Origin of the sequence: Desulfosporosinus sp. I2, assembly GCF_000960765.1 — a bacterium.
In the GTDB taxonomy this organism is placed as follows: Bacteria; Bacillota; Desulfitobacteriia; order Desulfitobacteriales; family Desulfitobacteriaceae; genus Desulfosporosinus.
This window is the reverse complement of record NZ_JYNH01000009.1, coordinates 1-56,294: the sequence shown is the minus strand read 5'-3', so window position 1 is coordinate 56,294 and position 56,294 is coordinate 1. Positions and strand designations below refer to the sequence as shown.

At 44.8% G+C, this 56,294-nt stretch carries 63 protein-coding genes and 2 pseudogenes (1 of these 65 running past the window's edge); 60 read left to right on the top strand and 5 right to left on the bottom strand.

Translation table 11 applies throughout. From position 1 onward, the window contains the following. The 11 genes from UF75_RS04335 to hslO all read left to right on the top strand — a co-directional run. Positions 1-179: the final stretch of an FHA domain-containing protein gene (locus UF75_RS04335; protein WP_045573371.1), read on the top strand. Its footprint begins 271 nt before the window's first position; only the last 179 of its 450 coding nucleotides appear in the window; the start codon falls outside the window, past its left edge; the stop codon is at positions 177-179. Beyond that, positions 160-879, top strand: coding sequence for a Stp1/IreP family PP2C-type Ser/Thr phosphatase (locus UF75_RS04330; RefSeq protein WP_045573370.1), 720 nt, complete (start codon positions 160-162; stop codon positions 877-879). Before UF75_RS04335 ends, UF75_RS04330 begins: the two co-directional genes overlap by 20 nt. Positions 880-883: 4 nt before the next feature. Then, positions 884-2,167: an FtsW/RodA/SpoVE family cell cycle protein gene (locus UF75_RS04325; RefSeq protein ID WP_045573369.1), complete on the top strand. Its 1,284-nt coding sequence runs from the start codon at positions 884-886 to the stop codon at positions 2,165-2,167. Beyond that, the gene (locus UF75_RS04320; RefSeq protein WP_045573368.1) at positions 2,167-3,570 is read left to right on the top strand and encodes a penicillin-binding transpeptidase domain-containing protein; all 1,404 of its coding nucleotides are present in this window, start codon (positions 2,167-2,169) and stop codon (positions 3,568-3,570) included. The genes UF75_RS04325 and UF75_RS04320 overlap by 1 nt, the downstream gene beginning before the upstream one ends. A 10-nt stretch (positions 3,571-3,580) precedes the next feature. After that, on the top strand, positions 3,581-5,344 hold the full coding sequence (gene pknB / locus UF75_RS04315) for a Stk1 family PASTA domain-containing Ser/Thr kinase (RefSeq protein WP_045573367.1): 1,764 nt from the start codon (positions 3,581-3,583) through the stop codon (positions 5,342-5,344). Between the two features lie 37 nt (positions 5,345-5,381). After that, positions 5,382-6,272 carry a ribosome small subunit-dependent GTPase A gene (gene rsgA / locus UF75_RS04310; protein WP_045573366.1) on the top strand — a complete coding sequence of 297 codons (891 nt, stop codon included), beginning with the start codon at positions 5,382-5,384 and terminating at the stop codon, positions 6,270-6,272. 1 nt (position 6,273) lies between these two features. Continuing rightward, on the top strand, positions 6,274-6,942 hold the full coding sequence (gene rpe, locus UF75_RS04305) for a ribulose-phosphate 3-epimerase (protein ID WP_045573365.1): 669 nt from the start codon (positions 6,274-6,276) through the stop codon (positions 6,940-6,942). Next, a complete protein-coding gene (locus UF75_RS04300) occupies positions 6,935-7,612 on the top strand; it encodes a thiamine diphosphokinase (RefSeq protein ID WP_045573364.1) in 678 nt (225 codons plus the stop codon). The genes rpe and UF75_RS04300 overlap by 8 nt, the downstream gene beginning before the upstream one ends. A gap of 526 nt (positions 7,613-8,138) precedes the next feature. Then, complete coding sequence (locus UF75_RS04295) at positions 8,139-8,408, top strand: type II toxin-antitoxin system prevent-host-death family antitoxin (protein ID WP_082075006.1); 270 nt, start codon at positions 8,139-8,141, stop codon at positions 8,406-8,408. After that, positions 8,395-8,700 (top strand): type II toxin-antitoxin system RelE/ParE family toxin, encoded by a 306-nt coding sequence (locus UF75_RS04290; protein ID WP_045573362.1) that lies wholly within the window; start codon positions 8,395-8,397, stop codon positions 8,698-8,700. The genes UF75_RS04295 and UF75_RS04290 overlap by 14 nt, the downstream gene beginning before the upstream one ends. Positions 8,701-8,931: 231 nt before the next feature. Next, a complete protein-coding gene (gene hslO, locus UF75_RS04285) occupies positions 8,932-9,807 on the top strand; it encodes an Hsp33 family molecular chaperone HslO (protein ID WP_045573361.1) in 876 nt (291 codons plus the stop codon). Positions 9,808-9,943: 136 nt separating this feature from the next. Here the strand turns inward: hslO and rpmB are convergent, their stop codons facing one another. Beyond that, the gene (rpmB, locus tag UF75_RS04280; RefSeq protein WP_045573360.1) at positions 9,944-10,135 is read right to left on the bottom strand and encodes a 50S ribosomal protein L28; all 192 of its coding nucleotides are present in this window, start codon (positions 10,133-10,135) and stop codon (positions 9,944-9,946) included. A 236-nt stretch (positions 10,136-10,371) separates the two neighbouring features. Between rpmB and UF75_RS04275 the strand changes: the two genes are divergently transcribed. The 8 genes and pseudogenes from UF75_RS04275 (at position 10,372) to UF75_RS04240 (ending at position 19,221) form a co-directional block, all read left to right on the top strand. Continuing rightward, a complete protein-coding gene (locus UF75_RS04275; RefSeq protein ID WP_045573359.1) occupies positions 10,372-10,728 on the top strand; it encodes an Asp23/Gls24 family envelope stress response protein in 357 nt (118 codons plus the stop codon). A gap of 82 nt (positions 10,729-10,810) precedes the next feature. Beyond that, positions 10,811-12,448, top strand: a complete 1,638-nt coding sequence (locus tag UF75_RS04270) for a DAK2 domain-containing protein (RefSeq protein ID WP_045573398.1) — start codon at positions 10,811-10,813, stop codon at positions 12,446-12,448. 90 nt (positions 12,449-12,538) lie between these two features. Next, complete coding sequence (sdaAB, locus tag UF75_RS04265; RefSeq protein ID WP_045573358.1) at positions 12,539-13,207, top strand: L-serine ammonia-lyase, iron-sulfur-dependent subunit beta; 669 nt, start codon at positions 12,539-12,541, stop codon at positions 13,205-13,207. Positions 13,208-13,225: 18 nt separating this feature from the next. Further along, a complete protein-coding gene (gene sdaAA / locus UF75_RS04260) occupies positions 13,226-14,089 on the top strand; it encodes an L-serine ammonia-lyase, iron-sulfur-dependent, subunit alpha (RefSeq protein WP_045573357.1) in 864 nt (287 codons plus the stop codon). Beyond that, complete coding sequence (gene recG / locus UF75_RS04255) at positions 14,086-16,488, top strand: ATP-dependent DNA helicase RecG (protein ID WP_045573356.1); 2,403 nt, start codon at positions 14,086-14,088, stop codon at positions 16,486-16,488. The genes sdaAA and recG overlap by 4 nt, the downstream gene beginning before the upstream one ends. Before the next feature lie 97 nt (positions 16,489-16,585). Then, positions 16,586-16,810: pseudogene (locus tag UF75_RS04250) on the top strand (AAA family ATPase); the annotation flags it as partial. A gap of 17 nt (positions 16,811-16,827) precedes the next feature. Continuing rightward, positions 16,828-18,939 (top strand): ATP-dependent helicase, encoded by a 2,112-nt coding sequence (locus tag UF75_RS04245; protein WP_045573354.1) that lies wholly within the window; start codon positions 16,828-16,830, stop codon positions 18,937-18,939. Between the two features lie 153 nt (positions 18,940-19,092). Next, positions 19,093-19,221 carry a small, acid-soluble spore protein, alpha/beta type gene (locus UF75_RS04240; protein ID WP_156146211.1) on the top strand — a complete coding sequence of 43 codons (129 nt, stop codon included), beginning with the start codon at positions 19,093-19,095 and terminating at the stop codon, positions 19,219-19,221. A 117-nt stretch (positions 19,222-19,338) separates the two neighbouring features. Here UF75_RS04240 and gpr read toward each other — a convergent pair whose 3' ends face one another. After that, complete coding sequence (gene gpr, locus UF75_RS04235; RefSeq protein WP_045573396.1) at positions 19,339-20,325, bottom strand: GPR endopeptidase; 987 nt, start codon at positions 20,323-20,325, stop codon at positions 19,339-19,341. A 92-nt stretch (positions 20,326-20,417) separates the two neighbouring features. On the opposite strand from gpr, the gene UF75_RS30675 reads away from it, so the two are divergent. The 3 genes from UF75_RS30675 (at position 20,418) to UF75_RS04225 (ending at position 21,798) form a co-directional block, all read left to right on the top strand. Then, a complete protein-coding gene (locus UF75_RS30675) occupies positions 20,418-20,546 on the top strand; it encodes a hypothetical protein (protein WP_282433768.1) in 129 nt (42 codons plus the stop codon). Positions 20,547-20,730: 184 nt separating this feature from the next. Then, positions 20,731-21,285, top strand: coding sequence for a 16S rRNA (guanine(966)-N(2))-methyltransferase RsmD (rsmD, locus tag UF75_RS04230; protein WP_045573353.1), 555 nt, complete (start codon positions 20,731-20,733; stop codon positions 21,283-21,285). A gap of 18 nt (positions 21,286-21,303) precedes the next feature. After that, positions 21,304-21,798, top strand: a complete 495-nt coding sequence (locus UF75_RS04225) for an ATPase (protein ID WP_045573352.1) — start codon at positions 21,304-21,306, stop codon at positions 21,796-21,798. Positions 21,799-21,852: 54 nt separating this feature from the next. On the opposite strand, the gene ylbJ is transcribed toward UF75_RS04225, so the two are convergent. Further along, on the bottom strand, positions 21,853-23,004 hold the full coding sequence (gene ylbJ / locus UF75_RS04220; RefSeq protein WP_045573351.1) for a sporulation integral membrane protein YlbJ: 1,152 nt from the start codon (positions 23,002-23,004) through the stop codon (positions 21,853-21,855). A gap of 86 nt (positions 23,005-23,090) precedes the next feature. Here ylbJ and UF75_RS04215 point away from each other — a divergent pair, with 86 nt between their 5' ends. The 21 genes from UF75_RS04215 to ffh all read left to right on the top strand — a co-directional run bounded on the left by UF75_RS04215 (position 23,091) and on the right by ffh (position 44,936). Next, positions 23,091-23,855, top strand: a complete 765-nt coding sequence (locus UF75_RS04215) for a patatin-like phospholipase family protein (RefSeq protein WP_045573350.1) — start codon at positions 23,091-23,093, stop codon at positions 23,853-23,855. A gap of 171 nt (positions 23,856-24,026) precedes the next feature. Next, positions 24,027-25,223, top strand: coding sequence for an acetate kinase (locus UF75_RS04210; RefSeq protein WP_045573349.1), 1,197 nt, complete (start codon positions 24,027-24,029; stop codon positions 25,221-25,223). Positions 25,224-25,294: 71 nt separating this feature from the next. Then, positions 25,295-25,828, top strand: coding sequence for a DUF177 domain-containing protein (locus UF75_RS04205; protein ID WP_242860106.1), 534 nt, complete (start codon positions 25,295-25,297; stop codon positions 25,826-25,828). A gap of 32 nt (positions 25,829-25,860) precedes the next feature. Next, complete coding sequence (gene rpmF, locus UF75_RS26825) at positions 25,861-26,040, top strand: 50S ribosomal protein L32 (protein WP_082075005.1); 180 nt, start codon at positions 25,861-25,863, stop codon at positions 26,038-26,040. A gap of 391 nt (positions 26,041-26,431) precedes the next feature. Further along, on the top strand, positions 26,432-26,989 hold the full coding sequence (gene fapR, locus UF75_RS04200; RefSeq protein WP_045573395.1) for a transcription factor FapR: 558 nt from the start codon (positions 26,432-26,434) through the stop codon (positions 26,987-26,989). A gap of 28 nt (positions 26,990-27,017) precedes the next feature. Beyond that, a complete protein-coding gene (plsX, locus tag UF75_RS04195) occupies positions 27,018-28,001 on the top strand; it encodes a phosphate acyltransferase PlsX (RefSeq protein WP_045573394.1) in 984 nt (327 codons plus the stop codon). A 36-nt stretch (positions 28,002-28,037) separates the two neighbouring features. After that, positions 28,038-29,042 carry a beta-ketoacyl-ACP synthase III gene (locus UF75_RS04190; RefSeq protein ID WP_045573347.1) on the top strand — a complete coding sequence of 335 codons (1,005 nt, stop codon included), beginning with the start codon at positions 28,038-28,040 and terminating at the stop codon, positions 29,040-29,042. Further along, the gene (gene fabK / locus UF75_RS04185; protein WP_045573346.1) at positions 29,035-29,991 is read left to right on the top strand and encodes an enoyl-[acyl-carrier-protein] reductase FabK; all 957 of its coding nucleotides are present in this window, start codon (positions 29,035-29,037) and stop codon (positions 29,989-29,991) included. The genes UF75_RS04190 and fabK overlap by 8 nt, the downstream gene beginning before the upstream one ends. Before the next feature lie 3 nt (positions 29,992-29,994). Beyond that, entirely contained in the window at positions 29,995-30,933 is a 939-nt protein-coding gene (gene fabD / locus UF75_RS04180; protein WP_045573345.1) for an ACP S-malonyltransferase, read from the top strand. A 1-nt stretch (position 30,934) separates the two neighbouring features. Next, positions 30,935-31,678, top strand: coding sequence for a 3-oxoacyl-[acyl-carrier-protein] reductase (gene fabG, locus UF75_RS04175; RefSeq protein WP_045573344.1), 744 nt, complete (start codon positions 30,935-30,937; stop codon positions 31,676-31,678). 38 nt (positions 31,679-31,716) lie between these two features. After that, positions 31,717-31,944: an acyl carrier protein gene (gene acpP, locus UF75_RS04170; RefSeq protein WP_045573343.1), complete on the top strand. Its 228-nt coding sequence runs from the start codon at positions 31,717-31,719 to the stop codon at positions 31,942-31,944. 156 nt (positions 31,945-32,100) lie between these two features. Continuing rightward, positions 32,101-33,060, top strand: coding sequence for a nitronate monooxygenase (locus UF75_RS04165; protein WP_045573342.1), 960 nt, complete (start codon positions 32,101-32,103; stop codon positions 33,058-33,060). Positions 33,061-33,083: 23 nt separating this feature from the next. Beyond that, positions 33,084-34,295 carry a beta-ketoacyl-ACP synthase II gene (fabF, locus tag UF75_RS04160; protein WP_045573393.1) on the top strand — a complete coding sequence of 404 codons (1,212 nt, stop codon included), beginning with the start codon at positions 33,084-33,086 and terminating at the stop codon, positions 34,293-34,295. A 19-nt stretch (positions 34,296-34,314) separates the two neighbouring features. Then, positions 34,315-35,100: a ribonuclease III gene (rnc, locus tag UF75_RS04155; protein WP_045573341.1), complete on the top strand. Its 786-nt coding sequence runs from the start codon at positions 34,315-34,317 to the stop codon at positions 35,098-35,100. Beyond that, complete coding sequence (gene smc / locus UF75_RS04150; protein ID WP_045573340.1) at positions 35,093-38,689, top strand: chromosome segregation protein SMC; 3,597 nt, start codon at positions 35,093-35,095, stop codon at positions 38,687-38,689. The genes rnc and smc overlap by 8 nt, the downstream gene beginning before the upstream one ends. 258 nt (positions 38,690-38,947) lie before the next feature. After that, positions 38,948-39,880 carry a signal recognition particle-docking protein FtsY gene (ftsY, locus tag UF75_RS04145; protein WP_045573339.1) on the top strand — a complete coding sequence of 311 codons (933 nt, stop codon included), beginning with the start codon at positions 38,948-38,950 and terminating at the stop codon, positions 39,878-39,880. 11 nt (positions 39,881-39,891) lie between these two features. Beyond that, a complete protein-coding gene (gene mtnP, locus UF75_RS04140; RefSeq protein ID WP_045573338.1) occupies positions 39,892-40,662 on the top strand; it encodes an S-methyl-5'-thioadenosine phosphorylase in 771 nt (256 codons plus the stop codon). Between the two features lie 14 nt (positions 40,663-40,676). Continuing rightward, positions 40,677-41,714, top strand: a complete 1,038-nt coding sequence (mtnA, locus tag UF75_RS04135; protein ID WP_045573392.1) for an S-methyl-5-thioribose-1-phosphate isomerase — start codon at positions 40,677-40,679, stop codon at positions 41,712-41,714. Between the two features lie 12 nt (positions 41,715-41,726). Next, entirely contained in the window at positions 41,727-43,025 is a 1,299-nt protein-coding gene (locus UF75_RS04130) for an amidohydrolase (RefSeq protein ID WP_045573337.1), read from the top strand. A gap of 132 nt (positions 43,026-43,157) precedes the next feature. After that, positions 43,158-43,517 carry a putative DNA-binding protein gene (locus UF75_RS04125; RefSeq protein WP_045573336.1) on the top strand — a complete coding sequence of 120 codons (360 nt, stop codon included), beginning with the start codon at positions 43,158-43,160 and terminating at the stop codon, positions 43,515-43,517. 60 nt (positions 43,518-43,577) lie between these two features. Continuing rightward, on the top strand, positions 43,578-44,936 hold the full coding sequence (gene ffh / locus UF75_RS04120; RefSeq protein WP_045573335.1) for a signal recognition particle protein: 1,359 nt from the start codon (positions 43,578-43,580) through the stop codon (positions 44,934-44,936). A 118-nt stretch (positions 44,937-45,054) separates the two neighbouring features. Here ffh and UF75_RS27980 read toward each other — a convergent pair whose 3' ends face one another. Then, entirely contained in the window at positions 45,055-45,372 is a 318-nt protein-coding gene (locus UF75_RS27980) for a hypothetical protein (RefSeq protein ID WP_156146209.1), read from the bottom strand. A gap of 414 nt (positions 45,373-45,786) precedes the next feature. On the opposite strand from UF75_RS27980, the gene rpsP reads away from it, so the two are divergent. From rpsP to rplS, 6 genes are all read left to right on the top strand, one after another. Then, entirely contained in the window at positions 45,787-46,059 is a 273-nt protein-coding gene (rpsP, locus tag UF75_RS04115) for a 30S ribosomal protein S16 (RefSeq protein WP_045573334.1), read from the top strand. A gap of 16 nt (positions 46,060-46,075) precedes the next feature. Further along, positions 46,076-46,306 (top strand): KH domain-containing protein, encoded by a 231-nt coding sequence (locus tag UF75_RS04110; RefSeq protein ID WP_045573333.1) that lies wholly within the window; start codon positions 46,076-46,078, stop codon positions 46,304-46,306. Between the two features lie 66 nt (positions 46,307-46,372). Beyond that, on the top strand, positions 46,373-46,873 hold the full coding sequence (gene rimM / locus UF75_RS04105) for a ribosome maturation factor RimM (protein WP_045573332.1): 501 nt from the start codon (positions 46,373-46,375) through the stop codon (positions 46,871-46,873). Between the two features lie 7 nt (positions 46,874-46,880). Continuing rightward, entirely contained in the window at positions 46,881-47,699 is an 819-nt protein-coding gene (trmD, locus tag UF75_RS04100; protein WP_045573331.1) for a tRNA (guanosine(37)-N1)-methyltransferase TrmD, read from the top strand. Between the two features lie 158 nt (positions 47,700-47,857). Then, the gene (locus UF75_RS04095; RefSeq protein ID WP_045573330.1) at positions 47,858-48,415 is read left to right on the top strand and encodes an RNA methyltransferase; all 558 of its coding nucleotides are present in this window, start codon (positions 47,858-47,860) and stop codon (positions 48,413-48,415) included. A gap of 187 nt (positions 48,416-48,602) precedes the next feature. Next, a complete protein-coding gene (rplS, locus tag UF75_RS04090; protein WP_045573329.1) occupies positions 48,603-48,950 on the top strand; it encodes a 50S ribosomal protein L19 in 348 nt (115 codons plus the stop codon). A 35-nt stretch (positions 48,951-48,985) separates the two neighbouring features. On the opposite strand, the gene UF75_RS27975 is transcribed toward rplS, so the two are convergent. After that, on the bottom strand, positions 48,986-49,201 hold the full coding sequence (locus UF75_RS27975; RefSeq protein ID WP_156146207.1) for a hypothetical protein: 216 nt from the start codon (positions 49,199-49,201) through the stop codon (positions 48,986-48,988). Positions 49,202-49,272: 71 nt separating this feature from the next. Here UF75_RS27975 and lepB point away from each other — a divergent pair, with 71 nt between their 5' ends. The 11 genes and pseudogenes from lepB to UF75_RS04035 all read left to right on the top strand — a co-directional run. Next, positions 49,273-49,785 (top strand): signal peptidase I, encoded by a 513-nt coding sequence (gene lepB / locus UF75_RS04085; protein WP_045573328.1) that lies wholly within the window; start codon positions 49,273-49,275, stop codon positions 49,783-49,785. Positions 49,786-49,835: 50 nt separating this feature from the next. Further along, the gene (ylqF, locus tag UF75_RS04080; RefSeq protein ID WP_045573327.1) at positions 49,836-50,666 is read left to right on the top strand and encodes a ribosome biogenesis GTPase YlqF; all 831 of its coding nucleotides are present in this window, start codon (positions 49,836-49,838) and stop codon (positions 50,664-50,666) included. A gap of 95 nt (positions 50,667-50,761) precedes the next feature. Then, positions 50,762-51,544, top strand: a complete 783-nt coding sequence (locus UF75_RS04075) for a ribonuclease HII (protein WP_197079319.1) — start codon at positions 50,762-50,764, stop codon at positions 51,542-51,544. Between the two features lie 201 nt (positions 51,545-51,745). Further along, positions 51,746-52,105 (top strand): NADH-quinone oxidoreductase subunit A, encoded by a 360-nt coding sequence (gene ndhC, locus UF75_RS04070; protein WP_045573326.1) that lies wholly within the window; start codon positions 51,746-51,748, stop codon positions 52,103-52,105. After that, positions 52,096-52,617 (top strand): NADH-quinone oxidoreductase subunit B, encoded by a 522-nt coding sequence (locus UF75_RS04065; protein WP_034140327.1) that lies wholly within the window; start codon positions 52,096-52,098, stop codon positions 52,615-52,617. The genes ndhC and UF75_RS04065 overlap by 10 nt, the downstream gene beginning before the upstream one ends. Further along, complete coding sequence (locus UF75_RS04060; protein WP_045573325.1) at positions 52,607-53,098, top strand: NADH-quinone oxidoreductase subunit C; 492 nt, start codon at positions 52,607-52,609, stop codon at positions 53,096-53,098. The genes UF75_RS04065 and UF75_RS04060 overlap by 11 nt, the downstream gene beginning before the upstream one ends. A gap of 11 nt (positions 53,099-53,109) precedes the next feature. Further along, on the top strand, positions 53,110-54,213 hold the full coding sequence (locus tag UF75_RS04055; protein ID WP_045573324.1) for an NADH-quinone oxidoreductase subunit D: 1,104 nt from the start codon (positions 53,110-53,112) through the stop codon (positions 54,211-54,213). A 24-nt stretch (positions 54,214-54,237) separates the two neighbouring features. Then, entirely contained in the window at positions 54,238-55,284 is a 1,047-nt protein-coding gene (gene nuoH / locus UF75_RS04050; RefSeq protein ID WP_045573323.1) for an NADH-quinone oxidoreductase subunit NuoH, read from the top strand. A 4-nt stretch (positions 55,285-55,288) separates the two neighbouring features. After that, entirely contained in the window at positions 55,289-55,690 is a 402-nt protein-coding gene (locus UF75_RS04045) for an NADH-quinone oxidoreductase subunit I (protein WP_045573322.1), read from the top strand. A gap of 2 nt (positions 55,691-55,692) precedes the next feature. Next, positions 55,693-56,196, top strand: a complete 504-nt coding sequence (locus UF75_RS04040; protein WP_045573321.1) for an NADH-quinone oxidoreductase subunit J — start codon at positions 55,693-55,695, stop codon at positions 56,194-56,196. Next, positions 56,193-56,294 (top strand): annotated as a pseudogene (locus UF75_RS04035) (NADH-quinone oxidoreductase subunit K); the annotation flags it as partial. The gene UF75_RS04040 and the pseudogene UF75_RS04035, both read left to right, overlap by 4 nt.

Sequence of the window (56,294 nt, the reverse complement as noted above, 5' to 3'; positions counted from 1 at the left end):
CTGCTTTTCGCTTGCAAAAAGGACAAACGATTTTAGAAGATATGGGAAGTACTAATGGAACCTGGGTTAATGGAGAGCAAATCCATTCTCCAGTGCAATTGGTTGCAGGAGACTATGTGAAAATTGGAAGTATTACCTTTCAATACTCGAGGTGGCAAAATGAGAGTTCTAAGCTTTAGTGAAAAAGGGTGTATTCGTAAAAATAATGAGGATTCATTTTTGGTTTTATCCACCGATGGGCTCTATGCAGTCGCCGATGGTATGGGAGGGCATAGAGCGGGAGAAGTGGCATCCTCAACAGCCTTAGAAGAATTGGGGAAATTTGTTCCCCAATTTGCCGAGCTTGAAGAACAGGCTTTAGAACAAGGGCTAACTGAGGCATTTGCTCATGCAAATCGTGTTATTTATGAATCCTCAGCCACCGAGCCAGAAAATGCCGGGATGGGCACTACCCTGACGGTATTGCTGATTCGTAACGCTGAGGTGGTGATTGCTCACGTTGGAGATAGTCGAGCTTATCTGTGGCGAGATGAGGGGTTAACTCTGTTAACAACTGACCATTCACTGGTCGGTGAGCTTGTGAGGCTGGGACAGATCTCGCCTGAAGAAGCTAACAAACACCCGCAACGGAATGTTCTGATGCGAGCGATAGGGGCAGACCCAAGCGTAGAAGTGGATTGTCAAAGTTTGAATTTACAAACAGGGGATGTTTTCCTTCTCTGCACGGATGGTTTCTCGAATATGATTAATGATCAAGAACTAACTGAAGAATTCCTTGAACCAGGTTCCTGGGAAGAACGGTTGGAGAGGTTACGACAGCTTACGCTTGAACGAGGTGCCCCCGATAATTTCACAGCTTTATGCTGTATTATGGAGTAAGCCGATGATTCTTCGTTTAACTTCACGAGTTTTAATTTTAGGTATGATGTGGCTAGGACTTAACCTGTTGAAGTGGGACGGTGCTATGGGTCCACTGTTTTGGCAAGCGCTGATCTTTACGGTTATTGTCTTGGTGGGAAGCCTTATGGAACAAATCTTCCATTATCAAGGAGATCCCTTTATCTTACCTGTCGTCCAAGCTATCATGGCCCTTGGACTTGTGTTTGTTGTACGAATCAACCCAGGGGTCGCTTTGCACCAATTTTGGTGGGCTAATCTTGGAATGTTGATGTTCTACGTTGTTCTTTGGGCCATTCGAGATTATCGATCCTTTGGAAGATTTCGATATATCTGGGGGCTATTAGCGGTTACTCTATTGCTGGTGACTCTTCTGGTGGGATCAGAGGTAGGTGGAGCAACGAGCTCCCTGAAGTTTTTAGGATTTGGGTTTCAACCGGAAGAATTTGTCAAACTGACGTTACTATTATTCATGGCTACGTACTTGGAAGAGAATGAAGAATTGTTGCGCATAGGAACCGTGCAGTTAGGAAGATTCTCGTTGCCTGATTGGCGGACTTTAGGTCCGTTCATAATCATGGTGGCTTTCGTCCTGGGAATTTTAGCCGCTCAAAAAAGTCTAGGGACGGCCTTAGTGTTTTACTTGCTTTTTGTACTCATGCTCTATGTTGTGACAGAGCGAACTCTTTATTTAGGAATATCTCTGCCAATTTTTTTCCTGACCGGTACTGTAGGCTATCTGCTTTTTCGACATGTGCGTGTGAGAGTTGCAGTCTGGATGGATCCTTGGCAAGATCCCACGGGAATGGGGTATCAAATTGCTCAATCTCTGTTTGCCATTGGAGGCGGAAATATTCTCGGTACGGGGTTAGGCAATGGTATTGGTGCGTCGACAGTACCCGTGGCAATCAGTGATTTTATTTTTTCAGTGATTGCAGAAGAACTGGGATTTGCGGGGGCGATGGCTGTGCTTATGCTCTTTTTGATTGTTGTAATGAGAGCTTTTGCAGTGAGTTTAAAGGCCAAAGATCGCTTTGGACAAATTCTGGCCGCAGGGATAGGAATTTTACTTGGAACTGAGACCCTAATTATTCTGGCTGGGGTTACAAAACTGCTTCCTTTGACAGGCTTGCCACTTCCGTGGGTGAGTTATGGCGGAAGCTCCCTGATTGTTCATTTTATCTTGCTAGGGGTGCTACTCAACATATCTAATGCTACCGCAGTGAGTTCCCACAGCACGAAGAATAAGGGAAGGGAGTATGCAACATAATGCGAGGGATACGTCAAGTTGCATTGGGCATGGCCTTTAGCTTTTTTGTTCTGAGTCTGGGTTTGGTCTATTGGCAAGTTGTTAAAGCAGATACGTTATTAAATAATCCGGCTAATCGCCGGATGATCCTCATGGAAAATCGCGTGACTAGGGGAGGGATTTTTGATCGCAACGGCGAAGTGATTGCAAAAACTCAGCTATTAAACGGGAAAAAGGTTCGAGTTTATTCAAATGGGGAAATGTACGAACCTGCACTTGGTTATTCAACGGTGAAATTGGGAGCATCCGGTCTTGAGGGAAGTTTAGCCGATTGGATGCTAGGGCTCAAGAAGGCCAATCCTACCCAATCAGTTCAACAGCTTTTTGCACTTCCCCGCACAGGGGATGATGTGGTACTTACCCTAGATTCCCGTTTACAGAGGCTCGCTTATAATGCACTCAAGGGAAAAATGGGAGCTGTAGTGGCCATCGATCCAAGAACAGGGGAGGTCTTGGCCTTAGTTAGCCAACCCAGTTTTGATCCCACTGACCTGGACCAAAACTGGAATGAAATCGTTAACCGTGAAATAGAAAGGCCACTGGAACAACGTTATGCTTCTCTCTATCCGCCGGGATCGACCATGAAGGTGGTTACCTCTGCAGCTGTATTACGTAGTGGAGTCAATACCACGGATCTATATGAGTGCCGAGGCTCCACGATTATTAACGGACAAGTGATTCGAGAACAAAACGATAAGGCCCATGGCTGGGTTAATTATAATATGGCCTTAGCCGAATCCTGCAACACGTACTTTGCGACATTTGGAGTTCAGGCAGGGAGTGAAAAGTTTTTATCCGCTGTCAAGGGGTTTGGATTTGGGCAACCAATTCCTTTTGAACTTAATGTTCCAACTAGTTCGGTTACCAAAGCAGCGAAAATTCCCACGACGTTAAACACAAATCTACTGGCTGCTAGTACCTTCGGACAAGGGGAAATTCTTGTTACTCCCTTTCACATGGCCTTGATCACAGCGGGTATCGCTAACCAGGGAGTCATTATGGCCCCTCATCTTGTCGATCGAGTCCTTGATCCTTCTCAAAACGTGATATTTGAACAGAAACCTAAGCCTTGGTTGACTGCTCTTTCCAAGACGGAAGCGGAACAAATCACAAGCGCGATGGTAACTGCCGTGACGGATGGAACGGCCGCACCTGGGGCTTTATCTAATGTTCAGGTTGCGGGCAAGACGGGTTCAGCTGAACCTGGTGGAGATGTCCCGACGCATGCTTGGTATATCGCTTTTGCACCTGCGGAGAAACCACGGATTGCGATCGCCGTTATGGTGGAAAATGGTGGAACTGGCGGAGGGACAGCTGCTCCGATTGCACGACAAATCATTCAAGAAGCACTAATCAGAAAGTAGGTGACAGATAGTGAGTAAAATTTTCGGGGGACGATATGAAGTCCTTGAACGAATTGGTGCTGGGGGTATGGCGATCGTTTATAAGGCCAAGGATGTTTTACTTAACCGTATCGTAACAATCAAGGTGCTCCGAGAGCAGTTTGTCACAGATGAGGACTTTATCCGCCGTTTTCGGAGGGAAGCCCAATCTGCTGCAAGTTTGTCCCATCCGAACATTGTCTCAATTTATGATGTGGGCAAAGATGGAGATACAGAATATATTGTCATGGAATATGTGGAAGGTCGTAACCTTAAAGAAATCATTCGAGAGTATGCTCCACTGTCCACAGATCAGGCTATTAATCTGGCGCGGCAAATTACTGGGGCTATCCAAAATGCCCATGAACACCATATTATTCATAGGGATATTAAACCGCATAACATATTGGTGACGGCGGACGGACATGCTAAGGTCACGGACTTCGGTATTGCGCGGGCAGTCTCTTCGGCGACAGTCACCCATACGGGAGATATTGTGGGTTCAGTTCATTACTTATCTCCGGAACAGGCAAAAGGAATTCAAAGTAATGAGCAATCGGACATTTACTCATTAGGAATTGTGCTTTACGAATTACTGACAGGTAAAGTGCCCTATGACGGAGAAACCCCCATTGCCATTGCTCTAAAACACTTACAACAACTACCTGTTCCTCCCAGCAAACTTAACCCTCGGATTGATAAGGAATTTGAAGCTGTGATTATGCGGGCAATCTCTAAGTCGCCTGAACAACGCTATTTGGCGGCCAAAGATCTCCTTGAAGACCTGGACCACATCCAGGCCGGTCGACCCATTACTCGAATGGAAGTTTTTCAAACGGATGATGCTGAAGCCACTCAGACTCATAAAGGGATGAGTCAAGTTCTGGCACCCGTAGGGGTAAAAAGTTCAATTCCTGCCAAATCCGAAAAGAAAAAACGTCGGCTCTGGATCCTTGGGGGCTTGGTACTCCTTTTTTCTCTACTCGGAGTAGGGATGTGGTTAAAAAGTTATATTGCGGTAGAATCAACGCTGGTTCCAGATTTAGTCTTGAAAACAGTGCCAGTAGCAGAGGATTTTGTAAAAGGTGCTAAACTAAGTCTAAGTACAGAGTCCACCACCTTCCAGTTTAGTGATAAAGTTGAAAAAGACCGCATTATTGAACAGGATCCGAAGGCTGGGTTATCCGTTAGAGTGGGTCGAACCGTTAAAATAGTGGTCAGCAAGGGTCCAGATCTAGGGAAATTCCCAGATGTTACGACTGGTCAGATGACAAAAGAAAATGCTTTGTATCTTATCCAGAATGCAGGTTTTACGGGAAAACCAACCTTTGAAACCATTCCCGATGCGAATGTTCCAAAGGATGCTGTAGTTCGGCAAGATCCTGCTCCCTATGCTTCTTGGCCTAAAAACGGGGATATTCATTTAACCCTGAGTGCCGGACCACAATTACTTCCAATAAATATGCCCAATGTGATCGGAAAAACATCGGCTGAAGCAAAAGCGATACTCGATCAGCATAAGCTAGTCTTTAAAATTGAAACCGAGGACTCTACGACTTCTCCAATAGATGTCGTCATGAATACCACCCCTAATCCTGGAGAAGCAGTTCAGCAAGGGGCCGAGGTTACGATTGTTGTTTCTCGTGGGCCCGGTCCGCTTGCACAAGGAAAGGCTGACTTTGCAATCAAGGACCCGGTATCGATTGCGCAAGTGACAAGTTTTATCCGCAAGAATGGTAAACCTAAGAAACATTAGGATAATCCCTTAAGCACGATGATTAAGTGAGGTATATATGATCAGAGGAGTCCTACTTAAAGGATATGGTGGATTTTATTATGTTTATGCGGAGGACCGAGTATGGGAATGTTCCCTACGCGGTCGCTTTCGCGTTAAAGATCAAGAGTTTATACCAGGGGATCGGGTTAAAATCCTCCCAGACCAAGAAAACAAAGCCACGATTGAGGAGGTAGAGCCAAGGCGAAATGTTTTAAGTCGTCCGGCCGTGGCTAATGTAGATCAGGCTATTTTAGTTTTTGCTCTGACTTCTCCTAAGCCAGATCAAAATCTTTTGGATCGTTTGTTGGTTCAGGTAACTGAAGGAGGAATTGAACCGATTCTCGTTTTTACTAAATTAGATAAATTCAAAAAGGCTGTATTAACTAACGAAGAAGGCGCAGATTCAATCGGTGATGTATACCGTAATATAGGTTACACGGTATTTGAAGTCTCTAATGAAACAGGTCAAGGAATTGAAGAGCTTGGGGCACGGATCAGTAACAAAATTAGCGTTCTGGCAGGACCTTCCGGAGTAGGGAAATCTAGCCTTTTCAATGCCTTATCACCAGGAAAGAACCTGAAAACAGGAGATATCAGCATTAAGTCTAAGCGCGGTCGTCATACTACACGTCATGTGGAATTGATGGTTTGTGCTGGGGGGCTTGTGGCAGATACACCGGGCTTTTCTTCTCTTTCTATGCCAATCATGAAACGCTTAGAGCTAACGGACTATTTCCCGGAAATTGCTTCACGTCGTAGTCAGTGTCGCTTCAACAGTTGTCTGCATGATAAAGAACCTAATTGTGCAATCAAGGCTGCGCTTGAAAAGGGAGAGATTTACCCTAAACGGTATGAGCACTATCTGATTTTTTTGCAAGAAGTAATGGAAGCAGAGAGGAAGTTTTAAGATGATTCAGATTGCACCTTCAATTTTATCCGCCGATTTTTCTCGACTAGGGGACCAGGTTCAGATGGTAGAGGAGGCAGGCGCTGAGGTATTACATATCGATGTTATGGACGGGCACTTTGTTCCTAATCTTACGTTTGGACCTGCTATAGTAAAATCCCTCAGGAATCATTCCAAAATGCGTTTTGATGTTCATCTAATGGTTGAAGAACCGGAAAAATTTATTGTTGAATTCGCTAAAGCGGGTGCGGATCATATTACGTTCCATTTAGAAACGTCCCTCCACGCCCATCGTCTAATCCAACAAATCAAAGAACAGGGAATGACGGCGGGAATCGCGCTTAACCCTGCAACTCCACTGGACGGGGTTAAGTATATTCTGCAAGATTTAGATATGGTACTATTGATGACAGTCAACCCAGGATTTGGTGGACAGAACTTTATTCCTAATGTTCTCCCTAAGATTCAGGTCCTTCATCGCCATCTTGAACAAACCCAATCGTCTTGTTTGATTCAAGTCGATGGAGGAATTAACCTTGAAACTGCTGCAATGGTGGCTCAAGCGGGTGCTCATATCTTGGTGGCGGGCGCCGCTGTTTTTGCCCAAGCTGATCCGCAACAAGCCGTGAAGAATATTCGCAAAGCAGCGGGTTTGATGAAGGGTGAATAAGTTCAAAATTGCAGTATTAGCCAATGGTGTTTGGAATTCTGAATGGGGAAAACATGTTCTCAATGAGGTCGACTTTTTGATATGTGCAGATGGAGGGGCAAATTATGCTGCCCTGTCTGGGCGTACGCCCGATATTGTGATAGGGGATTTGGATTCGATTTCTCCTGAGAACCTTACTCGATGTGAAAATACAGGATGTATTATTGAGCAGTATCCGTGTGAAAAGGATGAGACAGATCTCGAATTAGCACTTTTACGGGCAGAGGAAAAGGCTTCCCTTATGGGTCAATCTGATATTTGGTTGTATGGGGCAAGCGGACATCGAATCGATCATTTCTTGGGTAATTTAGCGCTTATGTTGGGCTATGCACGAAAAGGGTATCGGATCCGTCTCGTTGATCCTGATCAAGAAATGTGGATAATTCAAGGCCGCGAAGAGATTAATGCACCTCAGGGTCAAAAACTATCTTTGATAGCCCTATCGGAGAAAGCGATTGTCACGACTGAGGGGTTATATTATCCGCTTCAACAGGGAGTGCTTTATCAAGATTCTCCACGTGGGATCAGTAATGTGTTTCTTGGTGGGAAAGCGGTGATTGAGGTTCACGAGGGATGGGTGATGGTGGTTATTCCTAACCTTGGGGACGGGGGTAGGAACGGGAGGGTGTGAAGTTGCGCCACTCACCCACGGCGCCGTCGCTACCATGCTTGATCACTCGGCGAGAACGGCAAACCTCTGGGCTATTCTGAATGTGTGTCGCTCCTTGCCATCCTTGGCACCGCGACATCAGTCCATCCATGGACAAGTCCTGTGCCGTTCTGTCCCCGAGTAATCTAAGCCCGGTAGACGCGACTCTGCCTAACGGGTTCGCTCTGCAAAATCACACCCTCCGGGCTGGGGCGGCGTAGGGTTAGGAACGACGAGGGGCAGGAGCGGGAGGGTGTGAACGGAGTATGGGGTGGGAACGGACAGGAGCAGGGGACGGTTGATTTGCATTGTTCTGCTCTCAATAGAGCGTTGTGATTAGGATGCAAGTTAAGAACCGTTCCCGACTTGTATGCCGGAAAACATTATACAGAGCTATAAAGTGCGAGTGCTGGATTTGCTTTTATCGAAATTCTGTTGTTAACTGTGCTAAAACTAGCATATAATAAGAGCATAATTAAGTCCGAATTCTGCCTGGGAGTGATAAATGATGATTATTAAACCTACATCTGCACTGAGGACAGAGCTTGGTGAAATCACAAAAATATGTAAAGAAAGGTCTGAACCTGTTTATTTGACCAAAAATGGTGAGGGCGAGTTGGTTGTAATGAGCATTGCTGCGTTTGAACGAAGAGAAGCAATGCTAAACCTAAGAGCCAAACTGTTAGAGGCTGAAAACCTACGTCTTAGTGGTGCACCAACCTACACTACAGATGATGTGAGAGAATATATCAAAGGTCTGCACAATGAGCAAGTATAAGATTGCGATATTACAAATTGCTCGTGAGGATATCGTGGAAATTTTCTTTTGCATTGCAGAAAACAGTCCGACATCGGCACTTGCTATGACCGACAAGATTATGGGTAAAATTGATACGCTTGCAGAGCATCCGCACATCGGTAAAATCGTACAGGATAGTGAGTTGGCAAAACAGGACTACCGGATGCTGATTATAGACTGCTACATCGCTTTTTATAAGGTAATTAATCACGAGGTCGTAGTATACAGAGTACTTCATGGAATGCGGGATTATCCCGACTTATTGAAATGAACGTAGGTTATATCGCAAATTAACCTGTAATTTAATAGGGATTGACAAAGAAGTGGAAAATATTACCTAAAGCAATAACAGTTAATGATTGTGTTTTAGGTAAGGCTATATATGATATTTATTGGGTGAAGGAATGTAAGTCGAAGGAATGCAAGTCAAGAACCGTCCCCGACTTGAACCGACTTGCATGTACCGGCTTGCACTGAGATTTTGGATAAAGGAAGACGATTTATGCAACAGGATGAACTTTGGATTGGGACTATGCTTGAGGGGAATGCCCGTTGGGTTTTGGTGAAGACGACGGATATTGTGGAGGAAGCTCGTCGGCGTCATGGGATGTCTCCGGTTGCCACGGCGGCGCTGGGTAGGTTGATGACGGGGACTCTTATTCTAGCTAGTGCCCTTAAAGGAGAAGAAAGTATTACTTTACGCTTGTTGGGAGATGGCCCTTTAGAAGGGGTTGTCGCTGTTGGGAATGCGCGGGGAGAGGTTCGTGGTTATGTTAGGGAACCTTTGGCGGATTTGCCGCTTAAAGCCTCCGGAAAACTTGACGTGGGAGGAGCGGTTGGTCTTGGGGAATTGTCTGTGAGTCGAAGCTTACAAAATGGTGAAGTCTTTACCGGGACGGTTCCTTTGGTGAGTGGGGAGATTGCTGAAGATCTGGTTCATTATTTATTAACTTCTGAGCAGATTCTTTCTGCTATGCTACTCGGGGTATTGGTCGAAAAGGATTATCATGTAGCAGGCGCAGGGGGACTACTGATTCAACCCTTGCCTGGAGCGACAGAAGAGGATATCCAGGCAATTGAAAGTCAACTCGGGCAGTTACAGATGGGTATTAGTGAATTGATAGCTCAGAGCCAGACTATAGACGAGTTATTAGGCCATCTGATGGGGCAACTTCCTCATCATGTTTTAGAACGACGTAAGGTGACGTTCTCTTGTACATGTTCGAAGGAACGCTTGAGTGATACGTTGGTTTCAATCGGAAAAAAAGAAATAGCAGACCTAATCTCGGATGGTAATGCCGAAATGGTTTGCCATTTTTGTAATGAACATTATCAATTTAATAAGGAAGATCTTCAACAGATATTAGAGAGGGCGTGAGGTTGGGGAGGGTGTGAAGTTGGGGAGGGTGCAAGTCAAGAACCGTCCCTGACTTGCCCTAACTCGCATGTGGAGTTAGGGATTGGATTGTGGGTAAAATGAAAAAAGCCCGATATAATGTCGGGCTTTTGATTCACTAGCTAGCGCGCTGAACTTTTCCGGAACGTAAACATCTGGTACAAACTTTAATCCGGGCAGGAGTGCCGTTCACAATTGCACGAACGCTTTGCAAGTTTGGTTTCCAAGTTCGCTTTGTCCGAATATGAGAGTGGCTTACTTGAAATCCAGTGACTACTCCTTTGGCGCATATTGCACAAACATTAGCCATGCGCTAAACCTCCTTTGCAACTGAAATGACACTAATACATTCTATCAAAAGACAGGAAGGTTGGCAAGGTTTACTAGTGAACTTTTCTCAATTAATGAGGAAAGTATCTTCGGAGCATCGTTTTTGCTCCTGTAAAGAGTTTTGTTAGAATAAATTCAGTTTTTCTTTGAACATTTTTGATTTCCTTGGTAGAATAGGGTCAACGTGGACGATACCGGAAGGGGAGGGCCTTTTAAATGGGGAAAGAAATTATTAATCATTTAGGTAGAATTGAAATCTCTGAAGAAGTCATATCCACGATTGCTGGTGCTACGGCAGTTGAGTGCTACGGTTTGGTCGGTATGGCATCACGCAAAATTACGGATGGAGTAGCCGATTTATTAGGACGGGAAAATTTGGCCCGTGGGGTTGTGGTCACTAATAAAGATAATGAACTTATAATTGATCTTTATATTGTTGTGGGGTATGGTGTTAAGATTTCTGAAGTTGCGGCTAGTGTCATGGAGCGCGTCCGCTATACCACAGAAAAGCTTACGGGATTAAACGTGTCCCAAGTGAATGTGAACGTCAAAGGAGTTCGCGTTTTAGAGTAGGGCATAAGAGTAGGGGGATGCGGTTTTGAGTCCAGCAGCTACAAATAAAATAGTTGTTCTAAACGGGCAATTATGGAAACAAATGATGATGGCAGGGGCGAAGTCTTTAGAAGCAAAAAAAGGCGACGTCGATGCCTTGAATGTTTTTCCTGTACCAGATGGAGACACAGGGACTAATATGTTTTTAACGATTCATTCGGCCGCTAGGGATTGCGAAAAAATATCCAGTCAGTCTATCAGCGAAGTTGCGGCGGCAGCTTCCATGGGATCTTTAATGGGAGCACGCGGCAATTCAGGTGTGATTCTGTCCCAACTCTTGCGTGGCATTGCTAAGGGATTTGATGGATTACAATCGGCTAATTCTCTTCAAGTGGCTCAAGCGCTGCAAGCAGGGGTGGATACCGCCTATAAAGCAGTTATGAAACCGGTTGAAGGTACAATTCTGACGGTTTCTAAGGAAACAGCACGAGCGGCTTTAGCTACGGCTAAGGGGGGCGGGTCACTCCTTGAAACCCTTCAGGAAGCTCACTTAAAGGGAACGAAGTGCTTAGCAAAAACACCGGATATGTTGCCGGTGTTAAAACAAGCGGGAGTTGTCGATGCTGGAGGACAAGGGTTTCTCATTATTTTGGCCGGATGGATCTCTGTTTTAACGGGCGAGACCCCAATTGAAGATACACAATCTGTTCCAGTGTCTTCTCCTAGCGGACGAGAAAGTGATAATTCTAAACAGGAGTTTATGCAGATTGAAAACCTTGACTATCCTTATTGCACTGAATTTTTAGTCAAGGGCTTAAATTTAAGTATAGACCAAATAAAAGTGGATTTAAGCGATCGTGGAGACTGCCTCTTGGTTGTTGGAACACCTGAAGTGGTAAAGATCCATGTCCATGTTAAAAATCCAGGGAAAATTTTAGATTACGCGATCCAGTGGGGTTCACTTCATCAAGTCCAGATACACAACATGTTAGAGCAAAATGAGAAAATGGCTCATGCTATAAAAGAATCGACAGATTCTGAAAAAGTGCTGTCAGACGATCAAAATCAGCTTCAACCTATGAAAGAGTTTGGGGTAGTTGCCGTTGCCATGGGACAAGGAATTGCGGATGTTTTTTTAAGTCTAGGGGCTGATGAAGTTGTGTTTGGTGGACAAACCATGAATCCAAGTACTGAAGATCTTGCCGAAGCTGTCCTCAAGGTTCAAGCACGCCAAATCTTCATTTTGCCTAATAACGGTAATATTGTCATGGCTGCTCGCCAAGTTAAAGATGTCGTCCTAGATCGTGAAGTGCATGTTATTTCCAGTAAATCAATCCCCCAAGGAATTTCTGCGCTTCTGAATCTTAATCCTGATGGAGATACGGAAACTAACATCAAAAACATGGAACGAGGACTGGGCAATGTTCGCTCCGGTGAAGTAACTTATGCTGTACGGGATTCACAGTATGGAGATTTATCCATTTCAGCTGGGGATCTTTTAGGCCTGGTGGAAGATGTGATTGTGACTACAGGGGAATCCTTATTAAGGGTAGCACAGTCGACCTTGGAAAAGATGGAATGGAAAACGCATGATTTGGTCACAATATTTTATGGAGAAGATACTAAACAAGAAGAGGTTGAACAACTACAAAAGTGGCTACATGAAGAGAATCCGAGCGTTGAAGTTGAGGTTCATCCCGGTCGGCAACCGCTCTACTATTATATCTTAGGTGTGGAATAGGTTAACCTCCGGAATTTTTTCCGGAGGTTTTCTTTACATCTACCCATAAACTGATGTGAGGTACCACTGATACATAGGAGGGGGAAGACTGTGGGCAAGAGTAATGTTTTTGATCTATTAGGGCCAATCATGGTGGGGCCGTCAAGCTCTCATACGGCGGGTGCTGTTCGTTTGGGGATAATGGCCAGGAAAATTCTGGGGGATGAACCTGTACGAGGTACAATCGTCCTCCACGGTTCATTTGCTAAAACGGGAAAAGGACATGGAACAGATTTGGCTTTGGTTGCCGGACTATTAGGCATGAATCCCGATGATGCACGCATACCAGATGCCCCCAAAATTGCTATAGAGCGCGGCCTCAATTTTAGCCTTAAAGGGGGAGATCTAGGAGATGTCCATCCAAACAGCGTGAAGTTTGATTTGGTAGCTAAGAACGGTGGACACGTTCAGGTGATAGGCTCCTCTATTGGAGGAGGGACCATCCTTATTCGGGAAATCAATGGATTTCAAGTAGAAATTAAAGGGGACTATCCCACTTTAGTTATCCTTCACCAAGACATTCCAGGAGTTGTCGCACAAGTGACGCTTCTACTAACGACTGCCCAGATTAACATTGCACGAATGTTGGTTTCTCGCGAAAAGAGGGGAGCACAAGCGCTCATGGTGTTAGAGACAGATCAACGAATCGAGGAAGCTGTGCTGGATTTATTAAGGAAATTACCTAGAATTAATCAGGCATTGGCTATTGAGCCCTTGTAAATATAGGAGGAATGCATTATGCGCGCCTACGAAGCTTGGATAATCGAGGCAGAAAACAAAGGGATCAAAATCAGTGAAGTCATACTCCAAAACCAAATTGAGGAATTAGAACAATCGGAACAAGTGTTGATTGAACGAATGAGCACAAACTTGAACGTCATGCGAGAATCTGTCCAAGCAGGTCTGGTTGGAAAACGTCGTTCTTTATCGGGTTTGGTAGGGGGGGACGCTGCCAAGGTTGAAAGTTATCGAGAAAAAGGCGGAAGTTTAGTGGGTGAGGTTATGAGTGGTGCGATTTCCAAAGCACTTGCTGTAGCTGAGGTTAATGCATGTATGGGTAAAATTGTCGCTGCGCCAACCGCGGGCTCTTGCGGGGTACTGCCAGCAGTTTTGTTGGCGGTTGAGGAGTCCCGTCAAGTTTCTGAACGGGAACTTTTAATGGCCCTTTTTACTGCGGCGGGATTAGGGATGATTCTTGCTGAACGGGCCAGCGTTTCTGGAGCTGAAGGTGGATGTCAGGCTGAAATTGGGTCTGCTGCGGCTATGGCTGCCGCAGCAGCCGTGGAATTAGCGGGGGGCTCGCCGAGGCAGACAGCGGATGCTGCAGCGATTGCCATGAAATCAATGTTAGGGCTGGTCTGTGATCCTGTCGGCGGGCTAGTAGAGGTTCCCTGTGTAAAACGAAATGCGACAGGAGCCATGATCGCTTTGATGGCTGCTGATATGGCGTTAGCGGGTGTGAGGAGCGCAATTCCCGTTGATGAGGTTATCGATACTATGGGGGAGATCGGTAAACAAATGTCCTGCTCATTGAAGGAAACAGCTCAAGGTGGCCTTGCGGTGACTCCCACAGGACGACGAATCCAGGCTGATTTCTTATGAACCTAACTCAAATTCAACTGGTGCTTAATAATTTTCAACGGGCGCTTGCGGCTGAAGAAAAACAAGGGTTCACAAATACAGGCGTATTAGGCGGGTTTAATGTATTTTTGCGGGGAATTCTCCCTCGGCTGAAACAGCTCTTTCCCGAAAAGGACTTAGAGCTGTTGGGAAAATTAGCTCAAAACTATCCAACTTGGAGCCCGCTTCGCCGGAGAGAAGCTTTTTCTGAACTGCGCCGTTTCATACAAGAAGTCATGCTTGAAGTACAGGATATTATTCCTCAAAGTGGACCAATAAGGGTTGACGTTGGACTTCAAAAGGGCAGTGTTCAAGCCCGAGAAGCCCAAGAAAGCCCTAAAAAACGGAGCAGTGCTTCCTTACGAAAGAGGCCTTTACAATATTTAAAGGGGGTTGGTCCGGAAAGAGCGAAGCAGCTTGAACAGCTAGGGATTCAGGATGTGCACGATTTGCTTCTATACTATCCACGGAGGTATGAAGATCGTCGCAAGCGGATGATTGCTGAGTTGAAAGACGGAGAAGTGGCGACCATTGAGGGGAACGTGGTCTCAGGGCATGTGACCAATGGCAAGCTGAAAGTCGTTAAGTTAAGTATCGAGCAATCAGGACGTATGTTTCATGCTACTTGGTTTAACCAACCGTTTATTCTTAAACAATATCCTGTAGGAACTCAAGTGGTTGTGACAGGAAAGGTGCGTTGGAAGCAACAGGTACCGGAGATTCTAGCGACAGATATTGAAAAGGTCAGTGCAAGTAGCCCTGCGAAGGCCCCTGATCAAGACTCAGAAACGATTTTACCCATTTATTCGGAAACGGCGCGTTTATCTTCCAAAGTAATACGCAGCATTATGCAGAGTGTTATGGGACAAGTGGAAGAAGGGTTTCCCGAGATCCTACCCCAAGAAGATTTGCAGGAATGGATGGGGCGCTCTCAAGCCCATCGGGAGATTCATTTTCCAAAGAATTATGCCAGCCTGTCTCAAGCTCGAAACCGGCTGGTTTGGGAAGAGGTGCTCTTTCTGCAACTAGCAGTCGCCGGATTGCGTCAAGGTATGGTCCGTCAGGGAAGCCCCAGGCTTTTAGGGGGAGCAGATTTGCTCCGGGATTTCTATGATTCTCTGCCCTTTCAACTGACTAAAGCCCAACAACGTGTTATCCGTGAAATATCTAAAGATATGACAAAATCCCAAGGGATGGCCCGTCTTGTTCAGGGAGATGTAGGTTCGGGCAAGACAGCGGTTGCCATGGCTGCTTTGTTACGCGCTGTGGGTTCAGGGTACCAGGGGGCAATGATGGCTCCAACTGAAATTTTAGCGTTACAGCATTTGAAATCGATTGAGAAAGTGTTCACGCCTCTGGGTATTTCAGTTGTTTGTTTGCTGGGGAGTCAAAGCAAAGGGGTTCGGGAAGGGATTTTGGCAGAGGTTGCAGATGGACGAGCACAGGTTGTCGTGGGAACTCATGCTCTTATTCAGGAGACAGTGGTATTTAAAGCCTTAGGTCTGGCTGTTACGGATGAACAACATCGTTTTGGTGTGAGACAACGTTCTCAGCTTCAGAGTAAAGGGGAAAGTCCCCATGTTTTAGTCCTTACAGCCACGCCGATTCCCCGCACGTTAGCATTAACACTGTATGGGGATTTGCAGCTTTCTGTACTTGACGAAATGCCAGTAGGGCGAAAGCCAATTATTACCCGAAAATTAACGGAACGAGAACGTCCTAAGCTGGAAAAATTTCTAGATGAGCAAATCAAACTAGGAATGCAAATCTATGTAGTTTGTCCCTTGGTGGAGGAATCCGAGACGCTTGATCTGATTTCTGCCACGCAACGGTCAGCAGATCTTCAGGTTCGCTTTCCGAAACGACGTGTCGCCCTCCTGCACGGAAGAATGAAGGGAGCAGAAAAGGAAGAGATCATGACGGCGTTTCATGCCGGGGAGATTGATATTCTGGTTGCTACGACAGTAGTTGAGGTTGGGGTGAATGTTCCGAAGGCCTCTGTGATGGTGATCGAGTCGGCAGAACGGTTCGGGCTCGCCCAGTTACATCAGCTTAGAGGACGAGTGGGGCGAGGAAGTGAACAATCTTATTGCTTTTTGATATCTGGAAATAATAGTCGTCGTTTAGAGGTTCTTTGCCAGACCGAAGATGGCTTTAAAATTGCCGAAGAAGATATGCGTCTACGCGGAACGGGGGAACTATTAGGGACTAGGCAGCATGGTATAGCCGAATTGCGCTTAGCTGATCTCTCGCGAGATGGGCACCTTGTCGAGAAGGCTTATCAAATGGCACAGAAAGCTATAAAGAACCCAGAGCAGTATGCTTTGCTTTTCCAGGAAGTTCAGAGGTGTTTTCCACCAGAGCAGATTGGGATACATTAGGAGCAAAGTAGAGGTTGCTACATGGTTCGCGCAAAATCAGACAATCTTTTGCACTCCTCAATATTAGAATCAATAGCGGTTGCTTATGGTTTTAATTTCGAGACAAATGTCGATGATTCCGAGAATTCATGAATTGGTTCAACAAGGGTCGCAGTTCATCATTGCTACTCATTCTCCAATTATTATGGCATACCCACATGCACGGATATATCAGATTCAAGAGAGATTTGAAATTGTAAAGTATGAAGAAACTGACCATTATCAAATAATGCGTGCTTTTATGAACAATACTCAGAAGATGTTAGATATTCTTATGGAATGAGAGGATACACGTCAACAATGGATGATCAACAGTTTCTTGCCTGGATAAGGGAAAAAGGTTTTAATTTAACGAAGGCTCAATGGAGAGCTGTTGTACATGGTAAGGGGCCACTCTTGCTTTTAGCTGTGCCGGGTGCCGGAAAAACAACTGTGCTAATATTGAGGTTGGCTTATCTTGTTTTTGTAAAACATATAGAACCAGAAACCATCCTGTGTTTAACCTTTGGTCGCGCAGCAGCCAAAGAAATGAAGGAGCGCTTTATAAAACACTTTGGTCAAAAAATGAATGGGAATATTCACTTTTCTACAATACATAGTTATGCTTTCGAAGTAGTACGGGCTGCCTATGGTCAGCAGAGGCAGGGCTACCAGATTATAGAGAATCAAGTTGGAACAGAAAGTAAAACAGGAGTTCTTCGCCGGTTGCATGAACAGATTAATCATTCAACTCTTACGAATGAATCATTGGAAGAGTTACAAAACGCGATTTGCTATGTGAAAAATGCTATGATCACTCCAGAAAAGATGGAAAATGTGTCGATTAAAAACTTTGTAACTCTCTATAAGGATTATGAAAAATTCAAGCTTATGCATCAGCCTCAATTACTGGACTATGATGATATGCTTTCGATTGCGTATACTACCCTAATTAAAGATCCACAACTTCTCGCAATATATCAAAAACGCTTTAACTATATTTTGACGGATGAAAGCCAAGATACTTCGTTAATTCAACATAAAATTATTGAATTAATTGCTCAACCAAATAGTAACCTCTTTGTGGTGGGAGATGACGACCAAAGTATCTTTGGCTTTAGAGCGTCTGAACCTAGATACTTACTGGAATTTAATAAGGTATATGAGCCAGCGGAGATTTTGCGACTCGAGCGTAATTTTCGTTCTACCCCTGAGATTGTGACAATTAGCCGGGATTTTATTCGTCTTAATCAAATGCGGTATGATAAAGAGATGGTTACGGAAAACACTACGGGTGATACTGTTCAGGTCAAGATATTTAATAACGACAAAGAGCAATACGAATTTATTCGTAGAGAACTGAAGGATAATGCTCAACTATCGAAAAGCGCTGTTCTCTATCGCAACAACCTCTCGGTGATTGCTTTGGCTGATGAACTGGAACGGGGTGGAGTTGCATTCTATATTCGAGATTCTGCTAAGGAACGATTTTTTAATCATTGGGTGGTAAGTGATATATTGAACTTTCTGCGCTTTTCTTTCAGTGATAAGAGTGATAAGAGCGTAGCGATTCTTGAGAAGATAAGGACTAAAGTAAAGCTTCCAATTAGTAAAACTCAAATAGACTATCTTAATAGTCTTAGAATTGAACGTTCTATCTTTGATTTATTGTCTGAACAATTGGACGGGAAGAGTCAAAAATTGGACTATCTTGCTCTGAAGGAGCAATTCTATAATCTGAATAAACTTCCCCCAGGGGATGCCATTCGCTACATCCGAAATGAGCTGGGATACAATAAAGTAATTGAACGAATTTGCAAGGACTTAGGGTTTTCTAAAGAACACCTCACTATTATGCTTAATCTTCTGGAAACCATTGCGGATAGAGAATCTACAATACTCAAATTTGCAAAACGCTTGAATCATCTTGAAGAGAAAATTAATACTTCCTTTCACAATAAAGGTACCAATGCTGTAACCCTTTCGACAATTCATTCAGCAAAAGGTCTTGAATGGGAAAAGGTGTATGTTGTAGATCTGATCCAAGGAATTATTCCGGATTATGGGGCTGTAGAGAAGGTGGAAAGCAATAAGACGGAGGAGATCGAAGAGGAAAGACGTCTTTTTTACGTGGCTATGACTAGGGCAGAAAAACACTTAACTCTTTGTACGATGAAAAAGTATCAGATGCAAACTGCAATAGTATCTCAATTTGTCAAAGAAGTACAATTATTGCTTAAAGGGAAAAACCCCAGAGAACTTAAGCTCGTTAATCCTTGGGGGGAAGGGCTGGTCGTTATCCATCAGACCTTTGGAGAGGGAGTCATTAAAAAAGTTCAGAATAATTTTTTGATCATCCTCTTTAAAAGTGGGTCTGAACGAATGTTGATGAAGGATATTTGCGAAAAGCAAAAGCTTCTTAAAGTTAAATAGAGAGATTCAAAGTGCTAGAATTTTGGGAGGAATTGCCGAGTATTTTCTTGATAAAATGGTCGAATACTATAATCAGGCTAAAGCGAATCAATCATCTGACAGCAGCGAAGCAGGCCTGCTGTCCTTATCATTAAATCTAAGGAGGTGTAAGCATTGGCTAATCCAAGCAAACCGATGGTCCAACTCACACCCCAATTAGAGAAATTCAAGTATGAAGTTGCTCAGGAGATTGGGATTGCAAATCGTAAACACAAAAGTTTTCCCAATTCCCCACAACAATAACTCGGAAGAAAGGGTCAGGTATATTAGCCTGACCCTTTCCTTAATTCTTTCTTTACTTACTTATTATATTAGCTGAGGAGGTTTCGCAAGAAGAATGAGCTGTAAGAACGAAGGGTTCTATTGTAAGTAACGCTCGTAGTCTTCACGGTCTATGCCTGGATGCAGGCTGATAGCCAAAGCGCCGGCAATAATTTTAGCCACAGTTTTAATGAGAGAATCAATTTCTTTAGGGGTTACCATAAGATTTCCTTGGAAAGGAGAAAGGACATCATCGATGATTTGACTAAATGTTTCGGGTTTTATGCCTTTGTATAGTTGGTATAACTTGGGGCTAGTTACAAATTCCTTAAAAACCCCTTCAACCACGTCATGAGCAATTACAGCGGCATTAACAACTGTCGGTAGACCGATGGCTATCACTTTGCATCCTAACGTTTCTTCGGTAATGCCAGCCCGACGGTTCCCTACACCTGAACCAGGGTGAATTCCAGTGTCGGCAAGTTGTATGCTTGTTCCAATCCGCTCTAGAGAGCCTGCTGCAAGGGCATCAATGGCAATCACTAAATCAGGCTTGACATGTTCCACAAGACCTCGGATGATTTCGGCGGTTTCGATTCCAGTGATGCCTAATACTCCAGGAGCTATGGCACTGATCTTTCTCATTTGTCCTTGCAATTCATCGGGAGATAGTTGAAAAAGATGACGAGTAACCATTGTTTTGTCAATCACTTGGGGCCCTAAAGCATCAGGTGTAGCATTCCAGTTACCTAAACCCACGATTAAAATGCTAGCATCTTCCTTGAGTTCCATGAGTTCAATGAGTCTATCCGCAAGAACATGGGTGATGTTTTCATGGATTATATAATTATTTGTTCGTATTTCCGGGGCATCAATGGTGATATAATGTCCTATAGGCTTACCAATTGCAGTAACCCCTTCATCAGTTTCTACTGTAATAATAGTAACTTTGGCATATTCGAGTTGCTGTTCATCCATGCGTACACCTGGTATTTCTTCCCCACTTTCTCCACGGAGAAGCTGATGAGCTTCAACTGCTAAATCCAGTTGGACATTAAGTTGTTTATAGAGGTCTGATTTCTTCATTTTATTTGCTCCTTTAAATACATTTGCAAAAACAATAACCATCCTATGGAAATTATAGCGATGCTCTTAGCTCTAACATCCTTGTTCGAGTCATGACCCGGCGCTTGGCGTCAGCCAAATTTTCTTGGCTTCTAAAAAAGTCACTGGGGCGATTAAGCTCCAGTGAACAGAGAGGAAAAACAAAGGAAGAGTTGGATGGGGGAAGGGCAATCAATGATTAGTAATGTTCATCGTTTGCCAACTTTAGTATGTAACAAAAACTGCAAGGATATACAGGAAATTTAGGTATTTCCTATGGTATACTATTACATAAAAAGGCGGAGGAATTGCAGCGTTGGTAAATCCATTTTTTGATGAGGCTGTAAAGCTTAATGAGCTCTGCTATAATACAGTATGGAGGGATTTATGAGAATTATCGCGGGTGAGATGCGTGGCCGACAACTTAAGGCGGTGGAAGGAATGCAAACGCGCCCGACCTCGGACAAAGTAAAGGGTGCAATATTTAGTGTTTTAGGGGACAAAGTCTTAGGTGCCCGAGTATTAGACCTTTTTGCTGGGACTGGTAATTTAGCGATCGAGGCGCTTTCGCGAGGTTCTCGAGAAGCTGTGTTGATAGAGAAGAGTTTTGATGCTCATCAGGTTATCCTTAAAAACCTCGAAAGAACGGGTGTAAGCCAAAAGACCAACCTTCTTTTGATGGACGCCTTTAAATATATTCGCAGCTACCCTAATGAAGTTTTCGACCTTATTTTTTTGGATCCCCCTTATCGAAAGGAGCTAGTTCTTCAGGTTCTACTGACCTTAAAGGAATATTCTTATTTGACCCCAGACGGTGTAATCGTTGCTGAAACAGCTAACGATGAGGAACTGAGTAATAATACTATTTATCCATTCGAAATCCGCAAAACACGAGAGTATGGCGACACAAAAATATGGTATCTACAGAGAGTGGACGTTTGAAAGAGGGGAAGGATATAAGTGGAAAATGATGTTTTAAATTTACTTAATGAAGTGGAAGAGATTGTAGATCATGGGACCAAGATTCCTATGACAGGAAAAGTTTTAGTCGATGACTCTGTTATCTTTGAGCTGCTCGATCGAGTAAGAGCGGCCTTACCAGAAGAGCTAACCAATGCCAAATGGGTTTTAAAAGAGCGACAACGTATTTTAGATGAGGCAGAAGCAGAAGCACAAAAACTTTTAGAGCGTGGAAAAACATACGTCGATAAGATGGCAATAGAAAATGAGGTAGTTAAACAAGCTCAGAGCTATGGAGAAGATATCGTTAAACAGGCACAAACATTTGCTCGAGATGTGAAGACGGGTGCTGTTCAATATGCAGATGAAATGCTTCAACATGTTGAACAAAGTCTCTTCCAGACGCTTCAGGCTCTGCGTAAAAATAGGGAAGAACTAAAGGGTCTAGGGAAGGAAGACAGGGACCGAAAAACTGCTCTGTCTGAAAAAGAGTAGGGTGAGTTAAGCTCACCCTTTTTTATACTGACCGCCTTCGCCAAGGCTTGGCGTTCACGAATCACGGACTCGGCTTAAAGCAAGGATTAATAGGGTACCCATCATCCCGATAAAGACGAGAGAGCTTAAATGCCAAGTATTCCAAACCAAGACGGATGAGGCTGAAGCTTGGAGAGGAAGAGTCGAGGTGGGTACTTTCGCAACCCAGAGGAAAAGCTGGCTCAGACCCATGGCGATGAAGGCTTGAAGTGCCCGGGCAATGACAAACGAAGAGAAGCGCAAATCGGTTCCACTAATTAATCCGGCGACTTGTGCAAATACAGACAGTCCCCCCCAGCCCATTAGTAAGGCCAGAAGTGCAACTTGTTGGTGGAGGGCGGAAAGAGCTCGGATTGCTTCCTGGCAGCCTAAGGTCATTTCAAAAAGGCCATTGAAAAGGGCGTAAAAAACGGGAATCTGAAGGATTGGTATTACACTATGGCTAAGGGTCGCTAAAAACAAGGTAATATGCCAGAGGTTTAAGAGCCGCAGGATTACTGAGAAAAAGGCCATAAAACCGGCTACCATAAGCACAGTGTTAGTACTTTGTTTAACGGCATCCCCAAGGACCTGACCGAAAGTGCGCTTGTCTCTAAGCTGGGCATTTTTCATTTCGTTCCAAGCTCGCTTGAAAGAAGGATATTGCAGGCTTTGCTGGGGTCTAGAAGTTACACGGTAAAAACGATAGACGAAACCAATGATCAAATTTGCGAGGTAAACTGAGCAGGCTAAGAGTAAACCAAGTGCTGGTTTACCTAACATTCCTGAGGCAACCGCACCGAACATAAAGCCTGGGCTGGGGTTATTAGTAAAAGCTAAAAGGCGTTCTCCCTCTTCACGTGAAATTTCTCCCTCTTTACGGAGGCGAGCGGTTAGTACAGCCCCCATTGGAAACCCTGATGTATAGCCCATGGCCACGACAAAAGCTGCTTTACCGGGAAGACAGAATACTGGACGCATGATCGACTCTAGAAGAACACCGAGAAAATGAACAAACCCTGAAGCCATAAGAAGTTCGGAGAGAATAAAAAAGGGGAGCAAAGCAGGGAGGACAAAACGCCACCATAAGGTCAATCCTCCGTTAGCTGAGTTAAGTACTTCCTGTGGATACATAAACATTCCGAGGGCAAGGAGACTTAAGGCAAAGACGCGGACAACGTTAGTCAAAGAAATATCACCTTCCTTCACCTTCTTTCATAATTTATATGGAAGTATGCCAGGCCCTAGAAGTCTTGGTAAGGAGGAAACTAACAATGAATCCAAAAAGAGGACTCGTTTTAGGAGCGGGAGGCGCTCGGGGTTTAGCCCACTTAGGTATCCTACAAGTGCTTGAAGAAGAAAAGATCAATATGGATATTGTGGTCGGATGTAGTGCAGGTGCTATATTCGGCGCTTTGTTGTGTTCCGGAATGGATCTCTATCGTATTGAACGGCTGTTGACTTACCCTGGTTTTGCTAAGAAAATTCTTGATCCAGCCGTTTCCAAAGAGGGACTTATCAAGGGAGATCGGATTCTCGAAGTCCTACGACTCTTAACCAAAGATATGCTTTTTTCAGATCTAAAAATTCCGTTAGCCATTGTAGCAACTGACCTTGAATCCGGGGAGTTGATCGTGTTTCGTGAAGGTAGTGTAGCACAGGCAGTTCGGGCGAGTATTTCCATCCCCGGATTTTTTAAACCCTATCGCTATCAGGGGCGTCTTTTAGTCGATGGCGCTGTCAAAAATCGATTACCAGTACATATTGCTCGAGAAATGGGAGCGGAGAAGATTTTAGCCATCGATGTGAAAAGAGGTCTGTGTAACAAATTGAGTAGTGCTATGGACATTTTACTTCAGTCCATCGAGATTCTCGAAGAGGAAGTGTTTCAGGCTCATTGCCATGGCGCAGACTTGCTAATTCAACCGGATGTTGGACATATTGGGAGTTTTCAGTTTGATCGTGCTGAAGAAGCTATACGTCTTGGACGGACAGCAGCATTGGCGAAATCTTCTGAAATTAGAAGAATAATGGCGTAAGGGGTTAAAAAACCAACAATTTTGTGCTACACTCTTTGAGGAAACCTAATTAGAGATTGGAAAGAAATGGCGCAGAATAAGAAGTGACAAATTGAATTTTCAGGGAACACTATGATTAATTCTTTACACTACTTATTTGAACTAAAGATTGGAACATAAAGGGGCATAACAATGAAAATACTAGTTATAAATTGTGGTAGTTCCTCACTTAAGTATCAAGTGATTGATATGACCACCAAGAATGCTATAGGTAAAGGACTTGTTGATCGCATAGGACTTCAAGGGTCGGTGCTTACCCATCGAACCAGGTCAGGAGAAAAACACGTGATTAAGGTGGAGATACCTAATCATACTGTGGCTATCAAACTCGTACTAGAAGCCTTAGTATCTCCTGAATACGGTGCTATTGGGGATTTAAAGGAAATCTGTGGAATCGGGCATCGTGTAGTTCATGGGGGAGAGAAATTTGCTAATTCAGTCATTATTAATGATGCCGTTATGAAGGCCCTTAAGGACTGTATTGAGCTGGCACCTCTTCACAATCCTCCCAATATCGCAGGGATTAAAGCTTGTCAGAAAATGATGCCTGGTGTTCCCCAAGTAGCCGTTTTTGATACAGCCTTCCATCAATCCATGAAACCAAATACTTATATCTATGGATTACCCTATGAATATTATAAGAAGTATGGAATCCGAAAATATGGTTTCCATGGAACTTCTCATAAATATGTGAGTCAGCGAGCTGCTGTACTTCTTAAAAAGCCGCTGAAAGAGCTAAAGATTATTAGTTGTCACTTAGGTAACGGTGCCTCGATTTCTGCCATCCGAGGTGGAAAATCGATCGATACGTCGATGGGTTTTACTCCCTTAGATGGACTCATGATGGGAACACGCTCTGGAGCCTTAGATCCAGCTATCGTAACCTATATTATGTGCCGAGAAAACTTAAACGTCGATCAGATGAATGATTTTCTAAATACTAAGTGTGGAGCTTTAGGGGTTTCAGGGATCAGCAGCGATTTTAGAGACATCGAAGTAGCTGCTGAACAAGGAAATATCCGTGCACGGCTTGCCTTGGATATTTTTGAACACGATGTTAGGCAATATATTGGTGCATATGCCGCAGTATTGGGTGGAGTTGATGCCATAATATTCACGGCGGGAGTTGGGGAGAACGCATCAAGCATGCGTGAAGCAATTTGTAAAAACATGGAATATCTTGGCGTGAGCATCGACCGTGAGAAGAATAAGGTTCGAAGTGAAGAAGTGGATGTATCAAAGCCTCATGCACGTTGTCGGGTTCTTGTCATACCAACTAATGAAGAATTGATGATTGCACTTGATACCCATGAATTAATAAGCAAGTAAGTGCAATTCATGAATTGCGCCTCTAGGTTAAAGGGTTTTCCTTGACAAAGAAAAATGTGACTACTATAATAATGAATGTGTATTGGGGTGGTAATATGAAAGTGAACATCGCTCAAGTTCGTTATAGAAGTGGTGAAAGTGTCCATTTTGATTTAGTGGAAGATTTCTCCTCCTTGGATTTGGGAATTGAAGCCCTCTCATTTCAAACACCCGTACGCGTACAACTTCAGATAAACAACACAAGTAAAGCGATGCTCGTTAATGGAACTATTCACACTGACCTTAAAGTTATGTGTGGACGTTGTCTGGAGTCGTTCGTTTATCCCTTAAGTCTCTCCTTCCAAGACGAATGGGTTTTTCGAGCGCTTGCAACAGACGATCAACTTGAGACAGCTCTCCTTTTGGACAAAGATGAGATTGATATTACGGATCGAATTCTTGAACAAATTGTGGTAGCTTTACCCATGAAGTTTATATGTTCAGCAAAGTGTCAGGGACTATGCCCAACCTGTGGCGCAAATCGAAATCTAACCCCATGTCATTGTGGGGAAGGTGTCGTGGATCCCCGGTTAGCGGCACTGGCAAAGTGGCAATCCAATAACTGATTAATTTCCGTAAACATAAAGGGGGTGTAACTATGGGTGTTCCGCAACATCGACAGTCTAAATCAAGAGTGCGTAAACGTCGGGCTATGTGGAAACTAACTGCACCGAACCACATCAAATGCCCCCAATGCCATCAGCCAAAAATGCCTCATTATATATGCCCAAGTTGTGGGTTTTATAATTCCAAGGCAGTTATTACTGTTGAAGCATAAAGCTACGCTAAAAAACAAGGAACTCTTTGTATGAGAGTTCCTTGTTTTTTTATACTAGTCAGAAAGTATAACTTCGTTATATACTTTCTGGAAGCATAAGGGCAACTAAGGCGGCCGCCTTCGCAAGGCTTCTCCGCTAAGCTAACACGTGCGAAGACAGTGTCGTCGGGCGGCAGCCAAGTTTTCTTTAGATTCCAACTGCTTTCGACAGGGTTATTTCTTGATAAGTCTTTAAAGATAGTCTATAATTGTGACCAGGTCATAAATCGATGTTCGAAGTTTGAGATTCGATGTTCGAATGTCAGATTAAAAATCTACGAACTACGTTATAGTCATCGGATAATTGAGCAAGAACGAAAGAAGTAATGCAAGGTGAGAAACGGTGATAGAAATGGGGCGTTATCATAAAGAAGAACGCCGTAAAGTTTTAGGAGAAGCTCTCTCTAAGCATCCGTTTTTTACGGACGAGGAGCTTTCTGAACGGTTTAAGGTGAGTGTCTCAACCATTCGTTTAGATCGTAGTGAACTTGGGATTCCTGAGCTCCGAGAACGAACTCGGGCCGTAGCTCAAGAAGCGTATTCAACCTTAAAATCGTTAGATGACCAGGAACTAATCGGAGAGTTGCTCGAACTTATTATTGGAGAGAGAGCCTGTTCAAGACTAGTCATTGATGAGAGCATGGTTTTGACAAAAGCCAGAGTTGCTCGGGGCCATTATTTATTTGCCCAAGCAAATTCTCTTGCCATTGCTTTAGTGGATGCTCCAATGGCCCTGACGGGAAGTGTCGAGTTGAAATTTATCAGACCCGTACAGTTGGGTGAAGTGGTTATTGCGAAAGGAACCGTTGTTAAACGACAACTGAATAAATATTGGGTTCAAGTAACGGTAAACGTAAATTCAGAGGAAGTACTCCGCGGGAATTGGATTCTTTTTGCACTGAATGATTAAGGGGTGTACGGGAAAAGGAGATGGAACGATGAAAATCGCTGTGGATGCAATGGGTGGTGATCACGCCCCAGAGGAGATAATTAAAGGCACTCTCATGGCAGCAGAAGCAAATCCAAATGTACAGCTAATTTTAGTAGGGCAGGAAGAACGGATTCAACCCTTCCTTAAGGACTCGAAACTGAGGAATATTATGATTTATGGAGCGTCTGAAGTTATAGAGATGGACGAACATCCGGCTAATGCGGTCCGTAAAAAGAAGGATTCCTCGATTGTAGTTGCGACTAAATTAGTCAAGCAAGGGGATGCGGATGCCGTCGTTAGTGCTGGAAGTACTGGTGCCCAAATGGCTGCTGCACTTTTGGGCTTGGGGAGGATCAAGGGCATAGAACGTCCTGCCATAGCTACGGTCCTGCCGACTCCAGAAGGGGGTAAACTTATTCTCGATGTGGGGGCAAATATGGACGCTACTCCGGAGCAACTTTGTCAATTTGCTTTAATGGGGAGCATATATGCCAAGAAAATTTTAGGAATTGCCAATCCACGCGTGGGGTTATTGAACGTAGGGAGCGAAGAAGGAAAAGGAAATGAACTGACCCAGAAGGCTTACCCTTTATTAAAAGCTAGTGCGTTGAATTTTATGGGTAACGTTGAAGGACGAGATGTTCCCTATGGACGCGCTGATGTAGTGATCTGCGACGGTTTTGCTGGGAATATCTTACTTAAGACCTTAGAAGGGCTGGCCGGGGTATTATTTGAGCAGATAAAAGAAAAGATTACTTCAAATCTGGTTCGAAAAATTGGAGCACTCGCTGTAAAACCGGGCTTAAAAGAGATTGCTCAAATGATGGATTATGCTGAATATGGTGGAGCCCCACTCCTTGGAGTGGATGGAATTAGCATCATCTGTCATGGAAGTTCAAAAGCGAAAGCAATTTCAAATGCCATCCGTGTTGCAAGAGAGTGTGTGCAAGTGGGTTTGATTAAACAGATTCGGGAAGATCTCCCAAAGTAAACCTGGTTTAGTATTAAGAAAAGAGGACTGCGATCGATGCGTAATGTGGGAATTGTGGGTATAGGGTCATACGTTCCAGAAAATGTTGTAACCAATTTGGATTTAGAACAATTTGTGGATACAAAGGATGAATGGATCGTATCTCGGACAGGGATTAAACAGCGTCATATCGCCCCAAAGGACATGCCTGTGTCAGAACTATGTTACCAAGCAGGCTTGCGGGCCTTAGAGGATGCTCGGATCGCCCCTGAAGACGTAGATTTGATCATCGTTGCCACGATAACACCTGATTATGCGTTCCCGGCAACAGCTTGCCTAGTTGCTGATCGTTTAGGGGCCAAAAAAGCAGCGGCCTTTGATTTGGAAGCGGGATGCACAGGGTTTATCTATGCTGTGGCAACAGGCAGCCAATTTATCGCCTCAGGAACGTACAAAACGGTGTTGGTCATTGGCGGAGAAACGTTGAGTAAAATCCTTAACTGGAAAGATCGTTCAACCTGTGTTCTTTTTGGTGATGGTGGTGGGGCTGCGGTTTTGCAGCAAGTCGAAGAAGGCTTTGGCTTTTTGAGTTTCGAATTAGGCTCAGATGGTTCAGGTGGCTCATTACTTAGCCAACCGGCGGGGGGGTCGAAGTGTCCAGCCAGTTCGGAAACCGTGGAGAAAAATCTGCATACCCTTCAGATGGAGGGCAAAGAAGTCTTTAAATTTGCGGTACGGATCATGGGGGATGTTTCGCTTAAGGTTCTTGAGAAGGCCGGGTTAATAAAAGAAGATATCGATTTACTGATCCCCCATCAAGCTAATATACGGATCGTTGATGCTGCGGTAAAGAGATTGAAAATTTCTCCGGACAAAGTGGTGATTAATTTAGATAAATATGGCAATATGTCAGCCGCGTCCATTCCAGTGGCCTTGGATGAGGCTTTTCAAGCAGGTCTCATTTCAGAAGGGGATATTATTGTTATGGTCGGGTTCGGAACAGGATTGACTTGGGGAGCGTGTGTTTTGAAATGGACGAAAGTAGGCATAAAAAATGATTAAGACTAGGATCTGTGAACTTATCAAAATTGAGTACCCAATTTTTCAAGGAGGAATGGCTTGGACTTCGACTGGGGAATTGGTCGCCGCTGTCTCCGAAAGCGGAGGATTAGGGATTATCGGCTCTGGGCAGGCTCCCGCTGATTGGTTGCGTGAGGAAATTCGAAAGGTGAAAGCTATCACGAAAAAACCGTATGGGGTCAATGTCATGCTCATGTCTCCGTTTGTCGATGATGTTATGCAGGTTATCTTAGAGGAGCGTGTCCCGGTAATTACTACGGGGGCGGGGAATCCAGGCAAATACGTACCCATGCTTAAAGAAGTTGGCACAAAGGTGATCCCTGTGGTTGCTTCGGTTGCTTTGGCCAAACGTCTTGAAAGGGCGGGGGTTGACGCCCTCATCGCCGAAGGAATGGAATCGGGTGGACATATTGGAGAAATAGGTACCTTTCCCCTAGTACCCCAAGTTGTGGATGCTGTGAAGATTCCGGTCATTGCTGCAGGGGGAATTGTGGATGGGCGTGGTTTAGTGGCGGCTCTGGCTCTCGGCGCCGAAGGAGTCCAAATGGGGACCCGCTTTATGTGCGCGGAGGAATGTACTATTTCCCCTCTTATTAAAGAGAAAATCATCAAAGCTAAAGATCGGGCTACAGTCATTACCGGACGTTCAACAGGTCATCCAGTGCGTTGCTTAGATAACCGCTTTACCCGTGCAATGGATCAATATGAACGGGAAGGAATGCCGGCTGCGGATCTGGAAAAACTGGGAGTCGGAAAATTACGCTTAGCTATGGTCGAGGGAGATATCGAGAATGGGTCGATTATGGCGGGTCAAGTCGCTGGAGCGGTTCAACGTATTGAACCTGCTGCCCAGATCATTCAAGACATCATGCAATCTGCTGAACGGGAATACAAGCGTCTTTCAGCGCGGTTCGGAGATGGGAGGGCCTGATAATTGGGTAAACTAGCCTGTATTTTTCCAGGACAAGGATCACAATATATCGGAATGGGAAAAGAACTTTTTCTGACTCCCAGCGGTAGTAAAGCTCTGGAAACGGCGCGCGAAGTATTAGGAAATGAGTTTATCTCCTTAATGGAACAGGGTCCGGAAGACGTACTCCAACAGACGATCAATACACAACCCGCGATACTTCTCGTTAGTGTTGTGGCCTGGCAGCAACTTCGAGATGTGGGGATAGAACCTGATTTTGTGGCTGGGCACAGTTTGGGAGAGTATTCGGCTCATGTTGCGGCGGGCAGTCTTAATTTAGCTGAGGCCTTACGCGTTGTGAGAATTCGTGGTGAACTCATGCAAGCCGCGGATCCAAAGGGTGAGGGAGGAATGGCTGCAATCCTGGGCCTTTCTTCGGAACAAGTGGAAGAAGCTTGCCGAATTGCCTCAAGTCACGGGGTTGTGGCACCAGCAAATTATAACTGCGCAGGACAAGTGGTTATCTCCGGGGACAAAGGGGCCGTAACCTATGCTATAGAGGTTGCCAAGGGATTGGGAGCAAAACGGGCTATTCCGTTACCCGTGAGCGGCCCTTTTCACTCCCGTTTGATGGAAGGGGTAGGAGCAGCTCTGCGCTTGGTCTTAGAAAAAGTGTCTTGGCAACCCCCACGTTGTCCGGTTGTGGCCAACATTGACGGCGCGGAAGTTCTTTCTTCCGCACGGACTATTAGCACGTTGGTAGAACAAGTTAGTAGTGCAGTCTTATGGGAGCAATCTGTTCGTCATCTTCGAGACTTAGGAGTTGATACGTTTATCGAGTGTGGACCTGGCAAAGTCTTAACAGGTTTACTCAAAAAAATTGTCCCCGAGGCCAAGCTCCTCAGGATTGAGGATCAAGCGTCCTTAGAAATGTCACTTGCATATTTGAAGGAGAGTCGTTAAAATGGTGCTGAAAGATAGCGTAGCCATTGTCACAGGGAGTGGACGTGGTATTGGGCGCGCCATAGCTTTAGAGTTGGCAGCCGCAGGGGTAAAGGTGGTCGTCAATTATGCTGGCCGTTCCAATAAAGCAGAGGAAACTCTAGCTTTGATTAAAGAAACAGGTGGAATAGGTTTGGTCGTTCAAGCAGATGTGAGCCAAGCAGCAGATGTTGATCGGTTGTTAAAAACAACGTTAGAGCATTTCGGGAAGATTGACATACTCGTCAACAATGCAGGTATTACACGAGATTCGCTGTTGCTGCGCATGAAAGAGGCGGACTGGGACTCGGTTATGGCCACCAATCTCAAAGGGACTTACCTTTGTACCAAGGCGGTCAGTAAAGGGATGCTCAAGCAACGATCGGGGGTTATCGTGAATATTTCCTCTGTCGTAGGTCTATCAGGGAACGCGGGACAAGCCAATTATGCAGCCGCCAAAGCGGGTCTGATTGGATTTACCAAATCCATTGCTAAGGAATTTGCTTCTCGTGGGATCCGAGTGAATGCAGTCGCGCCTGGGTATATTTTCACAGATATGACGGAAACATTACCAGAAGGGACGCAAAATGAGGTTTTGCGTGGAATTCCACTTGGTCGCATAGGAAATCCTGGAGACGTTGCCAAAGTGGTTCGGTTCCTTGTGTCCCCAGAGGCGTCCTACATAACTGGACAGACTTTATGTGTCGATGGGGGTATGGAAATGTAAGGTTTAATCTAAGTTTTGAGAGGAGGTGAAGAAGCAGCATGGGAGTTTTCGATAAAGTGAAAGCCATCGTCGTCGAACAACTTGGGGTAGATGAAGGAACTATTACCCCGGAAACCTCCTTTGAAGAGCTAAATGCAGATTCTTTGGATATCGTTGAATTGATTATGGCTCTAGAAGAGGCATTCGACTTGGATATTCCGGATGAAGAAGCGGAAAAGATTCGGACAGTTGGAGATGCAGTCAACTACATCACGGAAAACAAATAACCACACAGAAAGGTCCCGTATTCAAATGCGGGACTTTCTTTTAAGAAGCTTTTTTCTCTGATCTATTTTTGAGATTAAGAGAAATTTAAATAGATTCTCTAGGGTAGTTGTTTTGACGACTTGAGAAGGGTTGATCTCTAAGTGGGAGGAAAAATTGTGAAAATACCGGTACTGCGTATTGCAAATTTAGTAGCCAAAATCCCTGTAATCCAAGGGGGAATGGCTGTCAGGATATCTATGGCCCCTCTCGCTGCTGCTGTAGCAGAAGAGGGAGGAATCGGAATCATTGCTGGTAGCGGTTTGTCTGTTGAGGAACTTAGAACTGAAATTCGTGAAGCACGAAGGCGGACGACGGGAATTATCGGAGTCAACATTATGTTTGCTGTCCGTGAGTTTGCTCAATTGGTGCATGCTGCTTTTGACGAAAAGATTGATCTTTTAGTTTCGGGAGCTGGATTTTCAAGGGATATGTTTACCTGGGGAAAGGAAAAGGGCATACCGGTAGTACCCATTGTGTCTTCAGCCAAACTTGCTAAACTATCTGAAAAGCTGGGTGCGGCTGCCGTTATTGTAGAAGGGGTGGAAGCTGGCGGACATTTAGGAACAGATCGTTCTATTCACGATATTTTACCCGAGGTTATCGCTGCTGTCAGTATTCCTGTCATTGCTGCTGGGGGCGTCATTGATGGCCAAGGGGTCGCCGAGATGTTGAAAATGGGTGCCAATGGAGTGCAAATGGGAACACGGTTTGCACTTAGCGAAGAAAGTGGTGCAGCACTTGCTTGGAAAACAGAAATGTTAAAAGCCACTGATGAGGATATCGTGATAGTTCATAGTCCGGTCGGGCTGCCGGGACGAGGAATTCGAAATCCCTTTACCAAGGCTCTTGACGAAAAGGTTGACCTCAAGCCGACAAAGTGCATGGGTTGCCTCAAACAGTGTGAGGGGAACTTTTGTATTATGAGCCGCTTAATTAAGGCTCAGACGGGTGATGTTCAAGAGGGCCTAATTTTTTCAGGGGCAAATGTCGCTAAGATTAAGGAAGTTTTATCCGTACATCAGATTTTTGAAGATATTAAAAAGGGAATACTTGGCGTGAAGGAGGAGTCGGTGTGAAACACCGTGCAGTGATTACAGGGATGGGAGTTATTACTCCCGTAGGAAGTCTGCTTGATGAATTTTGGAATAATTTAATCGAGGGAAAGTCTGGGGTCGGATTGGTGACACGTTTTGATGTAACCGATCTCCCTACAAAAGTTGCCGCAGAGATTAAGAATTTTGAGCCAACAGACTATGCTGATAAAAAGGAAAGTCGCCGCATGGACCGCTTCAGTCAATTTGCCTTGGCTGCAGCTAAATTGGCGTTGCAAGATTCCGGATTGAATTTAGATAAGGTTGACAAAGAACGTGTTGGAACGGTAATAGGGTGTGGAATCGGCGGCGTAACCTCCTTTGAGGAACAAAAAGAAGTGCTCATGAATAAAGGGAGCAAACGAATTAGCGCACTTTTTGTTCCCATGTTAATTAGTAATATGGCTGCCGGGAATTTATCGATTGCTTTTGGCTTTCAAGGTTCGAGTATCACGGTGGTTACAGCTTGTGCTTCAGCAACGAATGCGATTGGGGAAGCACTGCGTATCATTCAACGTGGCGAAGCTGATATTGTCTTATGTGGGGGTACCGAGGCGCCGATTACCAATTTAGCGTTTGCCGGTTTTTGCTCGATGAAAGCGATGTCAACCGAGAAGGAACACCCTGAGCAGGCGTGCCGACCTTTTGATAAACGTCGCAGTGGATTTGTAATGGGGGAAGGAGCTGGGGTTCTGGTTTTAGAATCCTTGGAACATGCCGAAGCCCGCGGTGCCCATATTTATGCGGAACTAGCGGGTTATGGGAGCACTTCGGATGCCCATCATATTACAACCCCAGCCCCTGGTGGAGCGGGTGCCATTCGTTCGATGCGACTAGCTTTAAATGACGCAGAGGTAAATGTTGAAGACGTTGATTATATTAATGCGCATGGAACGGGTACGGGTCCCAATGATCAGTCGGAAACCGAAGCCATTAAGAGCTTGTTTGGTGGTCATGCCGAGAAGTTAGCCATTAGTTCGACCAAATCTATGACAGGACACTTGATGGGGGCGGCAGGTGCTATTGAGGCGATTATTTGCGCACTGGCCATCGAGCGGGGTTCGATCCCCCCCACTATTAATTATGGAGAACCTGATCCGGAATGTGATCTGGACTATGTTCCTAATGTTGCACGAAAACAATCTGTCAATGTGGCGATGTCCAATTCTCTAGGTTTTGGTGGACATAATGCTACAATCGTGTTGAAGAAATTTGCCTAAAGGTAAGGAGATCAACATTATGGTCGAAAAGAGACTCAGCGCGACTTCAAACACTATTAAAACAGAGGGAAGATCAGGGCGAAAGAAATACGCCTTATCTTCCCTTAAATTGGAGCCTGGAGTTAGGCTGGCAAAACGATTAGAATTAGGAACCCCTCCTAATCGATTGTTTGTCACAGCCTTGACCCATCCTTCGTATGTCTTTGAAAATCCGCAATTCGGAAAAGAAAATAATCAGCGGCTTGAATTTTTAGGGGATGCGATTTTGGACTTTGTGATTGCTGAGTACCTATATCTGAGTTACCCGGATCGCCCAGAGGGAGAACTTACGAAGATGCGAGCCGCTGTTGTGAATGAAACAACCTTAGCGCGTAAGGCGTATGAAATCGAGTTGGGACAAGAGCTATTATTGGGTAAAGGGGAACTAGTATCGGGTGGTCGGGAACGGCCTTCTATCCTGGCCGATGCCTGGGAAGCAGTAATTGGAGCTATTTATTTGCAATATGGGCTTCTGGAAGCCCGTAGGGTTATTCTGGAGTTGCTCAAACCGTCGATTGATGAAGTCGCCAAAGGAAATTATGGGGACTATAAAACTGTGCTCCAGGAAAAAGCACAACGCGAAGAAAAAGAAGTCAACTATCAGATTTTGGCGGAAGAAGGCCCTGATCACAATAAGTGCTTTACAGCGGGTGTTTTTATCGGAGGGGATTTATTAGGGAAAGGGATGGGTCGTACAAAAAAAGAAGCTGAGCAACATGCTGCTCAACAGGTACTAGACCTTTGGGGGAGTGAAAACGATGACTGAACCTGAGAATTTCCCAATCTTCTTGAAGGGAATTCATATTCAGGGATTTAAGTCGTTCGCCGATCGTGTAAAACTGGAATTAGGCCAAGGATTAAGCGTCATTGTAGGTCCGAACGGAAGCGGTAAGAGTAATGTCGCAGATGCTGTTCGCTGGGTCTTAGGGGAACAAAGTGCTAAGAGCCTTCGAGGAGCAAAAATGGAAGACGTTATTTTTTCAGGAAGTACACAACGTCGCCCGGTCGGAATGGCAGAAGTTTCCTTGATTTTTGATAACTCAACTGGCATTTTTCCATTGGACTTTAGGGAAGTAACGATAACAAGGCGGGCTTATCGCGACGGTGAATCCCAATATCTCATTAATAAAGCGCTTTCGCGACTTAAAGATATTCAAGAACTTTTTATGGATACAGGAGCTGGAAAAGAAGGATTTTCGATCATTGGGCAGGGGCGGGTTGAGGAAATACTAAACCTAAAATCAGAAGAACGGCGATCACTGATTGAAGAGGCGGCGGGAATTACTAAGTTCCGTTTTCGAAAGCGTGAAGCTTTAAAGCGTCTTGATGATACGGTTCTGAACCTTCAACGGCTTGAAGATATTGTACAAGAAATTGAGGAACAGTTGACTCCTCTGGCTGCCCAAGCCCAAGTGGCCGAACAAAGCCTAGCTCTCGCTGAAGAACAGAGAGAACTGGAAATTCAGGCTGTCGTATTAGACGTCACAGAGGTAAAGGAAAAGTTATCTGCTGGAGAATCGAACTCTGAGACGTTACAAGCAGAATTGGTGTCTGCTCAAGCATCATTGGCGCGTAAGGAAGGCCTAAATCTCGAAGATAAGGTTAACCTGAAACATATGGATGAAACGATCCAGTGCCAGCAAAATGAGGCATTCCAAGCAGAGCAAGCCATCAATGCCTTAAACCATGAATTGAACCTACGGATCGAACGCACTGGATATTTTGATGAACAAATTACCCGCTTGGCACGCGAGCAGATAGTCGACGAAGAGCGGCTTCAAGGTGTGCATGAACGGATTAATACCCTTGAAGCTAAACAGATTGTCTTAAAGCATACGGTTGGGAAAGCTCAACAAAACGTCAAGCTCCAGGAACAGATATTATCTGAAGCACGCAAAAATAATGGAGCCAAGCAGATTGAACATATTAAAGCAGACTTATTCGATGCTCTTGCGGCACAATCCCACTGTTCAAATGAATTAACCGGAACCCAACACACGCTTTTGTCGTTAGAACAACAAGTGGGGCAACTGGGGCAAGAGCGGCTTCAAAAAGAAACAGAACTCGAACTGCTACAGGATAAGCAAATGGCTCAGGAGAAGGAACAGAAAGAGATTGAACGGGCTCAGAGGATAACTGAAGTGGAACGGGTTCGTTTAGTTGGTGAATCCGAGAAGTTCAAAGAACTCCTGAGAGAAAAACATCTTGGTCTACAGAAGCTCATAAACCAAGAGGATCAGACGAAGGCTCGTCTCCATGCGCTTCAGGCCTTAGAGGATAATCTGGAAGGGTATCAACGTGGGGTCCGCGAGGTGATGCAGGCTAAGAAAAAGGGAATCCCCGAAGGTGTGGGATTGTGTGGAACCGTTGCTGAACTAATCAAGGTTGAAGAAGATTATGAACTAGCCTTGGAAACTGCCTTGGGTGCAGGATTACAAAATGTGATTGCGGAGAGCGAACAGGCAGCTAAAGGAGCGATCCACTATTTAAAGTCGCGTCAATTGGGGAGAGCTACCTTTCTTCCACTCGATGTTATCCAAGGGACTCAGATGTCAGTTCTTCCCTCAGTGCAAAAAGATCCTGGTTTTGTGGGTATAGCCCTCGAATTAATTGATTTCGAAGAGAAATATCGGCCCGCGATTGCTTCTCTTCTGGGGCGAATTGCCGTGGTTAGAGATATGGACGCTGCGACAAGAGTGGCACGTTTTTCAGGTTATAAGCTAAGGATTGTGACCTTAGAAGGGGATCAAGTTCACCCTGGAGGCTCATTAAGCGGAGGGAGTGTCCAACGCAAAGGAGGAAATTTGCTCGGGCGCTCTCGCGAAATTGACTCATTGCGTGAAGCCCTTAAGCGCCTGAAAACAGAACGATCCCAAAAGGAACAAGAGCGAGCGGAAATTGAGAAAAATCAACATAGGCTTCAAACAGAGCTTGAGCAGATTACCCTAGAACAACATGAAAAACAGGAGCATCTCGTGATGCATAGGACGCAGCTCGAAAGCATGGCGATTCAGATTGGACGCTTTACAGAAGACGTACAGGTTGCAGCCTATCGCTACTTAGAGGCTATGGAACAGAAGACAGAACGGTCTTTGGCTCTGGAGGGGATAAAAGATCGTCTTGCAGCTGCTGAAAAAAAATCGATCGTATTGCGCGAGGAACTTCATAGTCGGGAGCAAGAAGCAAAGACAGCGGCTGAGTCGTTGGAGGCTGTCGGAGAGCAATTAACTCTAGAAAAAATCCAGCTCGCAAAATGGGAACAAGAATTATCCCAGTGTTTGGAGGCGCTGGAGCAGGAACATTTGGTGTTTCAAGATCAAGAGTCTGGTCTTAAACTCAAACTCCAAAGTCTTGAAGATGTTCAAATAGCTCGTTCTGGGGTTGAAGAAGAAAAGGCTACTTTTGTAAATCAGTTGGAAGTTCAAAGTCAATCCCAAGCTGATTTACAATTTCGGTTGATGCAGAAGCGGCAAGAACGTGAAGTTTTAGCAGTTCGCGTCCTTGAATGGGAAGCGGATATTCAGAAAAAACGAGAGGAAGTTCATACGCTTGAGCAACGTCTTCATGCCAATGAACTGCGCGTTGCACGATGGGAGACGGAGTGGCAAACGGGACTTACTCGCTTAACTGAGGAATTTGCTCTATCCTGGGAAGAGGCTTTGCCCTATAAACCAGTGGAAGAACGATCGACCATTGGGCAAAGAATTCAAGAGATCAAACAACAGATCAAAGCTCTAGGCCCTATTAACCAAGCGGCTATAGAAACGTACCCCAAGATGCTAAGTCGGCATGAGTTTATGTTAAGTCAACAAGAAGATTTAATTGAGGCCAACCAAACCTTACGCCAGCTCATTGCAGAATTAGATAAGATCATGATCGAACGTTTTGCAGAAAGTTTCGAGGCGGTGAACCAAGCCTTTAAGGACGTCTTTAAAGAACTATTTAAAGGGGGAAGTGCAGAACTTTGTTTAGTGGATCCTGAGCATTTATTAGAGACGGGCGTAGAGATTATCGTCCAGCCACCTGGCAAAAAACAGCAACTACTCTCCTTATTATCAGGAGGAGAACGGGCACTGACAGCCATCGCCTTGCTTTTTGCACTGCTGCGCGTAAAACCCAGCCCATTTTGTCTACTTGATGAGATCGAAGCCTCTTTGGATGATGCAAACGTTCAGCGTTTTGCAGAATACATTCATCGTTTATCCCATTCCACCCAATTTATCGTCATCTCTCATCGCAAAGGGACGATGGAATCAGCGGATATTTTATATGGGATAACAATGGAGGAATCAGGGGTTTCTAAATTGCTCTCTGTGCGACTTGACGAACGAACGGATCAGAACGAATCGGCCTAAGTAGAGAAAGAGGTTACAGAAATGAGTAAGAGAAGTGGAGATATCAGCCCCGCTTCTCTTACTTATTTTATACGATGACTTAACCGCTTGGCCAACAGCATAAGCCACTGGATAAGATCAGCTAAACTTCAGATGAAGTTTAGAACTCTACCTGAAGTAAGTTTCCAAAATCGGACGGCTTCCTAGTAAATGGTTTGAGACAGACCGCTAATTATGATAAAATGATTTTGACAGTGACCCATGAGAGGAAGGGAAACCATGGCAGGATTTTTTTCTCAACTTAAAGCTGGCCTTACGAAAACTCGCCAAAATTTCGTAGATAAAGTTGAGCAGGTTTTTACAGGTCGCAAGAAAATAGATGAAGAATTATTTGAAGAATTGGAAGAAGTGTTGATCCGATCTGATGTCGGGGTCAACACTTCCTTCGAATTAGTCGAACGGTTACGCAAAGAAGTTAAACTGCGCAAAGTTTCTGAGCCAAGTGAGCTGACCCAGATCTTACAAGAATTAATCGCGGAGTTATTGGGGGAAGAAGTTCACCTTAATTTTGCTCAACAAGGTCCAAGTATTATTCTCGTAGTTGGGGTCAATGGCGTGGGTAAAACTACGACGATTGGTAAGCTAGCAAATCAGTTTAAAAAGGATGGCAAACGGGTTATGATGGCTGCAGGGGATACTTTTAGGGCTGCAGCTATTGACCAACTTGAAATTTGGGGAGAGCGATGCGGGGTTGAGGTGATTAAACAGCGGGAAGGAGCAGATCCTGCTGCAGTTGCCTATGATGCAGTTCAGGCTGCTAAGTCACGAAATATAGATGTTGTTATTGTGGATACCGCTGGTCGCCTCCATAATAAAGTAAACCTAATGGAAGAATTGAGAAAGGTTAAGCGAGTGATTGAGCGTGAAATTCCAGGGGCACCTCATGAGGTATTACTTGTGTTAGATGCAACTACGGGACAAAATGCTCTTCAACAAGCAAAACTCTTTCAAGAAGTGGCCGGGGTGACTGGAATCGTCTTGACTAAGTTGGATGGTACTGCCAAAGGGGGAGTTGTGCTGGGAATTCAAGGTGAGACTAGAATTCCAGTAAAATTCATTGGAATTGGTGAAGGAATGGATGATTTGCGTCCGTTTGTTCCCTGCGATTTCGCGGAGGCACTCTTCGGGCGCCCTGAGGAGGAAGTGCTCTGATAAATTATGCACTGATTGGTGGAACCGGGCTTGATCACTTTGCGCTGACTGAACAGCGCATTATTCGAGTGGAAACTCCCTATGGACCGGTAGAACCCATGGTCGGCAAACTTGCCAATCGTGAACTAGTTTTCATGAGCCGACATGGCCGTGATCATGTCATTCCTCCCCACCTCGTGAATTACAGGGCAAATATTTGGGCCCTTCATGAACTTGGTGTACGAAAAATTCTAGCAACTGCAGCGGTCGGTTCTCTATCTAAGGATTATCGCCTGGGCGAATTGGTCCTTTTCGACCAGTTTCTTGATTTTACTAAAAGTCGTCCTCTAACCTTCTATGAAGGCGGGCAACAAGGTGTACTCCATGTCGATATGACGGAACCCTATTGTTCCGCGGTTCGGCAGGTAATTATAAAGGCTTCAAAACAACTTGGGTTTGCAGTTAAGAATGGGGCGTGTTATGTTTGTACAGAAGGCCCACGGTTTGAAACTCCGGCAGAAATTCGAATGTTTCAACTCCTTGGGGCGGATGTTGTTGGAATGACAAGTGTTCCAGAAGTAGTTCTGGCACGTGAACTTGGAATGTGTTATGCTTCCATCGGGATGGTGACCAACGAAGCGGCTGGAATCGCTTCTCATCGATTGAGCCATACTGAAGTGATGGAGAGCATTAAGAACTTAGAAAACAAGGTTGCACAACTCATTCAAGCAACCGTTGAACGTTGGTCTTCTAGTCAGGATTGTCTATGTGTCTCGGCGAATGTTGAAGTTGGGAAATTTTGAAAGGCGGTGGGACATTGAAATCTATAGAGTGGATAGGTAATGCGTTACGAATATTAGATCAGTCCAAGCTTCCAGTAGAACTTGTCTATCGAGACGCTACGTCCTATGAGAGCGTGGCTGAGGCCATTGAACGGATGGAAGTGCGCGGTGCGCCCGCCATCGGGGCAGCAGCAGCTTATGGATTTGCGTTAGGAGCGTTTGAGTACAAAGGAAGCAAAGCTGATTTATCAAGTTATATGGACGTTGTACAAGCTAGACTAGCCGCCACCCGGCCGACGGCTGTTAACTTGTTTTGGGCACTACGGCGTATGGAAGATCGATTGCGTGAATGCTGGGATATCGAAGATTTGGATGAAGTGCGGCGACTTTTACTTGAGGAAGCACATCGTATTGCCGAAGATGATCGTCGAATGAATCGCCTAATTGGAGAATATGGCAATGAGATTGTTCCTGAGAAGGCGAATATATTGACCCACTGTAATGCAGGAGCTTTAGCTACGGTAGAATATGGAACTGCCTTGGGCGTAGTTCGAAAGGCTTATGAAGCCGGTAAGGAGATCCATGTCTATGCGGATGAAACACGACCCTATATGCAAGGGGCACGTTTAACTGCTTTAGAGCTTCATAGAGACAAAATCCCGGTAACGTTAATTGCGGATAATATGGCAGGCTACTTAATGCAGCAGGGTAAAGTTGACCTCGTAATTGTAGGCGCAGATCGAATCGCAGCGAATGGTGACACGGCGAATAAAATTGGAACTTATTCCGTAGCCGTTTTGGCGCAAGCTCATGGCATTCCTTTTTATGTAGCTGCTCCCACTTCAACCATCGATTTAAAAGTGGCCACAGGTCAAGAAATCCCTATAGAACAAAGACCAGCTAAAGAAATTCAAGAGTTTTGTGGGGTAGCCGTTGCACCTGGGGAGGTCAATGTCTATAATCCGGCATTTGATGTCACACCCGCAAAATATATCACAGGGATCATTACGGAAAAAGGGATTGTCGTTGCCCCTTATTCAGTCAATCTTTTGAAATTAATGGTGCGTCCTTAAGGAGATGGAGCTATGTCTAAATTATTAATTCGGGCTATGGTTTTGCCTATGGCCGGACCAGACCAATTTTATCCCCAAGGGGAAATTGCTATCGATGGTGAAAGAATTGTCTCAGTAGGGGAACGTGGTTCAGCACCACTGGGATTTGCGCCGGATCGTATTTTGGATTTACCGGATGATGTGGTGATGCCTGGTTTGATTAACACCCATACTCATGCAGCTATGACCTTACTCAGGAGCTATGCTGACGATCTACCGCTTATGCCTTGGCTCAACGAGAAGGTTTGGCCTTTCGAAGGTAAGTTAACAGATGAAGATATTTATTGGGGGACGGCCTTAGCTCTTTGTGAAATGATTCGTTCTGGCACGACCACGATGCTGGATATGTATGCCTCTATGGATCAAGTGGCAGAAGCTGTACTGCACGCTGGTACACGTGCCGTCCTTTCTCGAGGAATGATCGGGAATGGACCTAATGGGAATCTTGCGTTACAGGAAAGCCTTGATTTAGTCAAGCGATACCACGGAGCGGGTGGTGGGCGAGTGAAGGTGATGTTCGGTCCCCATGCACCCTATACTTGCTCAGGAGAATACCTCCAACGTGTGAAGGCAGAAGCAGATCGACTGGGTGTCGGTATTCATATTCATGTAGCCGAGACTCGAGATGAGATAGAAATTATACAAAATCAATATGGGAAAACCCCTGTGCAGTGGCTCGAAGGACTAGGGATTTTCGGAGGACACGTAGTGGCAGCACACTGTGTCCACTTAACTCCGGAAGATCAGGAAATTTTAGCTCGCTGGCACGTTTGTGTTGCGCATAATCCAGAAAGCAACATGAAACTGAACAGTGGGACTGCCCCAATTCCAGAGTTGCGAGCAGCAGGAGTTGTCATAGGGCTAGGTACGGACGGAGCTTCAAGCAATAACAATCTCGATCTTTTTGGGGAGATGCGATCCGCTGCCTTTCAGCAAAAACTAAGAGTTGATTCTACCGTATTTCCAGCGTATGAAGTGTTAGAAATGGCGACCGTTGGTGGGGCGCAAACACTGGGCTTGGAAGACGTAGGGATGCTTGCCCCGGGTTTTAAGGCAGATTTGATCAGCATTGACATGGATCAACCTCATTTCTATCCTCGGTTTTCAATTCCGGCGCATCTAGTGTATGTAGCTCATGCTGGAGATGTCCGTACGGTGATGGTCGATGGAAAATTTCTTATGGAAGAACGAAAACTATTAACTATGGATGTTAAAAACGTTTGCCGAGAAGCTGAAACTCGGGCCAAACGAATTTCTGCGGAATTGAAGTAGGGGTTATTTCCTGCATCTCTAGGGGCAATTCATAAATTGTAAGAGCAATTTATGAATTGCCCCTACTTGACAAACCATGAGATTTAGTCTAAAATTCGGTTGTAAAGTAATAATGCTTTACAGGGGGTTGCGATGGATAAGCTGGCCAAAATGGCTCTCTTGGCTGATTTTTATGGTCCACTGTTAACGGAAAAACAACGAAATGTTTGGGATCTACATTACCAGCAAGACCTTTCTTTAGCTGAAATTGCTGATGTTGAACATATCAGTCGACAGGCGATTCACGATTTACTTAAACGGACCGAACGGATCCTAACGGAATATGAAGAAAAACTCAGGCTTGTTCAACGGTTTTGGTTAGAACGCGAAAAATTGATGGAAGTTCAAGCCTTATTGCTAGGATTAAATAAGCTGGATTTTACCAACTTGCCTGCATGGGAGCGACATAATCAAATACGTACCATGTTCGAAGAGATTTGGGCAGAAACCTGAATCAGAGTCTAGCGCACAGCACTCTTTTGGAAGTGGAACAAAACGAAAGCGGGGACAGATATGTTTCAAGGACTAAGCGAAAAACTCCAAGAAACATTTAAGCGGCTCAAGGGAAAGGGCAAGCTAAAGGAAGCGGATGTCAATGAGGCGATGCGTGAAGTCCGTGTTGCATTATTAGAAGCGGATGTTAACTTTAAAGTTGTTAAAGATTTTGTGGCAAAGGTAAAGGAACGTGCAATTGGGCAGGAAGTACTGGAATCCCTTTCTCCAGCACAATATGTCATTAAGATAGTGCATGAAGAGATGATCGAACTCATGGGTGGCGCAACAGGAAAGATTCTCATCTCCTCGAAGCCGCCAACGGTTATTCTCTTGATAGGTTTGCAAGGGGCCGGGAAGACAACCCATGCGGCAAAATTAGCTAATATGCTGAAGAAACAAGGAAAACATCCCTTGCTTGTGGCTTGTGATATTTATCGGCCTGCTGCGATTAAACAATTGCAGGTTTTGGGTGACCAGTTGAACGTTCCGGTTTTTTCCATGGGACAAGAGTCCCCAACAAAGATTGCCAGTGAGAGCATTAAACATGCTCATCAGAATGGGCAAGATGTTGTGATTATTGATACTGCTGGACGTTTACATATCAATGAGGAACTGATGGGCGAATTGCGAGATATTAAAGCCACGGTAAAGCCTCATGAGATATTATTAGTGGTTGATGCGATGACCGGTCAAGATGCAGTCAATGTCGCGGAATCATTCCACAGCTATTTAGGTCTTGACGGAGTTATTCTTACAAAACTGGATGGAGATACCCGTGGAGGAGCGGCTCTTTCGATAAAAGCTGTAACAGGGTGCACCATAAAATTCGTTGGCCTTGGGGAAAAGATGGATGCTTTGGAGTCTTTCCATCCTGACCGTATGGCCTCCCGAATTTTGGGGATGGGAGATGTCCTGACTCTGATCGAGAAAGCTCAAGAGTCTTTTGATGAGAAAAAAGCCAAAGAAATGGAACAGAAGCTGCGAAAACAGGAATTTACCCTCGATGATTTCCTGGACCAGATGCAGCAAATGAAAAAAATGGGCCCACTTTCTTCGATTTTAGAAATGATACCTGGAGTCGGAAAACAATTAAAGGATGTACAAATTGATGAAAAAGATACTGCCCATATAGAGGCTATTATTAAATCAATGACCACAGAAGAGCGTAGGAAACCTGCCGTTATTAAAGATTCACGCAAAAAGCGAATTGCTAAAGGAAGTGGTACTTCAGTTCAAGAAGTAGGTCGCCTCTTAAAGCAATTCGAGCAAATGCAAAAGATGATGAAGCAATTCGCAGGGGGCGGAATGGGTATGCTCGGGGGCAAAAAAGGTAAAAAGGGTAAGAAACTACCGGGGTTTAAGTTTCCGACGGTATAGGGGGACTTGTGTCACACAGCGCTCAGTGCTTACGACGCAGAGCAAACTAACCGTTCAAGCTCCTAATCTGGGGCGCGGGGTCCATCCTTCGGCGATAGTATTATTTTAAAGAATGCGCCTACGCCGGTAGGTATCGTTTGGAGAATAGCGGCTTCGGCGATACTCTCCACTGGAGACTATCGTCACTGGAGACTATCGTGCCAAAAGCGCCATCCGCCGGCCATGACTCAAACAGGACGTTTGAGGTTAGAGCACCGCCATGGATGGCAAGGTGCCGGGATGGCCAAGTGTCCCTGTAGCCCGAAGACACTGTCTTTGCACGTATTAACCTTCTTGCAGGACGGCGAGAAGGGACCTTGGCGCATTGGCGGCAGTGTACATCCGCTGGCCAAGGATGGCCGAGTGTCCCTGTAGCCCGAAGACACTGTCTTCGCACGTATTAACCTTCTTGCAGGATGGCGAGAAGGGACCTTGTGCACTGCCCCGTATCTGGGTTCGGTCGCTTGAACGGAAGTTTGCTAATCTGCTTACGTAAAGACGTCGCGCTCGTGTGACACTGCGTCCCGGGCTTGGGTCGGGGGGACGTAGGGGCTGCATGCAAGTAGGGGACGGTTCTTGGCTTGCATAGAGCGTGAATCTGAGGTTTCGAACCTCGACAATGATTTGATGGACACACGCTTTTAATTGAGCGTTGTTTATATAAAAAACTCTTTAAACGGAGTGCTAAACTCCATCTTGAAGTTTAGTTGAACTAATCTAGGGGCAAAATGTGAGATGTACGATATTGGATGTAAGACATTCGAACCTCGAACTTCGAACTTCGAACCTCGATAAATGAGGAGGTGAAAACATGGCTACTAAAATTCGTTTATGCCGAATGGGCGCGAAAAAGAATCCGTTCTACCGCATGGTTATTGCTGACGCAAAAGCTCCTCGTGATGGACGTTTCATTGAGCAAATTGGATATTATGATCCAACAAAAAGCCCGGTAGTATTGAATATCGATGAGGAAAAGGCTATCAAATGGCTGTCAACAGGTGCACAGCCTTCGAATACAGCTAAGTCTTTGCTTAGTCAAGCTGGGATCTTAACCAAATTCCACGAGTCCAAGAACAAAGTGTAAGTAGGGGGTGGTTCCTGTGAAGGAATTAGTAGGAATCCTCGCGAAAGCGTTAGTGGATCATTCGGACCAAGTTCTCGTTGTTCAGTCTGAGACCGATAAAAGTGTGCATTTGCAATTGAAAGTCGCACCGGAGGACATGGGCAAAGTTATCGGGAAACAAGGGAAGATCGCAAACGCTATTCGTACGCTGGTTAAGGCGGCTGCAGTCAAAGATGGACGCCGAGTTCATATGGACATTGATCAATAACGTTGAGAAGGGCTTAGTGCCCTTCTCAACGTTTAAAACTATCTGTACGAAAGGGGCCAAAGAGTAATGGATGAAGTGCTGATCGGAGAAGTGTTACGTCCGCAGGGGTATGGCGGTGAGTTGAAAATTTACCCGTTAACGACAGATCCTGATCGGTTTCTTAACCTGCATGAGGTTACTTTGCGCAACGGAAAGAACTTTAAACACTTAAAGATTATTTCAGCCCGTAAGCAGATGGAGTTTGTCTATCTTACAGTTGCAGGGATAGAGTCTGCGGACACGGCAGAAAAATACAGAGGGTGGGAAGTGCGAATTGACCGATCAGAAGTCCCACCTCTCAAAGAAGGATGGTACTATTTCGAGCTTGAGGGAATGCAAGTCTATGAGGGAGATACCTTATTAGGTACCTTGTCACAGGTCTTGGAAACTGGAGCGAATGATGTGTATTTAGTTAAAGGGGCCAAAGGGGAACTATGTGTCCCAGCTCTTAAAAGTGTTGTTCAGAGTGTAGATGTTCCTGGGCGACGCATGGAGGTCATACTTCCCCCAGGTTTGTTGGAGGATTAGACAACTGATGTTGAAAATAACTGTTTTAACATTATTTCCTGAAATGTTTGCGCCTTTACAAGAAAGCATTCTGAAGCGCGCACAAGAGACCGGTTTGATTGAGATACGGCTCGTTAATTTTAGGGATTATGCGACCAGTAAACATAAAAATGTTGATGATGTCCCCTATGGTGGAGGAGCAGGCATGCTCTTAAAACCTGAACCGATTTACTCAGCAATTCGGGATTTACCTCCTCCTAGTGCAGGACGGAGGATTCTGCTCATGTCTCCACAGGGGGAGGTTTTTCACCAGGAAAAGGCCAAGCAGTGGTCAGACCAAGAGGAACTTGTTTTTATATGTGGACATTATGAAGGATTTGATGAGCGTATTCGTGTTTTAGTTGATGAAGAAATTTCCCTAGGGGACTACGTGTTGACAGGCGGCGAGTTAGCGGCAATGGTCATGATTGATGCCGTAGCACGGCTTATTCCAGGAGTACTTGGGGAGGGTACTTCTGCAGAGGAGGATTCTCACTTCTCTGTTCTATTAGAATATCCACAATATACGCGACCAGCCGATTTTGAAGGTCTGAGGGTTCCAGATGTTTTGTTATCCGGGCATCATGCTATGATTAAACGGTGGCGAAAAAAGGAGTCCCTAAGACGTACATTTTTGCGGCGTCCTGACTTAATGAGTGCCATAACGTTTAGTGAAGAAGATTATCCTTTATTAGAGGAACTTCTCCTTGAACACCCTGAAATGGCGTTTTGGCGAGAGAAATGGGTACATCTTTGCCCGAAACCAAAACGAAAGCGGCGGGCTTTGCCGATTGCTACCCACGATTAAGTCTTTAACTAAACTTAGGATGGAGTGGGACTCCTTCCTAAGCAAGTTTCCTATATCTGATGGCTAAGCGCCATTAGTCGTGGTTAGAACATCGAACATCGAACGTCGATTATAAGGGGGCACTGATTCTAAAGAAATACGGTTAGGAGGAACTTAACATGGCAGATATCTATTTAGCTTTAATTCATGCCCCTGTCTATAATAAAAATATGGAAACAGTAGCGACTTCGATTACAAACCTAGATCTTCATGATATTGCACGCTGCGCAACTACTTATGGTGTAAAACGTTATTATGTGGTACATCCAGCTGAAGCACAGCGCCAGTTGGCTAAACGTATTATGGGTTTCTGGCAAGAGGGTTATGGTGCGGATTATAATCCGGATCGCCAAGAGGCCTTTGCAAGGGTAAAGATTGCCAATAATTTAGCAGAGGTTTATGCCGAGATAGAAGAAACTCACGGTATAGCACCGATAAAAGTGGCCACAGATGCTCGAAAATATGCCAATACTGTCACTTATGCACGGCTTCGCGCGGACATAGAGACGACGGAAAGCCCGATTTTATTGTTGTTTGGCACGGGTTGGGGGTTACTCAAAGAAGATGTCGAGACAATGGACCGAATTCTAGAGCCAATTTATGGACCGACAGCGTATAATCATTTATCGGTTCGTTCCGCCGTGGCTATCATTTTAGACCGTTTGTGTGGGCACTAATTAAAGTTAAATCAATTCAGCTGGAGCTAAACTCGAGACTTCGGTGACGATAGTCTCCGGTGGAAGATTGATTAATGACTTTATTGCATAACCAACTAGGTTGTGATAGAATAAATTGGTCTGAACAGATGGTCCGCTCGCTGAAAGTCAGTGTATGAACATCTAGGCAAGGAAGGGGGGAATTATAATGGATTATATTCGCATGATTGAAGAAGAACAAATGAAAAAGGATCTTCCTAACTTCCGGCCAGGAGATACAGTACGCGTACATGTGCGTATTGTGGAGGGTACTCGTGAGCGTATCCAGGTTTTTGAAGGGCTTGTCATCGCAATGAAAGGTGGCGGCATCAGAGAAACCTTTACAGTTCGTCGTGTTTTTGCTGGCGTTGGGGTAGAACGAACTTTCCCTTTACATTCACCTCGTTTGGATAAAATTGAGGTAGCGCGTCGAGGTGTTGTTCGCAGAGCTAAGCTTTACTATCTGCGGTCACTCTCAGGTAAGGCTGCAAGGATTCGTGATCGTCGCACTATCTAAGGAAATAAAAGGGCTAGAGCAATCTGGCTCTTTTTTTAATCTCGAACGTCCATGTTCGAGTCTTGGCTACAGGGATACTCGGCCATCCGTGGCCGGAACATAAGGGCGACAGAGGTGATCGCCGGCGTCCAAAGGCTGCAAGCTGGTTTACACGTGCGAAGACAGTGTCTTCGGGCGGTTAGCCAAGTTTTCTTTACTGCTTTTTCAGTAATGAGCTGGCATTCTAATTCTACATAACCTAAATTTTTCATAGATAGTTCTCTGACGTATGCTCTTCCGGATCTTGTTCATACTAATGGTAGTGCAAGAGGGGAGCGAAATAATGGAACATAAGAATTCAAAAACAAGATGGGTTTTGATTTTGCTTGGCGCAGTGTTACTGACGGGTGGGTTATTGCGTTGGGTAGTTTTACAACCCTATCTTATTCCATCACCTTCTATGGAACCCGGTATGGTTCCGGGAGATCATATTATTGTCAATCGTCTTTCCTATCGTATGTGGGCTCCAACCCGGGGAGATGTGGTCGTGTTTGCTTTCCCAAAGGACTTGAAACGGACTTTCGTAAAACGAGTGATTGCTGTAGAAGGGGAAAAGGTTGAACTTCGTGATAATAAAGTCTTTGTCAATGGCGTTCCGATCCAGGAATTTTACGTCAAACCCGGAGATTACCCACCTTACGGTCCGGAAATTGTACCGGTGGGGAAAGTATTCGTTTTAGGAGATAACCGACGTGAGAGCGAAGATTCTAGAGAATGGGGTCTTCTTCCTAAAAATTATCTTCTTGGCAAAGCTTGGTTTATCTATTATCCAATTCAGCGCTTTAAGTTAATTTAACCATCGTAAATACAAGAATTAGGTTTTTAGAAGGATGAAGAGGGATATTCATGAGTATTCAATGGTTTCCGGGGCATATGGCAAAGGCAAGACGTCTTTTACTGGAACAACTTAAATGGGTTGATGTTGTATTAGAACTTGCCGATGCAAGAATTCCAATTAGTAGTCGCAATCCAATGTTGGATAAACTACTGGGCAATAAGGCAAGGCTTTTATTGCTAAATAAAGCAGATTTAGCCGATCCAAATTTGACGGCGAAATGGCTCACCTACTTAAGAGAATCAGGTCCCGCTTTTGCGGTTAGTGCAACCACAGGGTTAGGGGTTAAACAGATTGTACCAGAACTCGAGCGAATGGTCCTAGCTAAGCAAACAAAGCAAGCTGAAAAAGGAATTCGTCAGCAGATGATTAAGGTGATGGTGGTTGGGATTCCTAACATCGGCAAATCTTCTTTAATTAATCAATTTACTGGTGGAGCCCAAGCAAAAGTCGGAAATAAACCAGGGGTGACTCGTGGAAATCAATGGGTTAGAATTCATGAACGGGTTGAACTTCTTGATACGCCAGGGATGTTATGGCCTAAATTTGATGATCCTGAGGTTGGACGAAAGTTAGCAGCACTCGGAGCCATAAAAGATGATATCTTCGATATCGAAGAATTATCAACATGGATTATTGATTGGCTTACGTTGTATTCTCCCAAAGCCTTACTTCGCTATCAGGTTTCTGATTCAGAGGTTACCTTGGAGAGTTTGGGACGAAAACGAGGCTGCTTGATTCATGGCGGGCGGGTTGATACTCTAAAAGCCGCCCAGATTTTCTTGCGTGAACTTCGTATGGGACAACTTGGTCCCATAACAATGGATGGCATTTCTGAATAGATTTATAATTCGGAATACTGTATAATTTTACACTAAATAGAGGGAATCGACCTTTTTTGGCGAAATGTTATACTTGGAAGAGAAGAGGGAAAAGTGTGGAACCGTTATCCCAGATGAATATTAGGGAAGTAGAAGAGGCACTCTATAAAGACCCTTCACCTCGCATGCTTAACGCATGCCAAAAAGACCCGCGCCAGGGTGTTCGACAACTAGCCATTCGTCTTATCAAGTGTCAGCAAGCACAAGCTGTTGAAAATACTCGCATTCAACAACTACTTGTGGAGGAAAAGAAGCTATGGAAGAAAGGGTTTTTATTGCTGGCAGGGATTGATGAAGCGGGCCGTGGACCGTTGGCTGGACCAGTTGTTGCAGCGGCTTGCATATTACCTGCTAAGTTTAATTTACCCGGGCTTAATGATTCTAAAATGCTGACGGAAAGTAAACGAGAAAGACTCTTTGCTCAAATCCAAACCCAGGCGATTGATTATGGAATTGGAAGCGCTGAACCTGCTGAAATTGACGTCTTAAATATTTTGCAAGCGACTAAATTGGCCATGAAACGATCCGTAGAAGGTTTGACAGTTCGTCCCCACTACTTACTAATTGATGCGCTAACCCTCACAGATGTACAACTTCCGCAACTTCCGCTTATAGGAGGTGACCACTTAAGTGCCTCAATAGCTGCAGCATCGATCCTAGCCAAGGTGACTCGAGATCGATTGATGGTTCAACTTCATTCAATTTATCCGGAATATACGTTTTCGAAGAATAAAGGGTATGGCACAAGTGATCACATGTTGGCGCTGAAGCGCTATGGGCCATGTCCACTTCACCGAAAAAGTTTTGCTCCGGTAAAGCAAGAGACATCGATTAGCTAAGCAGGAAAAAACTAACAGAATACTCTATCAAATTGACCATCTTGGCTGGTTGTGGCACAATATTAATTAAGAAAATTAAGTAACGCGATCTAATTAACAAAATTAGATCGTGCTATTTAATTAACAAAATTAAGTAATATTATCTAAATTAACAAAATCGAGTCAAACTTTTGAAAATTGTTATGAAGGGAGGTTAAGTGAATGCCGGAAAATGATTTTGCTGCCGTAGGTGTATTTCTTGTGGGGGCAATCGCAGTATCCATTATTATGATGATTATGCCTAAACTACTTGCGCCTAACAAACCACACCGAGAGAAATTAACAACTTATGAATGTGGTAATGAAACCATCGGCAGAACGTGGCTCGGATTTAAGAGCAATTATTTTATGTACGCTTTAGTTTTTGCGGTTTTTAGTGTTGAGACAGTTTTATTATACCCTTGGGCTTTAACATTCCAAAAACTTGGGACATTTGCCTTCGTGGAAATGTTCATCTTTATTGTCATTCTCTTAGTTGGTTTCTGGTACGCTTGGAAGGAAGGTGCACTTGAGTGGATGTAGCCTCGGAAAAACGTCTTCGTGAAGAGGAAGCGTTAATTGAAAAAAATGTTTTGGTTACTACAATTGATAAGGCCTTGAACTGGGCAAGAGGGCATTCCTTCTGGCCGGTCACATTGGGCTTAGCTTGCTGTGCAATTGAAATGATGGCTACCGGTGGACCACGTTATGATATTTCCCGCTTCGGATATGAGGTTTTCCGTGCTTCTCCTCGTCAAGCTGATGTCATGATTGTGGCTGGAACCTGTACTCGCAAAATGGCGCCACTACTAAGACGAATTTATGACCAAATGCCTGAGCCAAAATGGGTGATCGCTATGGGTAGTTGTGCTAATGCAGGGGGTCCCTTTGTTGATTCCTACTCCATGTTAGCGGGCGTTGATAAGATTTTACCTGTCGACGTATACATCCCAGGTTGCCCTCCGAGGCCAGAATCCTTAATATATGGGCTTTTGCAACTTCAATATAAAGTTTCAAATCCCGCTAAGGTGAGGTTAATGAGACATGGAAAATAATGAACTCTTAAAGCGACAAGTGGAAGAGCTGGCATCTCGGGTTAACGGTGAAGTTGAAGAGAGTTTTGGAGTGCTTGTTTTGACAGTAAAAGCTCCTTATATTACAGAGACTCTGACAGCAGCCAAACAATTCGCAGAAGTGCCATGTGATTTTCTCCACGATCTTTGTGGATTAGACCAAGTGGATCATTTTGAAGTGGTTTATCAACTGTCAAGCTTGCGTGGGCCACAAAAATTGCGTGTCAAGGCGTTGCTGAATCGGGAAAACCCTGTGGTGGATTCTGTAACTCGTATATGGCAAGGCGCCAACTATTTAGAGCGTGAGGCCTATGATATGTTTGGAATTATATTTAAAGGACATCCCAATCTGAAACGAATTTATATGTGGGATGATTTTGAAGGTTATCCGTTGCGCAAGGACTATGTGACCGAACCTATTGAGGTTCGCAACATCGTACGCCAACGTATAGAAGGGGAATAGGGGGGAAAACCATGAGTATAAAAGAAACTGAAGAACTTATTTTAAACATGGGCCCCCAGCACCCGAGTATGCACGGTTTGTTTCGAATGGTGGTCCATTTAGAGGGGGAAACGATCACTAAACTAGAACCTAAAATTGGATATCTCCATCGTGGAATGGAAAAACTTGCTGAAAGCCGTACCTATGCACAGTTTATCCCTTACACAGATCGGTTAGATTACCTAGCATCGCCGCACAACAACTGGGCCTATGTCCAAACGGTCGAAAAATTAATGGGTGTAGAAATTCCTGAACGTGCAGAATACCTCCGGGTTATCTTTGGAGAACTCGCCCGGATTGCTAGTCACCAAGTTATGATTGCCAGTACAGCTCTGGATATGGCGGGTTGGTCTGCTTGGTCCTATGCTTTCCGAGACCGCGAACGGATCTGCGATATGTATGAAATGACAGCAGGAAGCCGCTTGACCGTTAACATTATGAGAATTGGAGGAATGAGCGCAGAGCCACCCGAAGAATTTTGGCCAGCTTTAAAATCGTTCCTTGATGACACTCCTGAGATGCTTGAAGAATATTATGGAATCTTTTTTGGAAATGAAATTGCTCTGGGTCGGTTAAAGAATGTGGGCATTTTGTCGAAAGAAATGGCTGAAAATCTTTCGATCACGGGTCCAGTCTTGCGTGCGTCTGGTGTTAATTACGACGTGCGTAAAGCGGAACCCTACAGTATCTATGATCGGTTTGACTTTAAAGTTCCGGTTCGAACAGGTTGCGACAGCTATGATCGTACGATAATTCGGATGGACGAGATAGTGGAAAGCATCAAGATCATTAAACAAGCGGTACGTGATATTCCAGAAGGACCAGTTATGGCTAAAGTACCTAAGGTTATTAAGCCTCCAGCTGGTGAAGTTTATCACCGCGTTGAGAACCCAAAAGGAGAACTTGGTTTTTATATCGTCAGTGACGGTACGACTAAGCCTTCACGGGTTCGGATCCGCCCGGCAACTTTTATTAATTTACAAATGCTTCCAATCGTAGCTCTGGGTTGGAAAATCCAAGACGTAGTTGCGATCTTTGCGACTTTAGATGCAGTATTGGGAGAAGTCGACAAATAGAAATTCCAATGAGGGGAGAATAAGATGGAGACTCTAAATAATCTGTTTTTGATTATTGCGGACGCTATCCGTAGTCTTTTTGCGGATCCCCACTCAGTTTGGGCTAATTTAACCATGGATGTCATCAATTTCATCATCGTGGTTGTCATTGTTGTCCTAGCTGCTTTGATTTTGATCTTACTTGAACGCAAAATAGCAGGTTGGACGTCACAAAGGCCAGGGCCCAATCGTCTCGGTCCGCGCGGATGGTTTCAAACTATAGCTGATGCCTTAAAACTTATGGGCAAAGAAGATGTTACTCCAGCAGGCGCCGATAAATTTATTTTTAAAATCGCGCCGATGATTATCTTCTGTCTCCCGATGATGACCTTAGCTGTCATACCCTATGGGAGGAAAATGGCGCCGATTAATCTCGATTTAGGTATTTTTTACTTTGTAGCGATTTCCTCTATTTCGACACTGGCTTTTGTCATGGCTGGATGGGGCTCAAATAATAAATACTCGTTACTTGGAGGTATGCGGGCGGTTGCTCAAATGGTCAGTTACGAGATTCCTTTGCTCTTTTCTTTGCTTGGAGTAGTCATGATTACCCAGTCCTTTAATTTAGGAGTTATTGTCGAGGCTCAAGCAAGCATTCCTTTTGTAATTCTTCAACCGCTGGCTTTTGTAATCTTCATTATTGCAGGCTTAGCAGAGCTAAATCGTGCGCCGTTTGACTTAGTTGAAGCGGATCAGGAGGTTGTTGCTGGACCGTTTACAGAGTATACCGGACTGCGCTGGGGATTATTTTTCCTAGGAGAATACGGAAACATGACCGCTCTATCAGCACTGGCTGCGACAGTATTTTTAGGAGGCTGGCAAGGTCCTGCTATCTTGCCTGGTTATGTTTGGTTCTTTATGAAAGTTGGAGTGATCATCTTCTTTATGATGTGGGTTCGGTGGACCTTCCCAAGAATTCGGATTGATCATCTTATGCACTTAGCGTGGAAGGTACTGTTACCGCTTTCAATTTTAAACATTTTGTTAACGGGTCTGGGTATTTACATTTACCGATTCGTGATGGGAGGGTGACACAGTGTTTGGTAAAGGTCTACTACAAGGTTTAGGCATCACATTCAAACGCATGGTCGGTCCTAATATCACTGAGTTTTACCCTGAGCAAAAACCTAAATTACCGACCAGGGTGCGTAGTTCTATGGCGCTCGACCGAGAAAAATGTATTTCTTGCAATATGTGCGCTATGGCTTGCCCTAACTCAGTCATCAAATTGACCAGTGAAAAGAACGAAGCCAATAAAAAGGTTCTCAAAACGTATCATATGGACTTGGGACGCTGTCTGTTCTGTGGTATGTGTACTGAGGCTTGTCCAACCAAGGCTCTAACTGTAACCCAAGACTATGAAAACGCAATTTATGAACCCGATGAAATGTATTGGGATATGCTTAAACGGGCTGAGCAAAAAGGGAAGGTGGAGTAAGCGTGGGTACAATAGTTTTCTTCATCTTTGCAATCCTGGCGATTGCATCTGCTTGGGGTGTTGTCACTTCGAAGAATATTATGCATAGCGCGCTCTATCTGGCCCTTTCCTTTTCAGGCGTTGCGGTGCTATACGTTCTCTTGAATGCCGACTATTTAGCGGCAGTCCAGTTACTGATCTATACGGGAGGCATCGCCATCATGGTGGTCTTCGCAGTGATGTTGACCTTACGAGGAGACATCTGTGCCAGCAATCCGGACAACAAGGTTTGGGGCTGGGGAGCGCTAATCTCGACCTTGATGTTTCTCACGATTGCCGTGGTTGTCCTCACGAATACAGACTGGCGTATTTTGCCGACACCGTGGACGGGCGGAGGTTCGGCTACCGATATTTCACTGTTACTTCTCACGAAGTTTATGATTCCATTCGAAGCCGCCGCAGTCTTGCTCACCATGGCCTTAGTCGGAGCGGTGATCTTGGCGAAGGGAGTGAAGGCGAGCAAATGAATTATTTAAGTAATTTCAGTAACTTCAGTGTTGGACTATCGACCTATCTTCTGGTGGGAGCGATGCTCTTTTGCCTGGGGCTTTACGGGGCCTTTGCA

What these genes read in the sequence shown, in the direction of transcription:
- UF75_RS04330 (WP_045573370.1), top strand. Translation starts at nt 160, where the DNA reads ATGAGAGTTCTAAGCTTTAGTGAAAAAGGGTGTATTCGTAAAAATAAT.
- UF75_RS04325 (WP_045573369.1), top strand. Translation starts at nt 884, where the DNA reads ATGATTCTTCGTTTAACTTCACGAGTTTTAATTTTAGGTATGATGTGG.
- UF75_RS04320 (WP_045573368.1), top strand. Translation starts at nt 2,167, where the DNA reads ATGCGAGGGATACGTCAAGTTGCATTGGGCATGGCCTTTAGCTTTTTT.
- rsgA (WP_045573366.1), top strand. Translation starts at nt 5,382, where the DNA reads ATGATCAGAGGAGTCCTACTTAAAGGATATGGTGGATTTTATTATGTT.
- rpe (WP_045573365.1), top strand. Translation starts at nt 6,274, where the DNA reads ATGATTCAGATTGCACCTTCAATTTTATCCGCCGATTTTTCTCGACTA.
- UF75_RS04295 (WP_082075006.1), top strand. Translation starts at nt 8,139, where the DNA reads ATGATTATTAAACCTACATCTGCACTGAGGACAGAGCTTGGTGAAATC.
- UF75_RS04290 (WP_045573362.1), top strand. Translation starts at nt 8,395, where the DNA reads ATGAGCAAGTATAAGATTGCGATATTACAAATTGCTCGTGAGGATATC.
- hslO (WP_045573361.1), top strand. Translation starts at nt 8,932, where the DNA reads ATGCAACAGGATGAACTTTGGATTGGGACTATGCTTGAGGGGAATGCC.
- rpmB (WP_045573360.1), bottom strand. Translation starts at nt 10,135, where the DNA reads ATGGCTAATGTTTGTGCAATATGCGCCAAAGGAGTAGTCACTGGATTT.
- UF75_RS04275 (WP_045573359.1), top strand. Translation starts at nt 10,372, where the DNA reads ATGGGGAAAGAAATTATTAATCATTTAGGTAGAATTGAAATCTCTGAA.
- UF75_RS04270 (WP_045573398.1), top strand. Translation starts at nt 10,811, where the DNA reads ATGATGATGGCAGGGGCGAAGTCTTTAGAAGCAAAAAAAGGCGACGTC.
- sdaAA (WP_045573357.1), top strand. Translation starts at nt 13,226, where the DNA reads ATGCGCGCCTACGAAGCTTGGATAATCGAGGCAGAAAACAAAGGGATC.
- recG (WP_045573356.1), top strand. Translation starts at nt 14,086, where the DNA reads ATGAACCTAACTCAAATTCAACTGGTGCTTAATAATTTTCAACGGGCG.
- UF75_RS04245 (WP_045573354.1), top strand. Translation starts at nt 16,828, where the DNA reads ATGGATGATCAACAGTTTCTTGCCTGGATAAGGGAAAAAGGTTTTAAT.
- gpr (WP_045573396.1), bottom strand. Translation starts at nt 20,325, where the DNA reads ATGAAGAAATCAGACCTCTATAAACAACTTAATGTCCAACTGGATTTA.
- UF75_RS30675 (WP_282433768.1), top strand. Translation starts at nt 20,418, where the DNA reads ATGACCCGGCGCTTGGCGTCAGCCAAATTTTCTTGGCTTCTAAAAAAG.
- rsmD (WP_045573353.1), top strand. Translation starts at nt 20,731, where the DNA reads ATGAGAATTATCGCGGGTGAGATGCGTGGCCGACAACTTAAGGCGGTG.
- UF75_RS04215 (WP_045573350.1), top strand. Translation starts at nt 23,091, where the DNA reads ATGAATCCAAAAAGAGGACTCGTTTTAGGAGCGGGAGGCGCTCGGGGT.
- UF75_RS04210 (WP_045573349.1), top strand. Translation starts at nt 24,027, where the DNA reads ATGAAAATACTAGTTATAAATTGTGGTAGTTCCTCACTTAAGTATCAA.
- UF75_RS04205 (WP_242860106.1), top strand. Translation starts at nt 25,295, where the DNA reads ATGAATGTGTATTGGGGTGGTAATATGAAAGTGAACATCGCTCAAGTT.
- rpmF (WP_082075005.1), top strand. Translation starts at nt 25,861, where the DNA reads ATGGGTGTTCCGCAACATCGACAGTCTAAATCAAGAGTGCGTAAACGT.
- fapR (WP_045573395.1), top strand. Translation starts at nt 26,432, where the DNA reads ATGGGGCGTTATCATAAAGAAGAACGCCGTAAAGTTTTAGGAGAAGCT.
- plsX (WP_045573394.1), top strand. Translation starts at nt 27,018, where the DNA reads ATGAAAATCGCTGTGGATGCAATGGGTGGTGATCACGCCCCAGAGGAG.
- UF75_RS04190 (WP_045573347.1), top strand. Translation starts at nt 28,038, where the DNA reads ATGCGTAATGTGGGAATTGTGGGTATAGGGTCATACGTTCCAGAAAAT.
- fabK (WP_045573346.1), top strand. Translation starts at nt 29,035, where the DNA reads ATGATTAAGACTAGGATCTGTGAACTTATCAAAATTGAGTACCCAATT.
- fabG (WP_045573344.1), top strand. Translation starts at nt 30,935, where the DNA reads ATGGTGCTGAAAGATAGCGTAGCCATTGTCACAGGGAGTGGACGTGGT.
- acpP (WP_045573343.1), top strand. Translation starts at nt 31,717, where the DNA reads ATGGGAGTTTTCGATAAAGTGAAAGCCATCGTCGTCGAACAACTTGGG.
- fabF (WP_045573393.1), top strand. Translation starts at nt 33,084, where the DNA reads ATGGGAGTTATTACTCCCGTAGGAAGTCTGCTTGATGAATTTTGGAAT.
- rnc (WP_045573341.1), top strand. Translation starts at nt 34,315, where the DNA reads ATGGTCGAAAAGAGACTCAGCGCGACTTCAAACACTATTAAAACAGAG.
- smc (WP_045573340.1), top strand. Translation starts at nt 35,093, where the DNA reads ATGACTGAACCTGAGAATTTCCCAATCTTCTTGAAGGGAATTCATATT.
- ftsY (WP_045573339.1), top strand. Translation starts at nt 38,948, where the DNA reads ATGGCAGGATTTTTTTCTCAACTTAAAGCTGGCCTTACGAAAACTCGC.
- UF75_RS04130 (WP_045573337.1), top strand. Translation starts at nt 41,727, where the DNA reads ATGTCTAAATTATTAATTCGGGCTATGGTTTTGCCTATGGCCGGACCA.
- UF75_RS04125 (WP_045573336.1), top strand. Translation starts at nt 43,158, where the DNA reads ATGGATAAGCTGGCCAAAATGGCTCTCTTGGCTGATTTTTATGGTCCA.
- ffh (WP_045573335.1), top strand. Translation starts at nt 43,578, where the DNA reads ATGTTTCAAGGACTAAGCGAAAAACTCCAAGAAACATTTAAGCGGCTC.
- rpsP (WP_045573334.1), top strand. Translation starts at nt 45,787, where the DNA reads ATGGCTACTAAAATTCGTTTATGCCGAATGGGCGCGAAAAAGAATCCG.
- rimM (WP_045573332.1), top strand. Translation starts at nt 46,373, where the DNA reads ATGGATGAAGTGCTGATCGGAGAAGTGTTACGTCCGCAGGGGTATGGC.
- trmD (WP_045573331.1), top strand. Translation starts at nt 46,881, where the DNA reads ATGTTGAAAATAACTGTTTTAACATTATTTCCTGAAATGTTTGCGCCT.
- UF75_RS04095 (WP_045573330.1), top strand. Translation starts at nt 47,858, where the DNA reads ATGGCAGATATCTATTTAGCTTTAATTCATGCCCCTGTCTATAATAAA.
- rplS (WP_045573329.1), top strand. Translation starts at nt 48,603, where the DNA reads ATGGATTATATTCGCATGATTGAAGAAGAACAAATGAAAAAGGATCTT.
- UF75_RS27975 (WP_156146207.1), bottom strand. Translation starts at nt 49,201, where the DNA reads ATGAAAAATTTAGGTTATGTAGAATTAGAATGCCAGCTCATTACTGAA.
- lepB (WP_045573328.1), top strand. Translation starts at nt 49,273, where the DNA reads ATGGAACATAAGAATTCAAAAACAAGATGGGTTTTGATTTTGCTTGGC.
- ylqF (WP_045573327.1), top strand. Translation starts at nt 49,836, where the DNA reads ATGAGTATTCAATGGTTTCCGGGGCATATGGCAAAGGCAAGACGTCTT.
- ndhC (WP_045573326.1), top strand. Translation starts at nt 51,746, where the DNA reads ATGCCGGAAAATGATTTTGCTGCCGTAGGTGTATTTCTTGTGGGGGCA.
- UF75_RS04060 (WP_045573325.1), top strand. Translation starts at nt 52,607, where the DNA reads ATGGAAAATAATGAACTCTTAAAGCGACAAGTGGAAGAGCTGGCATCT.
- UF75_RS04055 (WP_045573324.1), top strand. Translation starts at nt 53,110, where the DNA reads ATGAGTATAAAAGAAACTGAAGAACTTATTTTAAACATGGGCCCCCAG.
- nuoH (WP_045573323.1), top strand. Translation starts at nt 54,238, where the DNA reads ATGGAGACTCTAAATAATCTGTTTTTGATTATTGCGGACGCTATCCGT.